The following is a 49,672-nucleotide window of genomic DNA, read 5'->3' as shown; positions in this document are numbered from 1 at the left end:
CGAGGCATTGAGCTAACCCGTACTAATTGCTCGTGAGGCTTGACCATATAACAGAAACGATTGTGTTGACTGTTGATTGGACAACGACTGAAGAACAAAGCTCAGCAAATTGAGTTGAACAAGTGTGTAAAGACCACCGTTCGCTCAGCAAGAATTACGACTTGATCAAGGTAAGTAGTGCAGACTCAAGCTTAACGGCCCACGGTAACTGCTCCTGCGTTACCCTGATTCCCTCCATACCTGGAGGTCATTTACCACCCTATTTAGTATTGTGATGCGGTAGCGAAAGCGTAAAACCAACCACAGACTAAACCAGTTTGCTTGACGACCATAGCGAGTTGGAACCACCTGATCCCATTCCGAACTCAGTAGTGAAACGACTTAGCGCCGATGGTAGTGTGGGGTTTCCCCATGCGAGAGTAGGACATCGTCAAGCTTCTAAATTAAAACGCCCTGTAGGTTATCCTGCAGGGCGTTTTTCTTTGTCTGGTAGAAAGGTGGGCGATGTCCTACTCTCGCATGGGGCAAGCCCCTCTCTCTACCTGTGGGTCCGCTCCGCGGTCCGGCGACCAGCATAGCTGGCCGCGCGAGCCAGCGCAGGTTGCTGATCGCAACCTAAACGCGCCGTCTCGCCCCCATGCGAAGAAGCAAATCTTACTCGCGACAAATATTTTCGGGGATGCGATTTTTTACGTTCACTAAATAGTGGGCTCATGCGACCTAGCCTGTGCTGCAAGCACGGCGTAGGGGCGCTTGTAGTGCGAGCGCTGCTCGCAACCAACTGTAGGACATCGTCAAGCTTCTAAATAACAAGGGCCACCCAATTGGGTGGCCCTTTTTATTTACATATTGATTAAGTTCTACTGCCAATACATCTGCGGGAGTAGGGTGAGCCATGGTCGCGCAGCGACGCAAATGACAATTTGCGAATGGCGAACGCCCAATGCTATGCATTGGGCCGGGCCGGCGACAGCCGGTCGTCAAGCTTCTAAAAAAGAAAACCCCCCGCTGGATTCCAGCGGGGGTTTTGTTTTTTTGGAGCACGATTTTTTACGCTCACTAACTATCGGGCCCATGCGACCTAGCCTGTGCTGCAAGCACGGCGTAGGGGCGCGTCAGCGTCGCACAGCGATGATTCGCCGTTGCTCGGCTCACCCTTCGGGCCAGCTAAAGCTGATCTCCTGCGCGGCGCTTGTAGTGCGAGCGCTGCTCGCAACCAACTGTAGGACATCGTCAAGCTTCTAAATTAAAACGCCCTGTAGGTAATCACTCGCCCGTCCTAGGGCTCGGCCTTCGGCCAGCTAACGCTGCGCTAATCGGCTCCTGGCCGATTAGTCCTGCAGGGCGTTTTTCTTTGTCTGTAAAACCGTGGGAGATTTCATACTCAGGTTCCCTATTTACGTTTATGTCTTTAGTTGTTCAATACATTCGAACGCTCAGCGACACTTCGATGGTTATCTTAGGCTTGGGCTTTGATGGGGATTTAGTTGCAGGTTCAGTTAATGATAGTTCTACCCTATTCAATCTATAGAAAAGTAATGCGCAATTATATTGTGCACAATGTAAAATGATGCCTTTAACAAAGGAGAGTCTGATGACTGATCTGTATTCATTTGAAGCGAAAACATTAACTGGCGAACTTCAGTCATTATCTGAGCTGAAGGGAAAAGTTGTGCTAGTGGTGAACACTGCGAGTAAGTGTGGCTTTACCCCCCAATATAAGGGGCTCGAGTCGATTTACCAGGAGTACAAGGACAAGGGATTTGAAATGCTGGGCTTTCCTTGTAATCAATTTGGCAAACAGGAGCCCGGCGGGAGCGAAGAAATTAGTGAGTTTTGTGAGCTGAATTTTGGGGTCACTTTTCCACTGTATGAAAAGGTAGATGTGAACGGTGATAACGCACATCCCTTGTTTACCTGGCTTAAGTCAGAGGCGCCAGGGCTACTTGGCACGCAGGCGGTAAAGTGGAATTTCACCAAATTTTTGGTGGGGCGCGACGGTCGGGTGATCAAGCGTTATGCGCCAAAAGATAAGCCGGAATCCATTGTCGCCGATCTTGAAGCGGCACTGAAATAGTGGACGCTAATCGGGATGCACTGCTGGTTCAGTTGGACCAGCAGTTGTGCTTTAAGCTCTATGCGGCCAGTCGACTTATGGTAAAGGCCTATCGGCCATTGCTTGATGACATGGGCATTACTTACCCGCAATATTTAGTGCTCATGGTGCTTTGGGAGTCTGAATCGGCGCTGACGGTTGGCGATTTGGGTGAGCGACTCATATTAGATTCTGGCACGCTGACTCCGTTGCTTAAACGCATGGAACTCAATGGACTATTGCGCCGTCAACGCAGCGATGAGGATGAGCGTCAGGTGCGGGTAAGTGTCACTAAAGCAGGTAAGGCTCTGCAGGTTAAAGCCATCGACTGGGTGAAGCGCTCATCAAGCCAATTGCATTCAGAAGACCTCGACGTTGCGGCATTACAAACTCAGCTAAAGGGCTTGTTGAAAATGCTTGGTTAGGACGCAACGCCCAATATACTCTATAAAGTATGATGGATGGCTATTGTAATGGCTTGTATTGGTGTTATTCGAGCTTTCTGTCCTAATGTGCTTGTGGTGGCTGGAGTTGCGCCTTAAAATTCCGGTCACGACACTTAGGGTATTCCCGTGTACCACCGCTATTCGACCTTTTTACGACTTATCTACTCACTAGCCGCCTTCTGAGCCGCTAGTGCACCGGCGTGTCCTCGCCACCTGTGAAACTTCAAGCTGAAAGACCCCAATAATTTAAGGAACCCCAATGAGCAGCGACCGCTTAATCATTTTCGATACGACGTTACGTGATGGCGAACAAAGCCCCGGCGCCTCGATGACCAAAGCTGAAAAAGTGCGTATTGCAAAAATGCTCGAGATGCTCAAGGTGGATGTGATTGAAGCTGGTTTTGCTATCGCAAGTCCCGGCGACTTCGCATCAGTGAAGGCAGTGGCCGAGACTATTAAAGACTCTACCATTTGCAGCCTGGCGCGGGCGGTGGACGCGGATATTGATAGGGCCGGCGAAGCACTGCAGGGTGCAGCCAGTGGACGAATTCACACGTTTATTGCCACCTCGCCCATCCACATGAAATACAAATTGCAGATGCAGCCCGACCAGGTGGTGGAGCGTGCCATTCACGCGGTGAAGCGCGCGCGAAATTTAGTGGGCGATGTGGAGTTTTCACTGGAAGATGCCAGCCGTTCAGAATTTGAGTTTATGTGCCGCATTATCGAAGCGGTGATTGACGCCGGTGCATCTACCATCAATTTGCCCGACACCGTGGGGTATGGCGAGCCGCAAGAGTTTGGTGAAATGTTTGGCCGCTTGATCGCCTCGGTCCCCAATGCGCACAAAGCGATTTTTTCTGCGCACTGCCATAACGACCTAGGTCTTGCTGTGGCTAATTCTCTAAGTGCGGTACGCCATGGCGCGCGGCAAGTGGAGTGCACGATCAACGGGTTGGGTGAGCGGGCAGGGAATGCGTCACTGGAAGAAATCGTCATGGCCATTCGCACGCGCAAAGACATTATGGGCGTTGAAACCCGCATTGATGCCACGCATATAGTGCCCACTTCGCGCCTAGTGGCCAGTGTCACGGGCTTCCCCGTACAACCTAACAAAGCCATTGTCGGCGCTAACGCCTTTGCCCATGAATCAGGTATTCATCAAGATGGTGTACTTAAACATCGAGAAACCTACGAAATCATGCGGGCTGAAGACGTGGGCTGGCACACCAATAAACTGGTGCTGGGCAAGCACTCCGGGCGCGCTGCAGTCAAGGCGCGTTTTGATGCGTTAGGGGTCAGTTTTGAATCGCAAGCGGCACTCGACGAGGCCTTCGCGCGGTTTAAATTATTGGCCGATAAAAAACACGAAATTTTTGATGAGGATCTACAGGCGCTGGTATTAGACGCCCGCGATGATGCGCCGAAACGCTATAGCTTTAATGCCCTAGACGTGTGTTGCAAGACGGGGCTAGTGCCCAATGCGGCAGTGACGTTAATCGTAAATGGCGAAACCGTGCAGGCCGCCGCAGAGGGTAGCGGGGCGGTAGATGCCACCTTTAAGGCCATCGAATCCATTGCCCACAGCGGCACAGAATTAAAGCTCTACTCCGTCAATGCCATCACTCAGGGTACAGAGGCGCAAGGTGAGGTGACCGTGCGGTTGGCTCGCAATGGCCTCATCGTCAATGGAACGGGCGCCGATACCGACATCGTCATTGCCTCTGCTAAAGCCTACGTGGATGCGTTAAACTTGCTGGCCGAAGATAAACATAAAGAGCACCCACAGCGCGAGGGTGTTTAACCGCCCCGAGAGTTCGCATGCACGAGTTGGCAAGACAGCACTACCTAGACGCCATGGGTATTCAGAGTTATATGCCTAGGCTGGTGCTCCCCGCGGCACCTGTGCCAACCCAGTGTGATCTCAGGGGCTTGGTTGACGACGATGCGCAATCGCAGCCAGTAGTGCCCACGACAGCGCCTACGACAGGTCCCTCGCCAGATTCGCAGGCCGGCGCCACGGTGACTCGAGCGGCAGCGCAACCTGCGCCGTTGAGCGAGCATCCCGAACCAGCAGCAACCTCGGTCGACGATATCCTTGCGAGCATGGGTGCAGTGCCTGCTGCTACTAAAGCCGCGCCGAAAACCAGCAGCAAGCCCTATGGCGCAGCTGCCGCTGAGGCGCCGGCAGTCTCTTTTTCCGTATCTCTTTGGCAATTTGCCGGGTTGATCGTGATTGCGGATAGGCACGCCGAGCAAGCGTTGCCCGTAAACCTGTTATTGAAAAACATCTTAGTGGCGCTGGGTCGCGCGCGCGATAGAACCGACAATCCCGAAGTGATCAAGTGGCCACTGGCAGGCCTGCCCGTTGCGCAAGCCGGGCCCGCACTCACCTATTTCACTTCATTGTTATTGGCGCGCCGGCTGCCCGATCAAGAGACAAGATTACTCTGTTTTGGTGAAACCATTGCGGCGCAGCTGGCGCCCCAGACAAAACAAATCACACAGGGGGCGTTTGACTTGCCACTCGCAGAGGGTGAAGCCATGCCTGCCATAGCCTTGCCGAGCCTAGAGGATATTCTCCGCACGCCGTCGCTTAAGGCGACGGTGTGGCGCGCCATCGCCCCGTTGCGCCTAGACAGCTGAGCCCCACCCATGACCCACGTCTCGGCACAATTGCGCCTGTTAATTCCCTCCGATATCGATGCCGTAATGGCCATAGAAACGGTGGCCCACTCCCACCCCTGGAAGCGTCAAAGCATGGATGACAGCCTTGCAGGGCACCATCGTTGTGTGGGCTGTGTGGTCAATGAAGAGCTGGTGGGGTTTTACATTGCATCAATGGGGGGCGGCGACGCTGAACTGCTCGACATCGCGATTCACCCTTCGCAGCGCGGCCGTGGGTTGGCTGATCTGTTGATGGGAGACTTGATTCAATGGGCAGAAAAAAAAGCAGAAACGGTTTTTTTGGAAGTGCGCATTAGCAACCACAAAGCCATCAGCGTCTATCAGCGCCACGACTTCATTGAAGTGGGAGAGCGCCCCAATTATTACCCCACAGCAAATGGCAAGGAACACGCGCTCATCATGGCGCGCTATCTACGCTAGTCGCCTACCTTAGTTGATCGTCAACTTCACCCACCTGCACACCACCAGCCGCGCCCTCACTGCGATGATTGGTTTTCATTGGCGGCCGTGAGGGGGAGGTGCTGGTGTATACTCCGTTGAAATTTCATCCCGCGCAGGACTCATCGCTTTCCCATGAATGCATCGCAAGCACCTCGACTCACTGAAGGCCCCGTTGGTGCCCACTTGCGTGATATGGCGATGCCGATGGTCTGGGGCCTCTTGGCGACGATGTCGTTTAATGCCGTTGACACACTCTTTGTCGCGCAGCTTGGTCACGAACCGCTGGCGGCCATGAGTTTTACCTTTCCTGTGGTGATGGTACTCACCAGCATTGCCATTGGTTTGGGCGCCGGCACGTCGTCCGCCGTCGCGCGGGCAATTGGTGCAGACAATCACCATTTGGCCCAGCGCATGGCCACCGACGCTATGACGCTCACCACCATCATCAGTGTCGTGATGTGCGGCATCGGTTTAGCCACCATCAATCCACTTTTTACGTTACTTGGTGCCGAGCCAGAACTGCTACCGCTCATCCACGACTACATGTGGATTTGGTATTTCAGCGCACCGTGTTTAATGGTGCCCATGGTGGGCTTGGCGTCATTGCGAGCTATGGGGCTGGCGCGCATTCAAGGCACGCTGATGATGGCGGCGGCACTGCTAAATTTAATTCTTGATCCGCTACTCATTTTTGGGCTATTCGGGCTGCCGCGCTTGGAGCTCGAAGGGGCGGCGCTGGCCACGCTCATTACCCGCGCATTGAGTTTAGTGGCCGTCATTTATATTTTGCACAAGCAGCTTCGCATGTTGGTCAATCCCTTTGCGAGCTTGCACGAAGTGTGGGTCAGTTGGCGGGCCATTTTGCACGTGGGTGTGCCGGCCATGGTCAATAACATTATTATTCCGCTGGCCAGTGGTGTCGTAGTTTATCTGGTGGCGACCTATGGCACCGTGGCGGTAGCGGGCCTGGGTATTGCCATGCGCATTGAGCCCATAGCGTTGATTGTATTTTATGCACTCTCGGGTGTGGTTGGGCCGTTTTGTGGGCAAAATTTAGGTGCTGAAAAATATCAGCGGTTAGATGAAACCCTACGTGTAATGACAAAATTTTGTATGTTGTTTGGTGTAGCGCTGGCCGCTGTTCTGTGGGCTACTGGAGAGCTGTTAATTCGCTTGTTTGCCGATACAGATGCAGTGGTGGACGTAGCGCGCAGCTATTTGCTCATTGTCCCAATCAGTTACGGCGCCTATGGTCTGGTAATGTCCGTTAATGCGGCCTTTAATGGTATTGGTCAGCCGATGCCGGGTGTCGCTATTTCGTTTCTGAGGGTTATAGGGTTGTATTTGCCTCTGGCTTGGTTGTTGCAGTGGCAGTGGGGCTTAACCGGCCTATTTTTTGCTACTGGCCTTTGTAACCTTTTGGTGGGATTTGTGGCCTGGCTATGGTTGCGGCACCGTTTCAGTCAGTTAGCCTAGAGGCTGATTAATCAAGCGGCGGCTGTAACTAGTGGTAAATAGGCTTTAGCGTTAGCAGTATTCCCAATGTTGAGCCAAATTTCTTTTGAATTATTTTTTCTTTATAGAGTTAGCAGCGTGCATTCACCGTTTTGCTAATCTTGAGTAGCGATCCTCTATGTGGTGATGTTACTTAAGGTGGCCAGCTTGGTGTATGCGCTAGAGACTTTTATTAGGGTCGCTTGTCTTTGGGAAAAGTTTGCAGGGGTGAGCATGTATCGAGCATCTGGGCCATTGGCTTGTTGGGTGGCAACGGCGGCTCTATTTATCAGTGCTTCAGCTAATACGTATGCTGCTGAATCAGCGGCATTGATTGTTCACTATTTTCCTTCGATTTATAATCTTAAAAATGCCAACGGTAATGAATATGAGGCCGAAGTTCTTAGGCTAGCACTCGCCGCTACAGAAGCTGATTACGGGCCATTCACACTCGTACAGCTACCTCATGCAACCACAGAGCGAACCATTAGAGATCTAGCTGGGAGAAAGCTCGAAAATCAATTGCAGGTAATGGGCTATAAACCAGAAAGATTGGCGCAGGGGGCAAATACGTTTATCTCTTTTCCAGTCTATCTGGGCATATTTGGTTATCGGGTGTGTTTCGCCAATGAAAGTGTCAATCTAGATGTTAATACCGAAAACCCGTTAGATGAATTGAAACGTTTCAGTTTTGGCTCCGGCGATGGCTGGTCTGATACCTATATATTGCAATCGAACGGTTTTGCTGTACGCACAGCGACTGTCGCAGGTCGCTTGGCTCGTATGACAGCCGTCGGACAGGTTGATTTTTTTTGCCGTAGCGTGGGTGAGTTTAATCGCGAATTCAAGAGCTTCAGCCATCTGGAAGGGTTGAAAAAAGAAAAAACGTTTGCACTGTTCTATCCACACCCGCGCTTCTTTTTTACCAATCGACACAACAAGTTACTCATTGACAGGGTCACAGTAGGATTGCAACGGGTATACGCAAGTGGGGAGTATCAACGCCTGTGGCAGGAAGTGTTTGGCGAATCGATCAGTTATGCAGATTTACCCAATCGAAAAATCGTTACGCTTAAAAATCCATTGGTGGACGGTCTGGACAGAAATTACGAAAGGTACTTTTATCAGCCTGCCAGCGCTCCTGCGACGGAATCATCACAGGAGGCTGCGGCCGTTTTTTCGCAGTATCCTTAGATAGCTGAGGCCCCGCCATCCACTGCGATAGCTTGGCCGGTCATGTAGGTGTTGCCGGGCGACAATAGCATCAACATGACATTCACGATTTCTTCGGGCTCTGCAATTCTGCGCATGGGTGCGCCCCGGCTCAGTGCATCTTTTGCCTGTTCTAAACTGCCGGCGTGAGATACCAGATCGGATTTGGTCACCATGGGTGTTGCTGTGAAGAACGGACAAATTGCATTGACGCGAATATTGTCGCGCGCCACTTCAACAGCCGCTGTTTTGGTAAGCCCAACCACTGCATGCTTGGCGGCGCTGTAGGCCGCACCGCGCGGTGTTCCGCCCAGCCCCGCCATTGATGCGACGTTTAAAATCACACCGTGTTTTTGTTTGCGCATGGCGGTAATCTGATGGCGTAAACCGAATTGCACACCCATCACATTGACTTGCCATTGCTGGTCAAACATGTCGTTAGTAATGGTTTCGATGGGCCCGAGCGTGTGCGCTATGCCGGCGTTATTAACGGCGATATCCAGCTGGCCAAAAGTTTCAAGCGCGCCATCAACGAGCGCTTGGCAGTGGGCCTCGTTGCTCACGTCGCAATGCAATGCAACGACCTTAGTGCCGCCGGCTTTTAATTCTGATGCCACCGCCATGAGTGCATCAGTTTTAAGGTCGCCCAATACCAAATGCGCGCCCCGCGCTGCCAGCTCACGAGCTAAGAGTTCACCAAAGCCCTGTGCGGCGCCGGTGATCAGTACAGTCTTGCCGGTGAAGTCGAGTAACTTGTCCACGGTTTATCCTCAGGCGTTCATGCCGCCATCTACAACAATGCATTGGCCAGTGGTGTAGCTGCTGGCGTCGGAAACTAAATACAGTACGGCTCCGGTCATTTCTTCCGGTTCGGCGTGGCGCTGCATGGGAATACTCGCGATGGCTTGTTGGTAAATGCCATCATCGGTAAACAGCGCACCGGCGAATTTTGTTTTGGTAAAGCCGGGCAAAAGTGCGTTGCAGCGAATGTTGAACTCGGCGCACTCTTTGGCGAAGGCTTGCGTCATATTCACCACGGCGGCCTTGGTGATGGAATAGATGCCCTGCATCGGGCCCGGGTGCAGGGCATTTACCGACGCCGTATTCACGATGGTGCCGCCACCATTGGCTTTCATTAATTTGCCCGCTTCAACGGACATAAAAAAGTAGCCGCGAATGTTTACATCCACGGTTTTTTGAAAAGCGCCCAGATCGGTGTCGAGAATATGACCGAAATAGGGGTTGGCCGCACCATTGTTAACCAAGATGTCTAGCTTGCCTTGGTGTTTGTCACGCAGAAAGGCAAAGGTTGCGGTGATGCTATCCATATTGCCGACGTGGCAGGCCCAGGCCTCGGCGCTGCCACCGTCGGCAATAATGTCATTGGCGACGATTTGGCAATCGTCAATTTTACGGCTAGAGACGATCACATGTGCGCCATGGGCGGCGAGCGTTTTTGCAATGGCCGCGCCGATGCCACGGCTGGCGCCGCTAACGAGTGCGGTCTTGCCGCTTAAGTCGAATACATTTTTAGACATGAAAATTTTCTCTCACTAGTGCACAGATATTAGGGTTTTAAAATGACTTTGCCGATGGCTTGCCGGTTTAAGACTTTGCGCAGTGCCTGCTGTGCATCGGCTAGGGGAAACAATTGATCCACGTGAACTTTCACTTTTCCGGCCAAGTACCATTGCAAAAGCTCTTGCATGTTGTCGGCAAAATCGCTGGGCTGCTTTTGGGTAAAGGTGCCCCAGAATACGCCCACCAAGCTAAAGCCCTTCACCAGAGCGAGGTTGACCGCCAGTTCTGGAATTTTTCCACTCGCAAATCCCACCACCAGCAATCGACCGTTCCACGCCATGTTGCGGGCGCAGGCATTAAAGGTGTCGCCCCCTACACATTCGTAGACAACATCGACACCTTTGCCTTCCGTGAGGGTTTTTAACTCATCCTTGAGATTTTTCTCACTGTAGTTGATGAGCACATCCGCACCATTGGCCTGCGCGATGGCCAGCTTCTCTGCGGTGGAGCAAACGGCGATCACGCGCGCGCCCATGGCCTTGCCAATCTGCACCGCAGCCAAGCCAGTGCCGCCGGCGGCACCGGTTACCAATAGCGTTTCGCCCGCCTGCAAGTTGGCGCGCTGTTTCAATGCATGGTGTGCGGTGGCGTGAGCGGTGATTAAACCCGCGGCTTCTTCAAAGGGAATGGTATCGGGCAGCGGCAAGACTTGGCGCGCATCAACCACCAATTTTTCGGCGTAACAATTGAGGAGGTTGCAGCAGAAAACGCGCTGGCCTTCCGACAAATGGCGGACGCCCTCACCAACCTCCACCACAATACCGGCCGCTTCTGTGCCGGGTACGAAGGGCGTGGGTGGCTGAAGTTGGTATAGGCCTTGTACCAATAACCCGTCGGGGAAGTTAACGCCGGCAGCTTTCACTGCGATGACCACTTGTCCGGGGCCGGCCGTCGGATCGGGTAGATCGGCCAACACCAAATCTTCTAGTGGCCCGAAGGCATTGCATTGTATGGCTTTCATGGCTGTCCTGTTTATCGCTACTGTTTATGGCGTCTTATTTGTGGAGCGTGCGTTGAACGCTGGTTACATCAATGTGTGAAACGACGAGCGAATCCGTCGCCAGGTCGATAGCGCGCTACTCTTGCAAACTTTGCATGGCGAATTGCGCGAGCGGCTCCACCATGGCACCCACGGCTGCGGCCTTTTTATTACTGGCATTGCCTTGGCTGGCGCGCTTTGCCACGCCCTGCGCAATGGCGGCGAGTCGGAAAAAACTAAAGGCTAAATAGAAATTCCAGTGCGTGATGCCGTCTAAACCCATGCGTTCGCAATAGCGGGCCACGTAGGCTTGCTCGCTGGGAATGCCCAGCGACTTGGCGTCTACGCCCAACAGCCCCGACATACTGGTGCGGTCGGCGCTGTAGGGTAGGCGCAGTTGCATGCATTGGTAAGCCAAATCTGCCAATGGGTGGCCGAGTGTTGAGAGCTCCCAATCCAGCACGGCGGTGATGCGCTGGTGATCTTGGCTAAACATGAGGTTGTCGAGCCTGAAATCGCCGTGCACAAGAGCCACGCGCCCATCATCGCTCGGCATGGCTGTCGGCAATGTGTCGATCAATTCGTGCATGAGCGCAATGGGTGTCAATTCAGAGGCAGCGTACTGGGTGCTCCAGCGCTCGAGTTGGCGCGCAAAATAATTGCCGGGTTTGCCGTAATCACTCAGGCCAACGGCGGTGACATCCACACTGTGCAGAGCCGCTAACACGCGGTTCATTTCATCGTACATGGCCGCGCGCTCGGTGTTGTCGCGCGCCTCGGGCAGGGCCGCACCCCAGTACACATTGCCCTCGCAAAATTCCATGACATAAAACAAGGAACCGATGACATTTGGGTCTTCGCACAGGTGGTACACCTTAGCCACGGGTACATCTGTTTGCGCCAGCGCTGCGAGCACGCGGTATTCGCGATCCACAGCGTGGGCTGATTTTAATAACTTGCCCGGTGGTTGACGCCGCAATACGTAGATGCCCTTAGGGGTGGTGAGTTTGAATGTGGGGTTGGACTGGCCGCCGCTAAATTTTTCAGCAGCAACCGGCCCTTCAAAACCAGAGATGTGCGCGCTGAGGTGCGCGGTCAATTCCGGGAGATTCAACTGCGCGATGGGATCAATTGCTGGCTGATGCATAACGTTTTCCTTGTGTTTGGCCGTCGATCAACGCGCGTGGCGCTTGGCCAAGTTGCGCCCCAATTGCATCATATGCACTTGATCGGGTCCATCGGCCAAACGCAGGGTGCGTTGAGCGGCAAACATGTGTGCTAGGAAGGTGTCTTGGCTGACCCCGAGCGCGCCGTGAATCTGAATGGCGCGATCAATTACCGCCAAGGCCATGTTGGGTGCAACAATTTTAATCATGGCAATGAGTTCTTGCGCTTCTTTGTTGCCCGCCTGATCCATTTTTGCCGCTGCCTTTAGTGTCAGCAGGCGCGCCTGTTCAATTTCGCAGGCAGAGCGAGCAATGTCTTCGCGGACGCTCTGCTGTTTAATCATGGGCTGACCAAATACCGTGCGCTCGTTAGCGCGCTGACACATCATCTCCAAGGCGCGCTGGGCGGCGCCCACTGAGCGCATGCAGTGGTGAATGCGTCCTGGGCCGAGGCGCCCCTGTGCAATTTCAAAACCGCGCCCCTCACCTAAAATTAAATTCTCTTTGGGTACCCGCACATTTTCGAACAGCACTTCTGCGTGGCCCTCGGGTGCATCGGTGTATCCAAATACTTTCATGGGGCGCACAACGGTAACGCCGGCCGTGTCCATGGGCACTAAAATTTGTGATTGCTGCAAATGGCGGCTGGGATTTTCTGGGTCGGTCTTGCCCATCACAATCATGATCTTGCACTGCTTGCGGCAGGCGCCAGAAATGTAAAATTTGCGGCCATTGATGACATAGTCATCGCCATCGGCAGTAATACTGGTGGCGATGTTGGTGGCATCGCTGGAGGCTACCTCGGGCTCTGTCATGGCAAAGGCTGAGCGAATCTCGCCCGCCAGCAAGGGCTCAAGCCATTGCTTTTTTTGTGCCTCACTGCCGTATTTCGCCAGCACTTCCATGTTGCCCGTATCGGGTGCGCCACAGTTGAAAACCTCGGGCGCCCAGATCACTTTGCCCATCTCTTCGGCCAGTGGAGCGTATTCCAAATTGGTCAGGCCCGGGCTGTAGTCGCCGTAGCTTACCGGTAAAAACAGATTCCACAGGCCGGCCGCGCGCGCCTTCGCTTTTAGTGTTTGCATCAGCGGCGGCGTTTGCCATGGGTCTTCGGCCACTTGCGCTTCTAGCAGCGCTTCGTTGGGGTAGATGTGCTCATCCATAAAGGCGCGCAAGCGCGTGAGCAGGTCGAGAACGTTGGCTGAATATTCGAAGTCCATAGGGGGCTCGCTAAGAAAAAGTGATGTTGTCCGCGTGCGCGGGCGTATCTAAATGGGGCAGGTTATTAAAACTGTGCAGTTGCATGCTGTCGGCATTGAAAAAGCAACGGCTAAGGCCGGTATTGGCCGACTGTAAATTGAGTGACACCATGGTGGTGGCAGGCGCGGCAAGGATGTGTCGCACCGCCATGGCAATGGCACCGCCCGAGCTAACCACCAACACGCGCTCTTTGCCGGGCGCTTGTTGCAGTGTGTGCAATGCCTTGGCTACGCGCTGCTCAAACTCGCTCCAGCGTTCGGGCAGTGCCGCTTCGCTGAGTTCGCCGGCGGCCCACGCCAGCAAGCCGCGTTTAAGCAACCCATAAAATGCGGCGCGCGGCGCATCGGCCGGGGGCGCTTCGCTGGGATGTTGTTGCAAGTAGGTGCGAATCAATCGCTCAAAATCGAATTCATTCCAGCCTGCGTGGCGCTCGTGGGGTTGGTCTTGGCCGCAGCCCGCCAAGAGGCTGGCCAGTGTCTGTTCGTGTCGCGCCATTTCGCCGGTGACGATGCGATCGAAGTGGATACCGCGCGCGCGAAAGTACTCGCCCAGCAGGCGACTCTGGGTGTGGCCCAGAGGGGAGAGCTGGTCGTAATTTGCCTGCCCATAGGAGGCCTGACCGTGGCGTACAAAGTAGAGCTCAGACATGATCCATCCTGCTGATATGGCATCGCACCATGTTAACGCGTTCGCACTTATCATCAAAATCAATAAAGCTTATGCTTGATCATCAATTTAATTGATGTCTGTTGGAGGTGGCTGCGGTCGCTGGCTATTGCTGCTCGGGATGCAGCAGACACAAGCTCAACCACTCGCACACGATGGCTGGCTTGGGCTCGTTTTCAATTTCAAAGGTTAGTGCTTGGGTGATCAGCCAGCCCTGGGCTTTTGCCTCGATGCTGCTCACCTGTGATGCCAGCCGCACGCGCCTCCCGGCTTTTACCGGCGCGACAAACCGCAATTTGTTGCAGCCGTAATTGATGAGTGTGGCCCGATTGACCAAGTCGCCCATGAGAGGATAGGTGAGCACCGGCATGAGCGATAGCACTAAAAACCCGTGGGCAATGGTGCCGCCGAAGGGGGTGGTGCGCGCGGCGGTTTCGTCCACGTGAATAAACTGGTGATCGCCTGTGAGTTCGGCAAAGGCATTGATCTTGGCTTGATCCAGCGCAACCCAATGGCTGTGGGTTTGGCCCTGTGCGAGTAGCTCTGCCAACACTGGCGGTACGGGTAGCTCGGGTGACATGACGTGCCTCCAAAAGTGTTTTATTAAAACCAAGCGTCTTGCATGTCGAAGCACCGACTATTGGCGCCATCGAGTAGCGCCAGTTGCGGCATAATTTCGGGCAGTTCCCATTCAATGTAGTAGCGCGCCGCCTGCAATTTACCCCGATAAAAATTTATTTCCACATCTGGCAAGTCTGTGCGGTGTTGGTCGAGTTGACGGCTGGCAATGACGGCTTGTTTTAGCCACAGCCAGCTCACCAGCACGCGCCCAAACACGTCCAAGTACACGGTGGCATTGGCCAGTGTTGCATCCGGTGTTTGCGCCAATCGCGCCATCAGCTGTTGCGTGGTTTGGTCAAACGCGTGCAGGTGCGTTGCCAGCGTTTGCGCCAAGGCGTGCGCGCTGTCGAAAGGGCGTGCGTCATCGAGTGTTGCGTTGATGGCGGCGCGCAGCAATTGATAGCCCGCCATGTTTTTTTGCGGCACCTTGCGGCCCAGCAAATCCAAACCTTGAATACCCTCGGTGCCCTCGTGAATCGGATTTAATCGATTGTCGCGAAAGTATTGCTCGACGGGATACTCGCGAATGTAGCCGGCGCCACCCAATACTTGGATGGCATTGTCGTTGGCTTTCAAACCGTACTTTGATGGCCAGCTCTTGACCACGGGCGTAATCAAATCGAGCAGAGTGAAGGCGTTGGTGCGCGCGGTTTCTGTGGCGCCAGTGCGCGCGTCTTCTACCAGCGATGAGGCGTACAAGCACAGCGCAAGCCCGCCTTCGGCGTAGGCTTTTTGTGACAGCAGTAGGCGCCGCACATCGGCGTGTTCAATGATGTTGACCTGTGGCGACGTGGCGTCGCGGCTTGAAGGCAGGCGGCCCTGTGGTCGCTGGCGCGCGTAGTTGAGTGAATAGTTAAACCCCTGGTAGCCGAGAATTGCGGCGCCCGCGCCCACGCCGATGCGGGCCTCGTTCATCATTTGGAACATATAGCGCAAACCTTGATGCGGCTCGCCAACCAAGTAGCCAATGGCGCCGTCGCGCTCGCCAAAATTCAATACGGTTGAGGTGGTGTTTCGAAAGCCCATCTTGTGCAGCAAGCCTGCTAACGCCACATCGTTGCGCGCGCCTAGCGTGCCGTCGTCGTTTACCAGAAACTTCGGCACGATGAAAAGGCTGATACCACCGGCGCCGGCAGGGGCGCCCGCAATTTTTGCCAACACGAGATGAATGATATTTTCGGTAAGCGAGTGATCGCCGCCGGAAATGTACATTTTATTGCCGCGAATGCGATAGCTGCCGTCGTCTGCTGGCGTGGCACTGGTTTTAATATCGGCCAGTGCCGAGCCCTGCCCCGGTTCCGTCAGTGCCATGGTGCCGCTGGCGCGGCCGTCGAGCATGGCGGGCAAAAAGCGGGCCTTCTGTTCGGGCGAGCCGAAGGTGTGAATCAAGTTTGCCGCGCCGATGGTTAAAAATCCGTAGCCCGCGGTGGCGATGTTGGCGGCGGTAAAGTACGCCATGGCGGTGCGCAAAATGACTTCAGGCATCTGCAGGCCGCCGTCATCAAAATCGTGATGGGCGGCGAGAAAGCCCGCTTCGGCAAAGGCGTTCCACGCCGCTTGTGTCTCGGGAATCAAGCTAACTTTTTCGCCGTCAAATTGCGGCTCGTGGGCGTCGCCCTTGGCGTTGTGATTGGCGAAATACTTTTCCGCGATAGTCTTGGCAGTGTTGAGCGTGGCGTCAAAGACTTCGCGCGAGTGCTCACAATAGCGCGGCCGGGCTAGCAGCGCTTCTGTGTCTAAAAATTCATACAGCAGAAAGTGCAGATCGCTGTCGTTGAGCAGCGGCGTGTCCATGATTACCTCTAAATCGATTTCAATGTGTGGTGGAAGTTATACACCTTTTTGACCAAAATGGCTCACATCAGTCACATTTATGCTCAGCTGGAACGGAATGGTCGGTCACAATGGGCGCACGCATCATTGCGCGATTGTCGTGTGCTGGCCACACTCCAATCAAAGAATGCGCACCGTAATTTGTGCTGGGTCCAGTCAGGCGCGCCGAATCAAGTACAGTGCACACGCACCATCGACATAGTAGGGGATAACAGGCATGGGGCCATTGGCGGGATTTAAAATCATTGAGATGAAAGGCATTGGCCCCGGCCCCTATGCCGGCATGTTATTGGCGGACATGGGGGCGGAAGTGATTGTGGTAGAACGCAGCACAGCGCCAAGTGGCATCGTGTTGCCATCGGCAATGGATGTAAATGCGCGCGGTAAAAAATCCATTGCACTCAATCTTAAAACGGACGCCGGGAAGGCGGCCCTGTTAAAACTGGTGAGCAATGCCGATGCCTTGTTCGAAGGTTTTCGCCCTGGGGTGGCCGAGCGACTGGGCTTTGGGCCAGAAGTGTGTCTGCAGCAAAACCCTAAATTGGTGTATGGCCGCATGACAGGTTGGGGGCAGACGGGGCCGCTTGCCAACACCGTTGGCCACGATATCAACTACATTGCCCTGTCGGGCGCCCTGGCGGGCATTGGTGGCACAGACAAACCCACAGTACCGCTCAATCTTTTAGGTGACTACGCCGGTGGCAGTTTATTTCTAGTGGTGGGCATGCTGGCTGCGCTGCTTGAGGCCAGCAAATCGGGCCAGGGCCAAGTGGTGGACGCCGCCATTACCGAGGGTAGCGCGAGCTTAATGAGTTTGTTTTACACGTTGAGTAATTTGGGCGTTTGGCAGCCTAAACGCCAATCGAATTTTCTAGACGGCGCGGCCCATTTTTACGACACCTATGTGACCGCCGATGAAAAAAGCATTGCCATTGGCGCCATCGAGCCGGATTTCTATCAAGCGCTGTTGACATTGCTGGGCTTAGCTTCAGCGGAGTTGCCACCGCAAAATGATCCGGCACACTGGCCGGTATTAAAGCAAAAATTTGCTTCCATCTTTAAAACAAAAACCCGCGATGAATGGTGCGCAATATTAGAGGGCACAGACGCCTGCTTTGCGCCCGTATTGGATTACACCGAAGCGCCCAAGCACCCACACAACATCGCACGCGAAACCTTTATCGAAATAAACGGCAAAATTCAACCAGCACCCGCGCCAAAATTCAGCCGCAGCCGTTGCAAAAAGCCCGCAGCCCCCCGTGCTGAAGGTGCCGATACGGCCACCGTGTTGAGTGGCTGGGGTTTTTCTGATGAAGAAATTGCAGTGCTGACAAGCGCGAGTGGCGCAGATTAAAGGGCGCGGCCAAGCGACTGAGTCAAAAAAACATAAAAAGTATCCGTGAGCTTTCCTGTTAAAAATCTTTCAGCGGGCTCACGACCGCCTGGCCGCCGCGGTTCAATACGTGGGTATAGATTTCGGTGGTTTTAACATCTGCATGCCCCAATTGAACTTGTACTGTGCGAATATCTGCGCCAGCTTGGAGCAAGTGCGTGGCGAAGGAGTGGCGTAAACTGTGGCAGGTTGCGGGCTTGTGTATGTCCGCAGCGCGGACGGCTCTTTTAACCGCACGTTGAGCCACAGATTCCACCACGTGGTGGCGTCGTTGCTTGTTGGAGCGCGGATCAATACTCCAATTATCGGCTGGAAATAAATATTGCCAGCCCAATTCAAAAGGCGCGCGCGGGTATTTTTTGTGCAGTGCATATGGCAAATACACACCGTCCCAAAGCGGTTCGGAACAATCGCGACGAAAGAGTCCGCTCACCAACGTTATCTGTGCTTTGAGTGCGGTCACCAAATGCGGCGATAGCGTGGTAATCCGAGATTTACGACCTTTTCCGTCGCGCACATAAACGCATAAACGATCAAAATCCAAATCCTGCACGCGCAGGCGCACGGTTTCCATTACCCGCAGGCCCGAGCCGTACATCAGCCCCGCACATAGCCGAGTCGGCCCACGCATCTGGGTAAACAGTCTATGTACCTCGTCGTGGGTCAGTACGGTGGGGAGTTTTTGGGGTCCTTTGGCTTTGTGAAAATCAGAAAAGTCGCCCGGTTCAATATTCAATACCGCCCTGTACATAAACACGATGGCGTTGAGCGCGGTCTTTTGCGTGTTCGGACTGACATTGTTGTCCAGTGCCAAATGATTCAAGTAGCTTCGAATCTCATCGGCGCCGCCAATCTCACTGCGTGATTGGTACTGATTAAAGCGAAGATAACTGCCCACCCAATAAAGGTAGGTATGCTCTGTTTTGATGCTGTAGTGTTTAGTTCGGATGGCGTCCCGCACTTCCTTCATAAATAATGATTTCATCCTTGACACCCATTTCGCTGTGTTTTTATACAGTGTAGGGGCGGTGGGGAATAGGTCAATGGGATATGTGCCTCGGAGGCGTATTATTTTACGCCCACGGAAATCAAATATGGTAAGTTACTGAAAAGTAACGGGAGTTTGGACTGGTACGAAAGTCCAGCTCTGGATATGTGCCTCGGAGGCGTAATATATTACGCCTCCGAGGCATTGAATAAGGCTGTTATGCAAAATGAAGAAACTATTACAGATATCTATAGCCCTGATATTTTCTGCAGCAGTCAATGCTAATGAATATCCAGAACAAATTGAGTTCAAGGATTGGATTATCGAAAATTTTGATCAGCTGAAATCGCTAGATATTAAGCTGCAGCAGGATGATAGGTTTGATTATATATGGAATATCGTGCCGCCGAGATTTAGGTCTAGGAGTCAAAATGGGAAAAGTGTAGATATTCAAGATAAAGAAGAGTACATAAAATTCCTACCCAAAAATGCAAATGTTCTCATATCTAGTGACAACAAAAAGTTTGTAATAGAAAACGGCGTTTCGTCGGTTTGCGGAAAGAAAATGTGTATAGTCTCTGCTGTTATGTTCAGATCAGACTTCGATGGCTCTACCTGTCAAGAGGCTGCGGAGCCAGCACCAGGAGTTTGCTTTATAAGAATGTTTGAGAATTGGTACTTAAGGTATCTTATCTTTGATGTTGATGCATAACAAACGCAATCAAACCGGCCAGTCGGCCTCGACTCGCTACGCTCGCGTTTGTTGCGGGCGTTAGCTGAATGAAGAGTATGGAAATAATTATTGAAGGCCCGTCATTCTATGACGAGGAAGATGAGAACATATTTTTTAATGCTCTATATGCACTGCCGGGGTTCTTATCTGTTAAAGGCAAAGGCTTAAATCTCCACATTCAGTTTAAGTCATCGCCGTCTGATGAGGCGGTAAAACAATTAGTTGTAATTTGCCGAAGGTGGTTTATCGATATAGCACCTCTATTACCACTAAAAAATCAAAATAATTCAGGCTTGGTGCTGTGGCATGAGCCAGCGTCTTAAATGCCAGCTAACAAGTTTAGCCAGCATCGCCCAGCAAAAAACGCTGGGCTGGACCTCGCTGCGCTCGGCCGCTGCTAAAGGCGTTATGCGGAAAAGAAGAATCCTGAAAATGATGGCGCACAAATTACTCCGTAGTCATGATCAGAGCGATATCAAATTGAAGCGGCTCAAAGAAGTAAGGCTGTAAATAGAATTGCTTAGGCTAGCCCATTCTTGGTAACTTCGTAGTCAAGAAAAACTCGGCACCAAAGATCAGCCTAAGAAAATAGTGTTGTATGCTCACATTTGCTAAGTGTGTTTTCTTACTCTGCTAGGTAGTGCCAATATTGGTACAAAAAAAGTGGGCCAAAGGTAACTCAATATTAACAAGGGGCGGTGCGTAACTAGGTCGCGCATAACAAGCGGTTCTAGGGTCGCCGCAAAGAACGCGGCTGGGACGGCCTACGCTGACGCTCCGGCCGCCCCTAAACCGGGCGTTATGCGGAAAAGCAAAATCCTGAGAATGATGGCGCACAAATCACTTCGTAGTCATGATCAGCGCGATGTCAAAGTGAAGTGGCTCTAAGAAGTAAGGATGCAAATAGAATTGATTAAGCTAGCCCATTGTTGGTAACTTCGAAGTCAAGAAAATCTTGGCACCAAAGTTCAGCCTAAGAAAATAGTGTTGTATGCTCACATTTGCTAAGTGTATTTTCTTGCTCTGCTAGGTAGTGGCAATGCTGGTACAAAAATAGTGGGTCAAAAGTAAATTAATATTAACAAAGGGCGGTGCGTAACTAGGTCGCGCATAACAAGCGGTTCTAGGGTCGCCGCAAAAAACGCGGCTGGGACGGCCTACGCTGACGCTCCGGCCGCCCCTAAACCGGGCGTTATGCATAAAAGTGAAGAACGTACATTGAATAGAAAAGCGGAGTGCTGCTGCGGACAGTTGTCGGTCGAAGTATATGGGGAGCCATATCTTCATAGTATTTGTCATTGCAGTGATTGCAAAAAGCGAACGGGATCAGCGTTTGGGATATCATCCTATTTTAAAAAAGATGCAGTGATTGCACAGTCTGGAAAGACAGATCAATACTCTTTCTACCATAAAGAAAAAAATCATGAACAAATACGTCATTTTTGTTCAAGTTGTGGCACTACGCTTTATTGGTACGTTTCGTCCTTTCCAGATCTGGTTGGTATTGCTGGTGGCTGTTTTATTGAGGATTCGCTAGGGGAGCCAACATATTCGATTAGCCATGGTGGTAAATTACCTTGGGTCAGAATAAGTGAAGATATTGAAACAAATGCATAACAAGGGCAGGCAAAATGGGCCGCGAAAAGCGCGGCCCGGACTCGCTATCGCTCGCCTTTGCTGCCGGCGTTATTGAGCCAAGCCATTTTTACAAGTAGATAGTAAGGGAATGAAATCAGCAGTGTGCCAACAATCGGCATGCCAGTATCAAGGATTGCACTGTACCTAAGTACGTAGTTTTGTTCATCGTGCCACTAAGAAGTCCCGAAGTTTCATCACATGCGTGCTTCGATTGTGGTGTGCCCTAAGCGGGTTTTAAATGGCATTTGGGTGAAGTATTCTTACCAAAATTAATTTCCATAGGCTGCGCTGGCGCTTCGCATCGTGCGTTGTAGCAAGCTAGGCAGGTGGCTTCAATAACAAGCGGTTATAATCGCCGCAAAAAGCGCGGCTGGGACGGCCTACGCTGACGCTCCGGCCGCCCCTAAACCGGGCGTTAAATTACACGGGTAGCCTGAAGTAACTATGGATATTTTCTTTGGTGTCAGCTTTCTGTTTTGGCCGCTAATACTTGGGCTTATTGCCAGAAAAATTACTTGCGTACCCAAAGCCCTACTAGCCACTTTGGTTAGAGGCTATATTGCGCTATTTATTAGTCTCTTAATTTCTGTAAGCTTTGTTTTTCTCTATTACCAACCATTGATTGAGTGCTTGTCCACTCTATCAGAGCCAATATGGTCGAAGTGCTCAGCATTACCAAGTGCTCCAATTGAATGGTTTGGAGAATGGAACTTTGCTACCACTAGTGCTATTGGAATTTCTTCAGTTATGTATTGGTTGTTTAAGCAGAACCAATTTAACAAGGCACTTAAAACCGACGCGCAAACAGCGCGCGCGGTTTAGTGCGACGTTATGTTTCCATTGGCTGACGGATGAAGAGTAATAAAAAACGAAAGGCTGAGATTGTTGCAGCGCGCACCAAAAAATCTGAAAAAAATAGTGCGTATATCAATCCTTATAGGGAGCCGGTACCTGATTGGGCGGTCAGGGTAAACCCCGATGAAATCGTATATCATTCTCTATTTATGGATATTCCGCTGTTTTATCTGGATAGAGAGTTCAATTGCAAAAAGTGTGGTAAAACAGAAATATGGACTGCTGAGCGGCAAAAATGGTGGTACGAGGTGGCAAAAGGTAGTTTTGAAACTACTGCTGCTGTCTGTCGTGAATGCAGAGATAAGAAAAAGGCCTATGTAGATCAACAAAAGGCACATTTAGAAGAGCTAAAAAAGAAGAAGCCACATCAAAATGAGAAGTTCTTTAAAAAAACATAACAATCGCAACCAAAACGGGCTATCGCCCTCGACTCGCTACGCTCGCGTTTGTTGCGGGCGTTATGAGTAATCGATGAATAGGGCGGAGTTGGCGCTAGTTGCAATATATTTTACCTCCGCCGTATTCGGAGTCGTAAGTGCGCAAATATTCTCTTATGAACATTCGCTTTTGCTGGCATTTCCCGCATTGGCAATCTCAGGGTTTGCAGCGTTCGGACATTTTATTACGCTAGATGATGATATGCCTGGTGAGTGGTCTAACCCGGAAGGGTCTAAAGAAATCTGGCATGAATCACTTAGGTGGCTAGCTATAAAGGTAGTAGCCTTCATTGTTCCCTTTGTATTGGTGAAAATTTAATGGTTCTTAAATACACTCATAACAAACGCAGTCACACCGGCCTGTCGGCCTCGACTCGCTACGCTCGCGTGTGCTGCGGGCGTTAGGTTTCCAGATCAAACTCAAGGAATGATGATGCTTCATAAGTTACACCGGATATCTGCTGTCGTTATCGGAGCATTCGTTCTCGTCCATTTAATTAATCACCTCTTTATACTTGATGGTGTTCAATCGCATATCGAATTCATGGATGCCTTTCGTCAGGTATATCGGCATATGATCGCAGAAAGTATTCTGTTACTTTGCGTCATCTTCCAAATATTCAGTGGCATTTATTTTGTCTGGCGTCGTTGGGGGCAGCGTTCAAGTTTCATTGAAAAAGCACAGGCATTCTCTGGTCTATATCTAGCGTTCTTTTTCCTTAATCATGTTGGTGCTGTCTTGTACGGCCGGGTTATAGCGCAATTAGACACTAATATTTATTTTGGTATCGCGGGGTTCCATAATCCTCCGTTCCATTTTTATTTTATCCCGTACTATTTTCTTGCGGTGGTGGCAATCTTTGTCCATATTGCAGCCGCGTTTAACTGGTTATGTCGTAACAAAATATCGTCTTCACTCCGCAGTAAGCTGGCCTACACCATTATGGCAACAGGTTGCTTGTTGTCATTGTTGCTAATATTGGGTTTTAATGGGTGGTTCAATGAAATTGTCATTCCACAAAAATACAATGACTTCTATGGGTAAAAACCTAACAAGTTTAGCCAGCATCGCCCACGGAAAAATACCCGTGGGCTGGACTCGCTACGCTCGCCGCTGCTAAAGGCGTTAAATGCCTATGAAGAAAATCATCGCCAATATATTTACCAGCTCTGTTTATTCATCGTTCTTGGGTAGCGTGGTAGTCTTTGTAGGAATGATTGTTTCATTCATGGGCGATGGGTGGGATCTAATAGGTGATGCAATTGGTGGCGCTGTGCTGTTTTATTTTGTTACGGCCATTGCATCATGCGTAATAGCAATGTTTGTAGCCGGGCCGGTTTATGTTGTTCTGGCTAAATACAAAATGGCCAACTATTACACCTCATTCTTACTTGGTTTGGCGGTCACGTTCGTTTGTTTCGGGTTTTCCGCTTCTTTAGAAAATCTATATTGGAATTTGGCGGGTGGTGTAACTGGGTTCCTTTTCCACTACCACTACATTAATAAGCCTAGTTGGGTGGGTAGCCAGCATTTAACAAGGCCATCAAATTGACGGCTTTTCCGTCGCTTGTTTTGTGGCTTAACGCTACGCTACCACAAAACAATCAACTACAAAGCCGCAATTTATGGCGGCGTTATAGCTAAAAATATGAAAAAGCTAATACTAATTCTGCTCCTTATCCCGATAGTTGTGTATGCGGATAAGCTTAGTGACGAGCCTCTGGCTGGCGTTAGTCAGGAAGGTCTTTATGTAGTTAGAATCAATAACGCAGAAGAGAATGTGTTGGGCAAGGGCATTGCAAGGATTTATAGACTTGATGGTGAAGTGTACAAAAAAGTAAGTGAGTTTTTGCTAAAAAAGTCCATGTGGCTGCCCACTAACGTACTGATCTCTTCTGCTGGTAATGTATACACTCTTAGCGACAGGGCCTCTGATGATGCACTCACAATATATGGATTGGATGGAAGGCTAATAAAATCCTTGACTTTGGATCAGTTGATAATTGGCTACCAAGAAGACCCCGAAATGTTTAAACAAACTATCTCTACAGTTCGTTGGCTTTGCCCAGGGTTTAAGCCTTGGATTCACGGAGACTTATTGATAGCTAAACTTTCTTCAGGCGATTACTTATCTGTGGAAGATGGAAATTTTGAAATATTCCAACAGGCTGATCGTAAACCATGCTCAAGATAGGCTATAACAAGGGTGGCCAAGACGCGGCTATCGCCGCTGGACGGCTTACGCTGCGCTCCAGCCGCCCTTGCCACCGGCGTTATGTGAAATTATGAATCCAAATCCTAAGCTAAATATCGAAAAGTATGAGGTTGAACTTGAGGAAAACGTCATCACCTTTCATTTAGTAGAGCATGAAGGAACACTACTTGGTGAAGCCGTATTTAAACGCGTATGGGGACATCAGTTTTCAAATGTTCTAAGCGGGAACTATGTCGTAAGTATAAAAGAGTGCTCACCTGAAGAGTTTCATAAAAAATATACTCCGGCATTAGAAGAGTATCAGCAGTGTGGATTTCCATTTAATGCCTATAAACCTGCGGAATTTTGTGCTGACATTGAGAGGCGGTCACTTAAACCTATTATCATCACTGGCCAATATGGCTTTTCGGGTTGGGTTTTATGCGCGGATGTACGAATTACCTTGGGGGGCTCTGAGGTGTCGTACCAATGAAGTCACATAACAAGTGACTATGGTCGAAAGTCAACCTCTTAGGCCATTTTCTCGTCCCAATAAGTGTTGTTTTTTACCATCGTATTTAGGATTGTTAGTTGTTTTCGCATGCAGGCAATTAGGGCTACTTTTTTTGGCTTACCTGCTGTCACCATTCTCTCGTACATGGGTTTCAGTTTTGGATGACACTGAATTGCTGACATCATAGACACGAACAGCACTGTGCGAACTCTGTGCCTTCCACCACGAATGTAGCGCTTTCCTTGAAAGCTACCGCTGTCGCGATTCATCGGCGCAATGCCTACCAGTGCGGCGATTTCTTTTCTATTCAACTGACCAAGCTCTGGCAGCTCACTCATCAGTGTGTAGGCCAATACATTTCCGACACCTTTTGCGCTTAATAGGAGATCGCGTTTCTGCCGCCACTCAGCAATGCTGTTGATCAGTTTGTCGAGTGCTTTATCGATACTTTCCAGCTCCTTTTTTATTGCTTTCGGTATCGCTTGAATAGGCTTGTGAACAGACTTTGGCATGCGCTTAAGTCGATTCTTCTGCATAGTGCTCATTTCTAAGCACTGGCTTCTGACAACGAGTAAGTCACTGATAGCCCTAAGTTTTTCGGGCTTAATTGATGACAGTCGCGGCTTCATGGCCTCCCCAAAATGGGCAATATCCATGGCGTCTAGTTTGTCTGTTTTTGCTACTCGGCCAGCAGACTTAGCAAAGCTCCTGACGTGGCCTGGATTGCACACGACAATGGGAATCCAGCCTTATGAGCTGCGCAAACGAACTCCAGTTCCAGCCGCCCTGTGGACTCTATGAGCACACGTTTAGGTTTAAGTTTCTGTATCCGTTTAAGAGCGTCTTTGATGCCAGCTGTGTCATTACTGACGCTGAAAAACTGGCCAATAGGTCTCACATAAATATCGAGTTGCTTGCTGCTTGTATCGATACCAACATTGATCTCTGACGTATCCATAAGATAAGCTATCTCCGCCTTGCTATTCGGGCTCGAGGCCCACATGACTATTCGAGTTATGCCTAGTGAGTGTCTATCACGTTCATACTTGTTATCGGTCTTAACGAACCTGGCAATCATCGAACTGTGATAAACAAGGCCTTCGGTGGCCGCCGAAGGTGGGTCTCAATTTACCCGTTAGCGAAAAGGATGTTCAACACCAAAATGGCACATTTCCAACCATACAAGGTAAGTCAGCAAGGGCCTGCGGCCTGGACGCGCTAACGCGCGCCCCTGCTTACGGCGTTATATGAAGGAAAGAGATGGGGCTTGATACTGTAGAACTCCTTATGGAAATAGAGGAGGAGTTTAATATTAAGATCTCCGATGAAGATGCGGCTGGCCTAGGAGTCCTAGGTGATCTTTCAAGGCATGTTGTAAAAATGGCAGCAGATCAAAGGCAAATAGATATAAAGTTCGAAGTTGTACTACGTAAGATCATAGATATTCTTGTCAGCAATTACGGCATACCAAGAGAGAAAATTAATTCAATGAGTCATGTAGTAGATGATCTTGGTCTTGATTGAGTCATATAACAAACGCAACCAAACCGGCCTGTCGGCCTCGACTCGCTGCGCTCGCGTTTGTTGCGGGCGTTAGGCATCAGATGGAACAGTACGAAGAAATTGAACCGAAGCCGCTCCCAAGGTGGGTAACAATACCGCTAGGGATATTGTTTGCGCCATTTACCTTTATATGTGTTATCGGTTCTGCAACGCTACTGGTTGCACCTAATGTACCGCCTACAGTACTCACTGTTTCGTTAGGCAGCATTTTCTTAGCTGGCAGCCTATGGGTGTTTTACCTCTCGTTGCGCTTACTGTTTGTAAATCCAAAAGGTAGCACCAAGTTTATTTCACCGGTAAGCTTAAAAATAATAGCTTTGGTTTTCGCAGCCATACCCATAATTTCAATCGTCCTTGGTACCTTCTGGGAAAAGCCAGTCGTACATAGCATTATGACCATTGCATATATTGGTATAGTGTTTCGTTTGTGGGGTGTGGCAAACCTTCGGGGGCAAAATGCCTAACAAGCGGCTCTTGGTAGCCGCACAAAAGACGTGCGGCGGGACGGCTACGCTATCGCTTCGCCGCCCCAAAGCCGGGCGTAAGATGAAATTTAAGCTGATGCAAATGTTGATGGCTTTGGTAGGAATTATCTCTTTAGAAGTTTCCGCTGAGAGAGATAATTTTTGGGATTACAGCTATCAACAGTGCTTTCAATCAGCAGATGTTGTAATTGAAGGTAAAGTTATAGATTACGAGAAAGTGGGCTACAACGGGAATGAACAGTTTGGTTACACGCATTACCTTATTTCTATTGAAGTCCTCAAGTCTATAAAGGGCTTTGAGGGCAAAAGCCTACAGTATCATGTTTGGTATGAGGGCAAGGAACATGGTATTGAGGGCAGCAGTTTATTTTGCCTTTGCTTAAATCAAAAAGTTGACCTTGGCGACCCAGAGGGTTTTGGCCGCCTTTCCCTTGGTGAGCATTATAAAAATTATTTACATCGCCGTGAGACAGGTGAAGTAAAACCAATTGACGAGTCAGATAAAAACTATGTCCCATACTGTGGCGCCTAACAAGTCGGTCTTGCATCGCACCAGCAAGCTGGCGCTTGGCCTTCGTTACGACGCGCTAGTGCCTTCACTCGGCTGCAAACCTCGGCGTTACAAATATCTGGCCGATTGGTATCTTTTAAGGCAATAATTTGTATATATACAATTTGTTAAATTATGTTTTATTTGACCACAACATTAATATCAATAATCGGTATTTTACTTTTTATACATACTTGAGGTTATTATGAAAACAAAGGCTATCGTAATTTTAATGTTTGTTATTATTCTGGCAGGTTGTGCTAGAAATCATCCGGCACCTTCTTTGACCAATAATCCTCAAGATAGCATTATTTCAGAATTTGGTAGTATTAATGTCTTAAAAAGTGCGAAAGTAAATGTTCTACCATTAGAGAGTAAAAAATATAGTATTCAGCCTCATGATCCTATAGTTAATTTCGGCGAGTATATGTCAAATTACAAGGTATTCTCAATGGATCTAGCTGAGGGCGACACTTTCAATGTTGATATAACTTCTATTTGCAGTTGTATCGGTTTAAATAAAAGAATTCTTGTTCCAAGAGCCTATGTAGTTAATGCTGATGGAAATGTTATTGAAACCATGGCATCAAAGTATAGGTCGGAATTAAGTTTTGTAGGATATTCGCTTTCTGGCACAGTTAAAACGGAGGGTATGTATTTCCTTGTAGTGGCAGCTAACAATTCTAATCCTGGTAAGCCGGTGGCGATGGATACAGTTCAGGTAAATGGATATATACCTACAGGTATTCGTATTTCGAATAATAGCAGCCCTTACGGTCAAATGTTTATTCATGGACGTATTACCAAATAAGCGCTTTTGTGTTGATGCCAATTCTGTGTTGTAACAAGGGGCTCAATTTGTCGCCTTGCGGCGCAAATTAGCCCGGCGCTCGAAATAAGTCTAAATCTTGTACTTTGCTACGAAGCACTGTTCTTGGGGCCCCTTGCGCAGCGGTGAGCGGAAGTCGGATTTTAGAGGGCAACTTGGCATGGACGCCTAATTGGCAGCGCTTTGGCTCCTGCCACTGCTGCATTAGCACTTCCCTGTGCGTCAGCGATGATCAGGCAGGAGCCTGTTTTCGCGACCCCTGCAATCCGACTGGAGCTAACGTACCCGATAGGGCACGTAGCCGGGGTACGTTTCTATGACGCAAAGTACGCGTGGTCTTCGCGTTGCTACGGCTGGTTCGTTTTCTATGACGCGGAAGGCGCGTGGTTTCCGTTACACTGCGGCTCGTACAAAAAGAAAATGAACAAACGCTAAAATTCAAGATTACCAGCTCCTTGATTCCCTCGCAGAGGGAAAAATTGATTCTCGTTGCGTGGAAAAGAGAAGGTTCAGGGGCAGTGGCGTTTATATAGTATGGTGCATAACATCGAAAAGCTCATGAAACACAGTTCAATAGGTTGGTAACGCTAGTTATCCACAGTAACTACACCTAAAAATCAAAAAAGTACGCATAAGAAAAGATTATGTAAAGTGGAGCTGATTGTTTTATGATCGGTGAAATCAATTAAAAGGGGGCTGTGGATAAGTGAATGTTAAAAACGTTTTTCTACAGCCTCGCTAGGCTTCACAATAATCTGTTTAGAGGGAATTTAAAGTGAAAGTTTTACCATCAGTATTATTAATAATACTAAGTACTCTACTTGTTGCCTTCAGCGGCATAGCGTCTGGGTTACATTTCCCTAGTTCCGGGGACAGTAGAGACATTCTCGTACTTGCTATAGGAATGGCGGGTATTCTTGTCGGAGTGCTAGCAATTAAAGAGCTGGAAAGAATAAACAAAATGCTCATTAGCAATGATGACAAATTAAAAGGACATCCACTCTAATTATGTAACCTTCAATCAATGCTTTATTGCGGGCGTTAACCAAATAATCTAGAGGCAGCCCATGAAATCGTGGCTTATCACAATAATTGGCTTGTTAGGCGCTTGGTATTACACCGATCTAGCCAGCAAATCAAACTTCTATGGCGTGCTATGCCCAATTCTAGCTGGGCTGTTTCTCGTTATTTTGATAGTCAAAATTGTCGCTATGATCGGGCCTGAAAATGGGCGGGGTAGCGGAGATGGTGGTGGTGGCTTTTTCGACGGCGGCTTCGGTGGTGATGGCGGTTGTGGCGGTGATTGAGGTCAGATCTTGGGACAGGTCGCTTAACAAACCAATCCGCCGCAACTTGTTTGATTTGTTTGACCTTCGTTGCGCGTTCGTCGCGTTCGGGTCGGGTGTTTAGGGCGCCAAACAAAAAAATACATGGTAAGCATGGCTAAGTTAAAAGAACAACTGCTGTCAACATCCGTTAACAATTTTGGAAGTGCGGCAAGAGCGGCAAGTTTGCTCATATTGTGCGGCGCTAGTGTGGCTGCGTTCGGTTATGTATTGATTACTATTCCAGCGCTGCAATGTCACGCTTTTTTCTTTTATCTATCAATTTTTTGGTTGGCCGCCGAGGTCGCTGTAATAGCCTACTTATATCGCTACAAAAATATTCCAAGATTCGCTAGAGAAGCTGTTGTAATTTCACTATTGATAGCTAATTTTTGGTTTATTTTATTTGTCTTTAGTCTGCAAGCCTGCAACGCATAAAGAGATTGCATCGCAAACGAGATTAAGCACTTAGGCTCCACGAGAGCCTGATGCTAGTAGCACCACGACAATACCCGCGTAATTTTTTGCCCGTGATTCATCTCTGTGGATGAGCATTTATAGCGTACAAACGGCGTGTCGCCCCAGCCAATTAGTATGCTTATTGACTTGTGATTTAATAACAGTTGCTTAATATGGATGTCCTCACTGAAGAGTTGCAAGATATTCCAAAAAATCGTTGTATTAAAGTTAAGGGGTGTAGGGTGTTTGCATGGAGTTCATAGTCTTCTATTTTTTGTTAAGTTGGTCGCTTTCCTACTGCTTGATTAGGCTCGCAAGAAGATTTGCAAGGTCAAATAGGCGATTTTTGTTTTCACTCATAAAGTGTATTTTCTTAACTCCAACAATTATCGTGGGCGGACATGGGCTTGCGCCAGTTCCAGCTTGGCTTCCAATTGTTGCATTTGGTACTTTCGATGCGCCTGTTATTGTGGTGTCCCTAGTGTTAATGTTTGCAGCTTTTATGCTTTTCTTTAAGTACGAAAGAATGCGTTAGCGGATTGTAGTTTTTGTGAGCAACGTTTTGTTGGTGTGGCTGAGCTTCTACTAATCAAAGGTCTGAAGATCTAGATTGTGCATTGTATTGGAATTGCCGGCTTAAGGTTTTCAAGTGGTTTTTTAATAATAAAGGCAAAAGGTATGCTTCATAGAATGTTTGCTTTAATGGTTGCTGCTGCATTGTGGTCGGCTGGCGTATTTTCTCAAGAAGTGTTGCATAGCTACCCGTCGTCTGGAATAGACGTTGTAAAGACCGATAGGATGTTCGCTGTGGAAGCGACCGGACAAAAATTAAAATTTGATATTTTAGATAGGGACGTGTTGGCCACTGCTTTCGTACATCGAGACGGTCGCAATCCGTATACAATGCTGGAGGCCTTCTCGGAGCAGTTTTTTGCGCGGATCTATTCTTCGGTGCAAGGATATAGCGTTATTTCCAGAAATGAGGTGCAAAGCGAGTATGCCAATGGCGTGGCTTCTGGCCAAGAATACGTCATAGAATTTTCAGATGGGAAGTGCGAGTTGTATTTGGCAAGTGCGTTAGGAAAAAATACTTATGTGTTTTTCAATATATCTGACGAGATCAATAAAAGTGCCGGTTGTGAAGGTGCTTCTGCTAAGTTGCGAAAGGCTGCCAATGATGTGATGTCAAGTATCTCCGTTGATGGCTAGTCTTTGATTGTGATGCCGGCGCGCTGGTCGAATGCTTGAAGTACTTGATTTTAATAACGCCACGCCAATACCCGCGTAATTTTTTGCCCGTGATTCATCTCTAACACTTCAATCTTGGTTGCCCCCAATTTCCCCAATACCTTTTCAGTGGGCTTAAGGTTGTCGTTGTTTGAAACGAGGCTGGTGAACCACCGGCACTGATCTTTGAATGCATGGCTTTCTTTGGCCATTTTCTTTAGAAATAATTTTTCCCCACCGTTACACCACAACTCATTCGCGCTGCCGCCAAAATTTAACGCAGGTGATTCGGAGTGGGATGCTGCTTGTTCGCGGCTAAGGTTGTGCACCTTGCGACGGTTCGCTTTTAGCGCGTCTTCGGCGGAGGCGTGGAAGGGCGGGTTGCAGACGCTGAGATCGAAGTGTTCATCCGGTTGAATGATGCCTTCAAAAATTTTGTGTTTGTCTGGCTGCAGTCGCAGGGCAATTCGCGGTTGTAGTTTGGGATTGTGATGTAAGACTCGGGTAACGTTGTCTATTGACGTGGCACTGATGTCGGTGGCGATGCAGTGCCAACCGTACACCTTTGCGGCGAGCAAGGCATACACGCCGTTGGCGCCGGTACCGATGTCGAGCATTTTGATTGCCGCGCCTGATTCTGGTGCTGTCTTTGGTTCAGGCAGCCCAAGCAGCTCCGCCACATGGTGCAGGTAATCGATTCGGCCGGGGATGGGTGGGCAGAGCGCACCGTCGGGGATGTCCCAGTGTTCAATACCATAGTGATAGCTAAGCAGCGCCGCATTGAGTGCTTTTACCGCAATAGGGTCGGCATAGTCGATCGTGGGTTGGCCCTGAGGGGTGGCAGCAACAAATTCAGCCAAGCTTGGCATATGGGCAAGCAGTGCAGGAAAGTCATAACCGTGCCGATGCAGATTGCGAGGATGGAGTTGCTTGGCGTTATTACTTTTGGGTTTATGGCTGCTCACGAGCTGACTCTGTGCGGTGATAGTGGTGCCATTGTAGAAGATTGTTGTGGCGCTGTAATGAAGTAGGTATGCAGAGTAGCCCCACTGCGTGTGCAGTGGGGCGCTTGGTCGAGTTTGCAGTTGTTAGCGCTTGACGATGGGCAGTTTAATTTGTGAGCGGTGTGCGTCCGATTGATGCACGCTATTCCTGGCGACAACGGCTTCGGTGGCCAGCGCATTGTTACCGCCCGTGTTGAGGTTGCGCATGTATTGTGGGAATTTGCTGGAGGAAATTTCGACGCGAATTTTGTGGCCCTTCTTGAACAAGTTGCTGGTACTCATTGGGCTGAAGGTCAGTTTATAAACTTTGCCAGCCTGCATCAGTGTCGGTTTGTCGAAGCCGTCGCGATAGCGGACCCGCTGGATGGTGTCATCGATGTTGAACGCGCGGCCGTCAGGATAGACGTCCACTAGTTTGATGGTAAAGTCTGTGTCTTTTGCGCTTGAGCTGACGAAAATGGTGGCCTCGATGTCACCGGTAACTTCGGTGTCTTGGGCGAGTGGGGCTGAGGTGTACACCAACACATCGTGCCTTGCTGCTATGCCCCGTTGGTCATAGGAACCGCCGGGCGAGGCGCCACCGTTGCAGCAGACGCCGCCGCCGAGTGCGGGCACTGGGTTCATTGGGTCGTAGGTGAAGCTGTCTGTAGACGCTTGCGAGGGCGCAACGTCTAACAATTGGCCATCGCCATAGAGGCTGTTGGCCGACCCATTGCTGGCAAGGTAGAAGGTTTTGTAGGTAATGTTCTTTGGTGGCCAGCTGTCTGCGGTCTGCCATGTGTTGCTGCCCATGGTGAAGTATTTGACCTTGGCGTGTTTTTTCGCAAAGGATTTCTCGTCCTTTTTCATCCAGTGGTCGAACCAATCGATTACGAGCTGGTTTGCATCGAGTTTTACGCGGCCCATATTGCGTTCACCCACAATCAAATCGGTGTGCTTTGGCAGGCGCCAAAATGCGCAGTGTAAATTGGGCGCTATGACGGCGTATTGATTTTCGCGCACGGATTTGTCTGATGCTTTGGTGCGCACATAGTTGAACAGTTCTAAATTTGGTCCGATTGAAACGTCGTACCAGCTATTCAGCCAGAGCGCGGGCACCCCAAAATCCATACCTTCTTGATAAAGGCCGCCCTCAAACCATGCAGCATCATTTGGGGTCCTTTGAATCATGTTTGTGTAAGGCCCTTTGTTGGCGGCAATGCTGTCTAGTAAATTCACCAGAGGCAGCGTTTGCATGTGTTTTTTCCAATCTATGTTTGGCATTTTTGCATTCAAATCATAGAAGTGCCGAAGCCTGCGAAGGTCGTCTTCAGTGCTGCCAGGCAGCATGCGTGGGTATTGGTTTTGTTGTACGGAGTAGAGCCAGATGGCGAACAGCGATTGAAAAACCCCGCCCTTGTACCAGTTGCCCTGTTCTTGAAATCGGCCAATCTTGCCAATGCCGGCACCGGCAGCCGCGGGAATCATGGCGGTGTGGGCAGGGTGATTTTGCGCAGCCAGCGCGAGTTGCCACTCGGCAGAGGAAGAGCACCCTAGGGTGCCCACCTGTTTATCTGACCAGTCTTGTTGGGCGATCCAGCTCAAGGATTCATAGCCATCAGTTTGTGGCCGCCCCAGAATTTCCCAGTCGCCTTCCGAGTAATATCTGCCGCGCTCGTTTTGCACGACAAAGGCATAGCCGTTATCGAGTGCTAGATTGGCGAATTGCAGCGTGGAGCCCGACAGGGTGTTTACGTTGTAGGGGGTTTTCACGAAGATGGTGGGCACTTTACCTGTGCGGTCTTTAGGCAGGTAGACATCGGTGGCTAGTCGAACGCCGTCTTGCATGGGCACCATGTGCAGCAGCGTGATGTCGGCTTTATCAGCGATTTGATGGTAGGCATCGCAGGCTTTTTTGTCGTCTAGCGCGAGATTTGGCAGTGCACAGACATCGGCCATTGCCGATGCCGACGCGAGTAGTGTTGCCATCATTGGCAGTGCGTATTTCATTTTCATTGAAAGCATTAGCTATCTCCTGTGCGTGCGCCGACTATCTTTTGCTCGCGATCCATTCATCAACCATGTCTTCCAGTACATCCAATGGCACGGCGCCGGAGCCCAGTACCAAGTCGTGGAAGGCGCGAATATCAAATTTATCGCCCAGTTCTTGGGTGGCGCGTTGGCGTAATTCAGATATTTTTAGTTGGCCAATTTTATAGGCCAGCGCCTGGCCGGGCATGATGATGTAGCGGTCTACTTCGTTGACAATATCCTGCTCGCTTTTTGCCGCGTTGGCTTTGAAGTAGTCGATGGCTTGCCGGCGGGTCCACTTTTTGTAGTGCATGCCGGTGTCTACCACTAAGCGCACGGCGCGCCACATTTCATAGGTGAGCTGACCAAAGCGTGAGTAGGGGTCTTTATACAGCCCCAATTCATAGCCCAAGCTTTCGCTGTACAAACCCCATCCTTCTGTGAACGCGGTAAAGCCATCGTATTTGCGAAAGTTCGGTAGATCGCCCAGCTCCTGCTGAATTGCAATTTGTAAGTGGTGGCCCGGTACGGCTTCGTGCACCGACAGCACTTCCATTTCGTATTTCGGGCGCGTTTCGGGCTGGTACAAATTGACGTAGTAGTAGCCTGCGCGACTGCCATCGGCGGCGGGGCTGGAGTAGTAAGCGGTGGTGGTGTCTGGTGCCTGCGCCTCGGGAATGGGGCGCAAGCCGTAGGGCATGCGCGGCAGGTGGCCAAACAATTTTACCAACTCGGGGTCGATGCGCTTACTGATGGCGAGGTAGGCATTGAATAAATCATCGGGGTTGTCGTAGTAGAACTGCGGGTCGGTGCGCAAAAATTGCAGGAAGGCTTCGAAGTCGCCCTTGAATTTGACCTCTTTGATGATGTCGTGCATTTGCGCTTTGATGCGAGCCACTTCTGCTAGGCCAAGGGCGTGTATGGCGTCGGGTGTCATGTTGGTGGTGGTAAAGCTACGCGCGAGAAAGCTGTAGTAGTCTTTCCCGTTGGGCGTATCCCAAATGCCCACGGTGTCGCGGCACGCCGGTAGATATTCGTTAACGAAAAAATCGTTGAAGGTTTGGTAGGCCGGCAAGAGTTTGGTTTTAATGATGGCTTGCGCTTGTTGCTGCAGCGCGCGCTGGGTGGCTGGCGTGATGTTGTCGCTGATGTCGGCAAAGGCCTTATAGAAGGGGCTGTCTGTGGGCGTGTCTACCAATTGCATGGTCAGTTGCTTGGGAACGCGCGACATCACGATTTTTGGCGGCATGACGCCGGTGCGCATGCCCTCGCGCATGAGCGCGATATGGGTGGCAATTTGTTGATCGAGTGTATCCAGCCGTGCGAGCCAATCGCGGTAATCCTGCTCGGTATTGAGCGCGAGGAATTGCGTGAAGTTTTGGATGGACTGAATGCCGCCGCGCTGCGACATGGGGGCTAGGTAGCGTTGAAAGCGCTGGGCTTCTATTCCTTGGCGCAGCTTGCGCTGGTAGAGGTCGTAGTTAATGCGATCGGCGGGACTCAGCTGGCTGCGCTCAATTTTCTGCAACGCCGCTAGGGAGGTTTTCAATCGCTGCGTTTTTGCCTGTTCGGCAGCGATTGAGCTGTCGCCCCAGCGCCTGTTGAAGCGCTTTTCGCCGAGATAGGAGGCCCAGACGGGTTCGTGAGCGAGCGCCGATTCCCAGTCGGCATCGAAGAGCGCATGCAGTGCTTGGGTTGAAGGATTCGGGGGCGTTTGTTTGGGCCCCGCGTTGGCGAATGTGTAGGCTGACGTCGTCAATAAGACCAGCAGCGCGGTGATCGAGGCCTTCCAGTGCATAGCGGCATCCTTTTATCTGTTATTCGAATGTAGGCCTGAGCCTAGGTGAGCTGCCTATTGGATGCAAGGGCTGGCGCGGGTGGATGCAAGGGCGGGCGCGGGCTGCGGCGGTTTACGGGGTGAGACTGTGAGTGACCTTTGGCCGCCTCGGGCCTATAATGGCGGGCTTTCTGCCCCCTATTTGAGTTTGTGCCATGAGTCAGTTCCATGCGGCCGTCGATAAGCGCCGCACCTTCGCCATTATTTCGCACCCAGATGCCGGTAAAACCACAGTGACAGAGAAGCTGCTGCTGTTGGGCCAGCTGATCCAATTAGCGGGTTCTGTGAAGGGCAAGCGCGGGCCCCATGCCCGCTCTGATTGGATGAGCATGGAGCAGGAGCGCGGGATTTCCGTGACCTCCTCGGTGATGCAGTTCCCCTACCACGATCGCATCGTGAATCTGCTGGACACCCCGGGTCACGAAGACTTTTCTGAAGATACCTACCGCGTATTGACGGCGGTGGACTCGGCCTTGATGGTGATCGACGGCGCTAAGGGCGTGGAAGACCGCACGGTGAAATTGATGAACGTGTGTCGCCTGCGCGATACGCCCATTCTGTCGTTTATCAACAAGTTGGACCGCGATATTCGCGACCCCATCGAGGTGATGGATGAGATTGAAGAGGTCTTGAATATCGCCGCTGCCCCCATCAATTGGCCGCTGGCCTCGGGCTCGCTGTTTAAGGGCGTGTACAACCTCTATACCGATACCATCACCGTGTACGAATCGGGCCATGGCCACACCTTGCATGATTTCCGTGAGATCAAGGGCTTAGACAGTGACGAGGCCACGGCCCTGTTGGGTGATGACGCCGACGATATTCGCGATGAAATTGAGTTGGTGCGCGGCGCAACCCATAAATTTGATCGCGAGGCGTATTTAGCCGGCAAGTTGACGCCGGTGTTTTTCGGTACCGCCCTGTCAAACTTTGGCGTCAAGGAAATGCTCGATGGCTTTGTGGAGTGGGCGCCGTCGCCGCGTGCGCGCGATACTGAAACCCGCGTGGTGGACGCCAAAGAAGACAGCTTTTCCGGCTTCGTGTTTAAGATTCAAGCGAACATGGATCCAAAGCACCGCGACCGCATTGCCTTTATGCGCGTGTGTTCTGGCGCCTACGCCAAGGGTATGAAGATGCGCCACGTGCGCCTGAATAAAGACGTGAAAATTGCCGATGCGGTTACGTTTTTAGCGGGAGATCGCGAACAGGTCATTGAAGCTATCGCCGGTGATATTATCGGCCTGCACAATCATGGCACCATTCAAATTGGCGATACCTTTACCGAGGGTGAAGATTTAAAATTCACCGGCATCCCCAATTTCGCGCCGGAATTATTTCGTCGTATTCGCTTAAAAGACCCGCTCAAAACCAAGCAGTTACAAAAAGGCTTGCAGCAGTTGTCTGAAGAGGGCTCCACGCAGGTATTCTTCCCACTCGCCAACAACGACATTATTGTGGGCGCCGTGGGTGTGTTGCAGTTTGAAGTGGTGGCGTATCGCTTGAAGGACGAATACAAAGTTGATGCGATTTATGAGCCCATTAGTTTAAGCAGCGCGCGCTGGGTTGACAGTAAAGACGCTAAAAAATTCGAAGAGTTTAAGCGCAAGTGCAATGACAATTTGGCAATAGATGGCAGTGGGCATCTGAGCTACTTGGCGCCGACGCGGGTAAACCTGTCGCTGGCTGAGGAGCGCTATCCTGACGTGCGTTTCCGTGCGACCCGCGAGCACTAATTCTTAGTGCTAGGGAAAATGGCGCGGCGCTTATCCACGGCAAGCAAGGCTTGTTGCGGTCGCGCGGCCGCCGCTTTACACAGCCCCCGAAATAAATCGCGCTGGGCTTTTTTGTAGGGCAAATATTCGGGGTGCCATTGCACACCAATGGTGAAGCCATCGTTGGCTTCCACCGCTTGCACTAAATCGTCTTTATCGCGCGCCACAATGTTCAAGCCTTCACCGGGTGTGGCGATGGCCTGTTTGTGCAAGCTGTTGACCTTCAAGTGTTTGCGCTGCGTCAGTGATGCGAGTTGCGATCCGAGCGATACGCGCACCGATTTTGAGGGCGTAATAAAATTGCGGTTGCTGGTGTGTTTGCGCAGTGGCCGCACGTCACCCAACAGATTGCCGCCTTTCACCACGTTTAATAACTGCGCGCCCCGGCAAATGCCGAGCAAGGGCAGGTTTTTTGCCAGTGCTTGTTCCACTACCGCAATTTCAAAGGCGTCGCGCGCGGGGTCGTAGGGGTGCCCCAAGATGTTGTCACCCTTGTAGTGCTCGGGTTGAATGTCGCTGCCACCGCCGATGATGACAGCGTCCACTGGCCGATCTAACTTGGGCTTGGCGGGGCTGATGTAGTGGGGCTTGGCACCGAGCCAGCGCAACAGGCATTGGCTGGCCCACCAGCCCGCTTTAAAGCCGCGATCGGGCCCTGTAACCGCAATGTGTGGGCGTGGATTTATTTCAGCGGCTTTCATAGTGTTTGGCATTGCGGTGTTCATTGAGGCGTTCATTGCGGCTTTCATTGAGATTGCGGCTTTCATTGAGATAGGGCCTCCTCGGCGCGCGCTTCCCATTGGCTGTCCAGATGATGGCCGAAGCGATCTAGTTCTTCGCTGTAGGCGCTGCACATTTGCGCTAGTCGCTCTTCGTCAGCGGCCAACCACTCTACGGCGAGCCACTCGTGCCATGCGATATGAATACCCCAGTTGGGATTATCGATATCGGAATTGGGCAGGCGAAAATGGAATGTGGGGCGCGCTTTGATACGCGGATCATTCATTTCTCGCACAATGGTTTTTTCGCGCAGGTGTTTAAATAGCGGCAACAAATCCAGACTTCGGTTGCGCGTGGGGTTGTGCTCCACATAATCGCCAATGAGTGTGTCTAGATCTGGCGCATAATCGTCTGCGATGACTTTTCGAATATAGTTTTCATCAAAGTGGCGAATGTGGGGCGTCAGTTTGCGGGCAAAGTTTGGGCGCTCGCGCGCGACGATGCCGTCGTATAAACACAGGTAGGCCTGCAAGTGGCGCAAAATTGTGCTGGTTTCCAGATCGGGCAGGTCGGGATTTAAATGCATGCCAAAGGCGTACTGCGGAGCCTTGTGGGTACCCAGCGCGCCCTGGTCGCGCAGATCGGCTACCAGTTCGTTGATGGCGTCGAGTTGGGTGACGGGCACCGGCGGTGTCACCAGCTCCCAGGGCACCCAATTTTCTGCCAAATCTTTGATGATGCCGCCCGCGTCATCCAGTGGTGAAGGCAGGCGCATCTCGCAGGCTTGTTGGTAGGCTTTCTTCACCGGCGATGAATCCAGCTCAATGGTGAAGTCGCCTAGGCGGGTGTCTAGTACGCCGTATTCGAGCGAACCTTGCAGGGATTCGTCGCCGCCAAAATGGCGCTTGACCGCTGCCACTATGTGCAGCGGTGTGAGGCCTGCCATTTCAATTTCGATACCGACCTTGCGCACCTTGCCTTCGTGGTTAAGGCGCTCGGGTGGCAATTTGCAGGTGTTATGTAAGCGTGTCATGGTGTTTCCGGCGTTGATCATAGTGTGTGTAAGCGCTGCGTTAGGCCGCCAAAATAGCGCGCAACATCCAGGCGTTTTCTTCGTGCTGGCCAATGCGCTCGGTCAATAGATCGGCGGTCTTCACATCTTCTAATTCTTCTGCCGCGCTCACGGCAATGCGTAGGCTACGGGCGCAGCGTTCATTGTCGTCGGCCAGCTGTTGAATCATTTGTTCGGCGCTGGGTTTGCCGTTTTCTTCAATAATGTCGGTCAGCTTGGCAAACGCGGTCAGGCTGCCGGGCGCGACAAAGCCGAGTGCGCGAATACGCTCTGCAATGACGTCGATGGCGCCCGTTAAGTCTTGGTATTGCTCTTCCGTTAATTTGTGCAGGCTGTAAAACAGTGGGCCAACCACATTCCAATGGAAGTTCAGGGTTTTTAAATTTAGCAAGAAGGTATCGGCCAGCGCTTTGGATAAAAATTTCGCCAGCTCACTGCGGTCGGCCCGCTCGATGCCATTCTCTGTGTTTTGCTCTTTCGGTTTAGTGCTTAATAGCGTTGCGGTTGACATAAATGCTCCTGAATATGTGATGTTGGTGAATGTTGTTCGACATCCGTGATGTAGCGCGGGTGCGCAACGCGCACCCCGTTTGCTTAGCTGTTAACGTGTAAGCGATTAACCACGGCATCGACATTGGATGTGTTTTCGGCGATGGCTTCGGCCAATTCTTTTTCAGCGCCTGAGCTAACTTCGCCAGAAAGAATTACTTTGCCTTGTTCAACTTCGACTTCAATGCTTGAGCCGGACACTTCGGTGTCCATTAATAGACGCGCTTTTACCAAGGATTCGGTTTTTGCGTCTTTCATATCCGCGAGCATGGAGTCTGTTAGGCTTGAGCGAGACGATATTTTCAATTGGTTGTCTACGCTTTTTACGCCATCGACATTAAGTACCAACTCTTCGGCAAGGTGTTTGTCAATTTCGCTGTCGACAACGCCACTTAGGGTAACCACACCGCGCTCAACTTGCGTATCTATGGTGAAATTGTTGAGATGCCTGCTCATCAACAGGGTTGCCTCAGATTTTCCATCGAGCCATGCATCTTTTAATGCGCGCTGCTCGTCGGACATGTGTTCTCCTGCATATGCACCCACTGAAAGGGTGGTGGAGAGTAGTGACGCGCAAAGTATGCGTTTGGTAAATTTCATAGCATGCTCCCTTATGACAGTTAATCTTCAAATGAACATTCTTGCACTCGACACCTGCGTGCCGTTGCTGTTCATCTGTAGGGTTGCAAGTGCTGTGCCAGAAGAAAATGGTGCGTTTTTGTAGGGTTTTATAGCGTTTAGAGGAATATATGTACTTGTGGTGCCGGCAGGTCTGAAAATTATGCAATGGGTGCTGTAATTTTTACCTACCCATTATTTAGCGGTAGGCGTGGTCACATTTCGTGTACTGCTCGATATTGCTTGAGCCGATCGATTAACATCTGCAGCCATGCAGTTTGTGCGGATAGGTCGTAACGCGTGCGTTGGTTTTGGATTTTCGATAACGCTAAAAGCTGATCTTTCTTTTGCCGAGTTTCTAGGGCAATGAGGGTGCTGAGCAGTTCTTCAGTGGGCGCTTGTAATAGACTTTCCGCGTGCAGGTAGCCGATTCGCGCCCATTGGCAGTCGTGGGTATTGTTTACGCCGATGTTTGTCAGCTGTAATAAGTGGCTGTGCAGAGATTCTAATTCTTGTAGCAGTTGTTTTAAGCGCGTTTTAGCTACGGTTTGTTTGGCAAGGTGGTAGAAGTTCTTGCCGGCTTTGCTTGCTGTGTATAGGGGAATAAATAGCGCGCTGTCGTCGGCGATGGTTTGAGGGTGTGCGTGTTGCATAAAATACTCCCGAGCAATGTTTCCCATGGTTTAGTTACTGTCTTGTCGCTTTTTGGCTGCTCTTTTATTGTACAATCAAGTTTTGTGCCAGTTAGACAAAGGGGCTCACATCAGGGCCTCACATCAGGGCCTCACATTAAGCGTGACATGCGTTGTTCACGGTGTGGGGGGCGCGATATTTTTACGCGGTGATTTTAGACGCGATAGTTACAGAAGGATTTAGGGATGCCTGCTCACCGGGTTGTATTTCGAGCGTTAACACAACATATCCAACAATTAGCGGAAAACCCGGTGCTCTCGGGTGCTCACCTGCTCAGCCCGTCGGATGATTGGGTGGCGGCGTTGCGCGAGCCAAATGTCGCACTCGGGTTGATTGAGGTAACGGGGCTCTCGGCGAGCGAGCAGGCCGCGCTGGAATCTATGGATTGGTCAGATGCCTGCGAAGTCATATTTTTCAGTGATGGGACGCCCAATCGAACGCTGGATACGGTGTGCTTAAAAAGTGGTGGATTTCATTTTAGATCGCCCGTGGCCCATGAGGCTGTCGTGGAGGCCGTGGCAGATATTTTGGCGGACCTTGAAACGGATGGCGGCGGCGGGGTTGAAGTTGTTAGCAGCGATTTGGATCAATTTGGACTGTTGGCGGGGTCTTCGCGGGTTATGCGCAAGCTCTATCGATCCGTGCGCAAAGTGGCCAGTGCCGAGGCCAATGTGTTGATCGTTGGCGAAAGCGGTGTGGGAAAAGAATTGGTGGCCAATACCCTGCATTTAGCGAGCCCTCGCGCTGCAAACCCCTTTGTGGCGATTAACTGCAGTGCCCTGAGTCCAGAGTTGGTGGAAAGTGAATTGTTTGGTCACGTTAAGGGGGCGTTTACCGGCGCGCAGCGGGAGCACCAGGGTGTTTTTGCACAAGCTGAAGGCGGCACATTATTTTTGGATGAAATTACCGAGATGCCGCTGGATCAGCAGGCGAAATTGTTGCGCGTACTTGAAACCGGTGAGTACCGTCCGCTGGGCAGTCAAACCGTAGCAACGGCCAATGTGCGTGTCATATCGGCGACTAACCGCGATCCAGAACAAGCCATTGACGGCGGCTTTTTGCGTGAGGATGTGTATTTTCGCCTGGCGCAGTTTCCCATTTATGTGCCGCCCTTGCGGGCACGGGGTGCCGATATTGCGGGCTTGGCTCGACACTTTCTCGCCTATCGCAATGCGGAGGACTCGGCCAATAAAACCATAAGCGAGGCGGCCTTGGCGAAACTCGCCGACCACACGTGGCCTGGCAATGTGCGCGAATTAAAGCACGCGTTGGAGCGCGCATTTATATTGGCCGATACGCAGATCAATGTTGAACACGTTGTGCTCGATGACAGCGTGGGGGCGGGCGTTCCCGCATCCTCCGATGTTCCCGCCGGGGTGCCGCTCGAGGACATTGAGCGCATGGCGATTGAGAACACGCTGGCGGAGAATGAGGGCAACAAGGTGGCGAGCGCCAAGCAGTTGGGCATTAGCGTTAAAACGCTGTACAACAAGTTAGAAAAGTATCAGGCCGGTGACGATCAATCTTGAGCCCTGCTGGTGCTTTAGCGAGAACAAGAGGGTGCCAAAACACTACAAAAGTACTAAAATCGCCCCTTCTCAGCCATTCTGACTAAATTATCGCCATGTCTGTCGTCCCCCTTTTGCCTGAAAACGCCCCTAAATTTGGCGGTCGCCTTACCCGCGCCTTCGGCAGAGGGCTGCTGCACCTACTGGGATGGCGGATGGAGGGCGAACTGCCCAACGAGAAAAAGTTGATGGTGGCTCTGGCGCCTCACACCTCTAATTGGGACTTTATTATCGCCATGCCGGTGATCATGGCACTGGGCATTCGGGTGTCTTACCTGATGAAAAAAGAGGCCTTTATTTGGCCTTTTAGCCTATTGTTTAAGTGGTGGGGCGGTATTCCCGTGGACCGGAGCGCCTCGCGAGATGTAGTGGGGCAGGTGGCCAGTTGGTATGCCGAGCACGATGCCGTGTGGGTGGCAATCACGCCTGAGGGCACGCGCAAAAAGGTCGGTCAATACAAGACGGGCTTTGTGCGCATTGCCCATGCGGCCAATGTGCCGGTATTGACCATCGCGTGGGATTTTCCCTCGAAGTCACTGGTGGTGGACCAACTGTGGACCACCACGGGTAATCACGAGGCCGACGCCGAACGCATTCGCACGCACATCAATGGACACTATCGCGGCGCCCAGCCCCAGTTCCAATAAGTTACGCAGATTCAATAGCTTAGAAGGTTTGAGTACTGCTTAGTTGGCTTCAATACCGTTTAAGTTAGCTTCAAACCTATTTAGATAGTTTCAAGACCGTTTAAAAAGTTTCAATACCGTTGAGAAAGTTTCAATACCGTTTAGAAAGTTTCAATAGTTCAGTCAGTTGAGAGCCTCATGACCCATAACCCCCAATCGTCGGACAAGCTGCCGCCAAGTTCAAATCAACCGGTTACCGAGCTGCCGCCGGGTTGGCCGCGCATGGGCAATGGCTTTACCCGCTGGCTCGGCCGCCTTGGCCTGCGGAGCATGGGCTGGAAAATTACTGGCGAGCTGCCCGATGCGCGCCAGCTCGTGATCGCTGGAGGGCCGCACACCTCCAATTGGGACTTTGTGGTGGCCATGTTTGCCATTCTGGCACTGGGCGTGAAGGTGTCTTGGTTGGGTAAGCACACGATTTTCCGTTGGCCCTTTACCGGCCTGTGGTACAAGTTGGGCGGCATCCCCGTGGATCGCTCGGCGGCCACGGGAATGGTGGAACAAGCGGTGGAGAGTTTTCGCGTCAACGCCAATCAAATCGTGGCGCTTATGCCCGAGGGCACCCGCTCAAAAGTGGATCAGTGGAAAACCGGCTTTTTGCGCATTGCAAAAGGCGCGGGCGTGCCCATTTTATTGGTGGGTATGGACTACCCCACTAAATCCATCCGCTTTGGGGATGTATTCACACCGGGGGAAGACATGATGGCTGATCTGGAGCGCGTGAAGGGGTTTATCCAGAGTTTTCGCGGTAAACGTCCGGCCATGCAGTAAGTGCTTACCCACCGGAGGGCTTAGATGGAGTGGGCTTGGTGGGTGTATCTAGCGTTAACTTGTGTGGCCTTTACGGCGGGTTTTGTATCCGCCATTGCTGGCGCTGGCGGGCTGATCGTATTGCCCGTGTTGCTATGGGTGGGCGTGCCACCGCTCAATGCTCTGGCGGTCAATAAATTTCAAAGTGTGTTTGGTACCCTTAGTTCTACCCTCAATTTTTTTCGCAAGGGCCACCTCGACCTGCGCCCCCTGTGGCCTGGTTTAGTTTGCGCGTTTGTGGGCGCCATCGTGGGCACCTGGTTAGTCCAGCGACTGCCTGCCGAATGGCTCACGCGACTGCTGCCCTTGCTCTTGTTCGTCTTGGCGCTGTATTTTGCGTTTTCCTCCGATATTTCCGATGACTCGCGCCATGCGCGGTTGTCACAGGGCCCATTTAACCTGCTGGCTGGGGGTGGTCTTGGGCTTTACGGCGGATTTTTCGGGCCCGGTATGGGGTCGTTTTACGCGGCCGCCTTTGCGCGCTGGCGGGGCATGCCAATGCGCGCGGCGACTGCCAGTACCAAGCCCTTTGTACTGGTGGTTAATAGCACTTCAATGGTGGTATTTGTGCTGGCGGGGTATCAGTGGTGGGGTTTGGCGGTGCTGATGGCGGTGGCCCAATTTGCCGGCGCGCGATTAGGGTCAAACTTAGTGATAAGTCAGGGGGCGCGATTAGTGAGGCCGTTACTCGTGTTGGTGACGTTGGCCATAGCGGGCAACCTGTTGTGGCGCTCATGGTAGTCATTCCGCTGCTGGCCAGCCTGCTGTTGTTTGGGGTGGTGCTGTGGATTTTGTTGCGGCTGTGGCAGCCGTCCTATCGGATCGATGCCAGCAACGTGTTGCGCTTGCTCGACGACGTGGCCAGTGGCTGTGCCCGACACCAAGATTGGTTGGTGTTTACCGCGATACCGATTCGCTATGATCCCGCTCTAGACGCAATTCGATTGCGCTGCCTGGCAATAGAGGATGCGCATCTTCTGGGTGATGAAGGCCCGTTTCTTTTTGATGCCGAGGGCCGGCGCCTGCTGGCGGAAATCGCTGCCGAGTTGCGGGCTTGTGAGCCAGAGGCCTAAGTGTTTCAATCCACAGCGTATGATGAGTCAGCGCTGACACCCCCGTTTTAGTGAAAGGAAAATACCATGAGCGATGGACACAACCGCCCCGTATTACTGTTTATGTTGGGCTTGGCGGCATTTGTGGTGGTAGTGGCAGGTATGCGCGCAGCTGAATCGCTGTTGGTGCCATTTTTATTGTCATTGTTTATTGCGGTGATCTGCTCGCCGCCGCTGCTGTGGATGAAAAGCCGCGGTATGCCGGGTGGTTTGGCCGTGCTGCTCATGATCTTATTGATCGTTTTGATGGGCGCTATCATCGGCGCTGTGGTGGGGTCATCTATCGCGTCTTTCCGCGCCGATCTGCCCGAATACCAAGCGCGGTTACAAGAGATGAGCGGCGGTTTGCGCGGCTGGCTCGCTTCGCGAGGGTTGGAAATAGATCGCGGTTTTTGGGCTGAGAATGTCAAACCCTCGGCGGCGCTGGCACTGGCAGGTAACACCTTGTCGTCGCTGGGCAACTTGATGACCAACGCCTTTCTGATATTGCTGACCGTGATTTTCATTTTGGCGGAAGAGATGCGTTTTGCGGATCGCTTGGCGCGCGCCCATGAGGACATGCAAAGTACGATCAATGGGATCAACCGTTTTACTAAGGCGGTCAACCATTATATGGCGCTCAAGAGTGGCCTGAGTTTGGCCACCGGTGCGCTGGTGAGTCTGTGGTTGTGGTTTTTAGGCGTGGACTACGCCTTGCTCTGGGGCACCATGGCCTTCCTGTTGAATTTTGTGCCCAATCTGGGCTCGCTCTTGGCGGCGGTGCCGGCGGTGTTGTTGGCGCTGGTGCAGTTGGGCGTGCCCGATGCACTCTGGACGGCCGCGGGTTATGTGGCGATTAACCTGCTCATTGGCAACGTGGTAGAGCCCAAAGTGATGGGGCGCGGCTTGAACCTGTCGACCTTGGTGGTCTTCCTATCCTTGGTGTTTTGGGGGTGGGTGTTGGGGCCAGTGGGTATGTTGCTTTCGGTGCCCTTGACCATGACCGTGAAGATTGCGTTGGAAAGTTACCCCGGCACGGCGTGGTTGGGCATGGTGTTGGGGGATGTTCCGCCGGAAGGGCAGTCGTTAGCCGACAGCCCCATCATGGCTTTAGTGGTGGCGGCGGATGAGTCTACTAAAGGCTCAAGCGCAGACAGCTAAGAGTGGTTGTTAGGGCTAGAAGCGGTAGGCGGCACTCAACTCAAGGCCGTCATCGCCCGCCTGGGTTTGGATGCGAAAGCCCGCGCGGTGTACTGGGCGCAGCAATTGGCTGGGGGTTAACGCCTTGGCCAGCAGGCCAACAAAGCCGCCACGGGTGTTGGCTTGCTCAGTTTGTGACGATTTAGCGTGTAGGTGAAAGTGAATGGCCTGGGTGCGCGCTTGGGCTATTGAACTGCCTTCACCGGCGTAGAATGTGGGGGAGATGGATTCGCCAGCGGTTGTGGTGCCGATGCATGCACACAGTGCTAAACCAGCGAATAGCGCCAGTGTGTTGCGTTGGGTTGCGGTGGCTTGGATGTCAGCGGTGTTCATACTGCTACGCTCGCTACGGGGTAAATTAATGCGCTTCCCTTCCCGTTTCTCCATGTCTTTTACTATGCCTTAGGCACTGGCTATTTTCTGCGCACTGGTTCCGCTCTTAATACTTTAATACTATGAATAATCGCGATCTCCTAACTTTTTCCTGTAAGGCAGCGGCCCCGTGACGGCCCAGCTGACCGCAAATTTGCGCCTATCACTCCCCGATGGGGCCTTGATAGACACCGTCTTGCCCCAGATTCCGCTGCGCTTGTGGCTACTGGACGCAGCAATGCTGGCCGACCGCCCGCTGGCGCCCGAAACGGCGGCCAAGGTGATGGCGGAGCCGGCCTATTGGGCCTTCTGCTGGGCCAGCGGTCAGGCACTGGCGGCGCGGATTTTGGCCGAGCCAGCGTTGGTGTGCGGACGGCGCGTACTGGATTTTGGTGCCGGCAGTGGTGTGGTGGCCATAGCGGCGGCCTTGGCCGGTGCCGCCGAGGTGTGGGCCTGCGACACGGATGCTCATGCGCGCGACGCCATTCGCGCTAACGCGGCATTAAATGGAGTGACCGTGCGGATTCTGGATGATTTGGCTGGGGCGCCGGTGGTGGATCTGCTGCTGGCCGCCGATGTGCTCTACGACGCCGATAATTATCCACTGGTCGAAAGCTTCGCGCATCGGGCTGATGCCGTGCTATTGGCGGATTCCAGAGTGCGCAGTTTGCCGGTATCGGGCTATCAGCCGCTCGGTGAGGCCCAGTCGTGTACCTGGCCAGACTTGGGTGAGCCCGCTCAATTTAACGGCGTGAATTTTTACGCCAGAGGATTATTTGGGGCGTTGCCCGATCACTGATAGCGCCGCTACGCGGTAGGCCTCGGCCAAGGTGGGAAAGTTAAAAATACTCTCCACAAAAATATCGGCATCGGCGTCGTTGAGCAGCGCCATTTGTCCGATATGGATAAGCTCCGTGGCACCTTCCCCCACAATCATCACGCCGAGCAGTTTGTGGCCGCTGGGATCGCAGATAAGTTTTAGCATGCCGTCTTGAATGCCCGAAATTTGCCCGCGGGCGATTTCTTCAAAATTGGCTCTGCCTACGATTGCGCTACCGTGCTTTTCGATGGCTTGTTGTTCCGTCAAGCCCACGGCGGACAGTTCGGGAATGGCATAGATACCCGATGGAATGGTGCTGGCAATACGCCCTAGTGTCATGCCCAATGCGTTGCAGCTGGCGCGCCGCCCTTGCTCCATGGAGGCCGATGCGAGGCTCGGCGGGCCGATGACATCGCCTGCGGCGTAGATGTTAGGACTGCTCGTGCGCAAATTGCCATCCACGGAAATTAAGCCGCGCTCGTTGAGTGCGAGTCCCGCATTTTCAATGTGCAAGTCTTTGACATTGGCGATGCGCCCCGCGGCACACAATAATTTTTCGCTGTGCACGCTTACGCCGTTATCACACTCGGTAATGACTCCCGCCAAGCCATCAAAGCGTGCGCTGGTGACGTTGTGTTCGCCGAGCCAAGTGCCGCCCATCTCGGTAAAGGCGTGGACAAATTTATCCGTTAAATCTTGATCCAAGAATCCGAGCGGGCGCGGGTACTTGTCGACCATCGTGACCTTGACGCCGAGCGCCTGAAAGATCGAGGCGTATTCGCTGGCGATGACGCCGCCGCCGAGCACGGTGAGGCTCTTCGGCAAATACAGCATGGACAATATTGAATCGCTGTCGAACAGATATTCGTGGTCCACGGGGATATTGTCAGGGGTGCGTGGAAACGAGCCGGTGGCAATGATGATGTTGTCTGCGCTGATGGTTTGTGATTCACCGCGGACTTTGGCAATTTGCAGCTGGTGTTGATCTAAAAATTTTGCGCGCCCATGAATAGTGTCGATGTGATTGCGCTCAATTTGGCGGCGCATGTATTCATCGTGTGCCGCCAACACTTGATCGAGTCGATCGATAAGCGTGGCCATTTCGGTATCTTCTGCCAGCACAAAATTAGAGAGGCTGGCATTGGCCCGCATATTTTTAACGCGCAGCGCATTTTCA

Annotated in this window: 53 protein-coding genes, 1 rRNA gene and 1 pseudogene (1 of these 55 running past the window's edge); 35 read left to right on the top strand and 20 right to left on the bottom strand. The window is 51.5% G+C overall.

What is annotated here, in order from left to right:
- The first annotated feature begins 320 nt into the window (after nt 1–320).
- From rrf to FHS30_RS13155, 8 genes are all read left to right on the top strand, one after another.
- A 5S ribosomal RNA gene (rrf, locus tag FHS30_RS13190) occupies nt 321–436 on the top strand.
- A 1,158-nt stretch (nt 437–1,594) separates the two neighbouring features.
- Nucleotides 1,595–2,077: a glutathione peroxidase gene (locus tag FHS30_RS13185; protein WP_183910935.1), complete on the top strand. Its 483-nt coding sequence runs from the start codon at nt 1,595–1,597 to the stop codon at nt 2,075–2,077.
- Nucleotides 2,077–2,520: a MarR family winged helix-turn-helix transcriptional regulator gene (locus tag FHS30_RS13180; protein ID WP_343049133.1), complete on the top strand. Its 444-nt coding sequence runs from the start codon at nt 2,077–2,079 to the stop codon at nt 2,518–2,520. Before FHS30_RS13185 ends, FHS30_RS13180 begins: the two co-directional genes overlap by 1 nt.
- A gap of 280 nt (nt 2,521–2,800) precedes the next feature.
- On the top strand, nt 2,801–4,345 hold the full coding sequence (locus FHS30_RS13175; protein WP_183910934.1) for a 2-isopropylmalate synthase: 1,545 nt from the start codon (nt 2,801–2,803) through the stop codon (nt 4,343–4,345).
- Nucleotides 4,346–4,362: 17 nt separating this feature from the next.
- Nucleotides 4,363–5,187, top strand: coding sequence for a hypothetical protein (locus FHS30_RS13170; protein ID WP_183910933.1), 825 nt, complete (start codon nt 4,363–4,365; stop codon nt 5,185–5,187).
- 9 nt (nt 5,188–5,196) lie between these two features.
- Nucleotides 5,197–5,649 carry a ribosomal protein S18-alanine N-acetyltransferase gene (gene rimI, locus FHS30_RS13165; RefSeq protein WP_183910932.1) on the top strand — a complete coding sequence of 151 codons (453 nt, stop codon included), beginning with the start codon at nt 5,197–5,199 and terminating at the stop codon, nt 5,647–5,649.
- Nucleotides 5,650–5,802: 153 nt separating this feature from the next.
- Nucleotides 5,803–7,146 (top strand): MATE family efflux transporter, encoded by a 1,344-nt coding sequence (locus tag FHS30_RS13160; protein WP_183910931.1) that lies wholly within the window; start codon nt 5,803–5,805, stop codon nt 7,144–7,146.
- Nucleotides 7,147–7,398: 252 nt separating this feature from the next.
- Nucleotides 7,399–8,358, top strand: coding sequence for a hypothetical protein (locus FHS30_RS13155; protein ID WP_183910930.1), 960 nt, complete (start codon nt 7,399–7,401; stop codon nt 8,356–8,358).
- On the opposite strand, the gene FHS30_RS13150 is transcribed toward FHS30_RS13155, so the two are convergent.
- The 8 genes from FHS30_RS13150 to FHS30_RS13115 all read right to left on the bottom strand — a co-directional run bounded on the left by FHS30_RS13150 (nt 8,355) and on the right by FHS30_RS13115 (nt 16,443).
- Nucleotides 8,355–9,137 carry a glucose 1-dehydrogenase gene (locus FHS30_RS13150; RefSeq protein WP_183910929.1) on the bottom strand — a complete coding sequence of 261 codons (783 nt, stop codon included), beginning with the start codon at nt 9,135–9,137 and terminating at the stop codon, nt 8,355–8,357. The genes FHS30_RS13155 and FHS30_RS13150 overlap by 4 nt on opposite strands.
- Nucleotides 9,138–9,146: 9 nt before the next feature.
- Complete coding sequence (locus tag FHS30_RS13145) at nt 9,147–9,914, bottom strand: SDR family oxidoreductase (RefSeq protein WP_183910928.1); 768 nt, start codon at nt 9,912–9,914, stop codon at nt 9,147–9,149.
- A gap of 29 nt (nt 9,915–9,943) precedes the next feature.
- A complete protein-coding gene (locus FHS30_RS13140) occupies nt 9,944–10,918 on the bottom strand; it encodes an NADPH:quinone oxidoreductase family protein (protein ID WP_183910927.1) in 975 nt (324 codons plus the stop codon).
- 115 nt (nt 10,919–11,033) lie between these two features.
- Complete coding sequence (locus tag FHS30_RS13135) at nt 11,034–12,083, bottom strand: phosphotransferase family protein (RefSeq protein ID WP_183910926.1); 1,050 nt, start codon at nt 12,081–12,083, stop codon at nt 11,034–11,036.
- A 27-nt stretch (nt 12,084–12,110) separates the two neighbouring features.
- Nucleotides 12,111–13,322: an acyl-CoA dehydrogenase family protein gene (locus tag FHS30_RS13130; protein WP_183910925.1), complete on the bottom strand. Its 1,212-nt coding sequence runs from the start codon at nt 13,320–13,322 to the stop codon at nt 12,111–12,113.
- 10 nt (nt 13,323–13,332) lie between these two features.
- Nucleotides 13,333–14,010 (bottom strand): histidine phosphatase family protein, encoded by a 678-nt coding sequence (locus FHS30_RS13125; RefSeq protein WP_183910924.1) that lies wholly within the window; start codon nt 14,008–14,010, stop codon nt 13,333–13,335.
- Nucleotides 14,011–14,134: 124 nt separating this feature from the next.
- Nucleotides 14,135–14,608: a MaoC family dehydratase gene (locus tag FHS30_RS13120; RefSeq protein WP_183910923.1), complete on the bottom strand. Its 474-nt coding sequence runs from the start codon at nt 14,606–14,608 to the stop codon at nt 14,135–14,137.
- 23 nt (nt 14,609–14,631) lie between these two features.
- Nucleotides 14,632–16,443 carry an acyl-CoA dehydrogenase gene (locus FHS30_RS13115; protein WP_183910922.1) on the bottom strand — a complete coding sequence of 604 codons (1,812 nt, stop codon included), beginning with the start codon at nt 16,441–16,443 and terminating at the stop codon, nt 14,632–14,634.
- Between the two features lie 256 nt (nt 16,444–16,699).
- On the opposite strand from FHS30_RS13115, the gene FHS30_RS13110 reads away from it, so the two are divergent.
- Complete coding sequence (locus FHS30_RS13110) at nt 16,700–17,836, top strand: CaiB/BaiF CoA transferase family protein (RefSeq protein WP_183910921.1); 1,137 nt, start codon at nt 16,700–16,702, stop codon at nt 17,834–17,836.
- A gap of 58 nt (nt 17,837–17,894) precedes the next feature.
- On the opposite strand, the gene FHS30_RS13105 is transcribed toward FHS30_RS13110, so the two are convergent.
- Nucleotides 17,895–18,860 carry an integron integrase gene (locus tag FHS30_RS13105; protein ID WP_183910920.1) on the bottom strand — a complete coding sequence of 322 codons (966 nt, stop codon included), beginning with the start codon at nt 18,858–18,860 and terminating at the stop codon, nt 17,895–17,897.
- Nucleotides 18,861–19,089: 229 nt separating this feature from the next.
- Here FHS30_RS13105 and FHS30_RS13100 point away from each other — a divergent pair, with 229 nt between their 5' ends.
- The 10 genes from FHS30_RS13100 to FHS30_RS13055 all read left to right on the top strand — a co-directional run bounded on the left by FHS30_RS13100 (nt 19,090) and on the right by FHS30_RS13055 (nt 25,214).
- Complete coding sequence (locus FHS30_RS13100; protein WP_183910919.1) at nt 19,090–19,575, top strand: hypothetical protein; 486 nt, start codon at nt 19,090–19,092, stop codon at nt 19,573–19,575.
- Between the two features lie 77 nt (nt 19,576–19,652).
- Nucleotides 19,653–19,919: a hypothetical protein gene (locus FHS30_RS13095; protein WP_183910981.1), complete on the top strand. Its 267-nt coding sequence runs from the start codon at nt 19,653–19,655 to the stop codon at nt 19,917–19,919.
- Nucleotides 19,903–20,106, top strand: a complete 204-nt coding sequence (locus tag FHS30_RS13090) for a hypothetical protein (protein WP_183910918.1) — start codon at nt 19,903–19,905, stop codon at nt 20,104–20,106. Before FHS30_RS13095 ends, FHS30_RS13090 begins: the two co-directional genes overlap by 17 nt.
- Before the next feature lie 684 nt (nt 20,107–20,790).
- Nucleotides 20,791–21,213: a GFA family protein gene (locus tag FHS30_RS13085; RefSeq protein ID WP_183910917.1), complete on the top strand. Its 423-nt coding sequence runs from the start codon at nt 20,791–20,793 to the stop codon at nt 21,211–21,213.
- Between the two features lie 465 nt (nt 21,214–21,678).
- Nucleotides 21,679–22,056 (top strand): hypothetical protein, encoded by a 378-nt coding sequence (locus FHS30_RS13080; protein WP_183910916.1) that lies wholly within the window; start codon nt 21,679–21,681, stop codon nt 22,054–22,056.
- 29 nt (nt 22,057–22,085) lie between these two features.
- Nucleotides 22,086–22,487 (top strand): zinc-ribbon domain containing protein, encoded by a 402-nt coding sequence (locus FHS30_RS16980; protein ID WP_221197274.1) that lies wholly within the window; start codon nt 22,086–22,088, stop codon nt 22,485–22,487.
- 472 nt (nt 22,488–22,959) lie between these two features.
- Complete coding sequence (locus FHS30_RS13070) at nt 22,960–23,571, top strand: hypothetical protein (protein ID WP_183910915.1); 612 nt, start codon at nt 22,960–22,962, stop codon at nt 23,569–23,571.
- A 91-nt stretch (nt 23,572–23,662) separates the two neighbouring features.
- The gene (locus tag FHS30_RS13065; protein WP_183910914.1) at nt 23,663–24,079 is read left to right on the top strand and encodes a hypothetical protein; all 417 of its coding nucleotides are present in this window, start codon (nt 23,663–23,665) and stop codon (nt 24,077–24,079) included.
- 96 nt (nt 24,080–24,175) lie between these two features.
- Entirely contained in the window at nt 24,176–24,721 is a 546-nt protein-coding gene (locus FHS30_RS13060) for a hypothetical protein (RefSeq protein ID WP_183910913.1), read from the top strand.
- A 91-nt stretch (nt 24,722–24,812) separates the two neighbouring features.
- Nucleotides 24,813–25,214 (top strand): hypothetical protein, encoded by a 402-nt coding sequence (locus tag FHS30_RS13055; RefSeq protein ID WP_183910912.1) that lies wholly within the window; start codon nt 24,813–24,815, stop codon nt 25,212–25,214.
- Nucleotides 25,215–25,252: 38 nt separating this feature from the next.
- Here the strand turns inward: FHS30_RS13055 and FHS30_RS13050 are convergent.
- Nucleotides 25,253–26,193: pseudogene (locus FHS30_RS13050) on the bottom strand (IS110 family RNA-guided transposase).
- Nucleotides 26,194–26,495: 302 nt separating this feature from the next.
- Between FHS30_RS13050 and FHS30_RS13045 the strand changes: the two are divergent.
- The 8 genes from FHS30_RS13045 (at nt 26,496) to FHS30_RS13010 (ending at nt 31,655) form a co-directional block, all read left to right on the top strand.
- Nucleotides 26,496–26,759 carry a phosphopantetheine-binding protein gene (locus tag FHS30_RS13045; protein WP_183910911.1) on the top strand — a complete coding sequence of 88 codons (264 nt, stop codon included), beginning with the start codon at nt 26,496–26,498 and terminating at the stop codon, nt 26,757–26,759.
- 80 nt (nt 26,760–26,839) lie between these two features.
- A complete protein-coding gene (locus FHS30_RS13040) occupies nt 26,840–27,262 on the top strand; it encodes a hypothetical protein (RefSeq protein ID WP_183907300.1) in 423 nt (140 codons plus the stop codon).
- An 82-nt stretch (nt 27,263–27,344) separates the two neighbouring features.
- Nucleotides 27,345–27,815: a hypothetical protein gene (locus FHS30_RS13035; protein WP_183910910.1), complete on the top strand. Its 471-nt coding sequence runs from the start codon at nt 27,345–27,347 to the stop codon at nt 27,813–27,815.
- Between the two features lie 223 nt (nt 27,816–28,038).
- A complete protein-coding gene (locus tag FHS30_RS13030) occupies nt 28,039–28,644 on the top strand; it encodes a hypothetical protein (protein ID WP_183910909.1) in 606 nt (201 codons plus the stop codon).
- A 793-nt stretch (nt 28,645–29,437) separates the two neighbouring features.
- Nucleotides 29,438–29,668, top strand: coding sequence for a hypothetical protein (locus FHS30_RS13025; RefSeq protein WP_183910908.1), 231 nt, complete (start codon nt 29,438–29,440; stop codon nt 29,666–29,668).
- 61 nt (nt 29,669–29,729) lie between these two features.
- Nucleotides 29,730–29,969, top strand: a complete 240-nt coding sequence (locus FHS30_RS13020) for a hypothetical protein (protein ID WP_183910907.1) — start codon at nt 29,730–29,732, stop codon at nt 29,967–29,969.
- A gap of 132 nt (nt 29,970–30,101) precedes the next feature.
- Complete coding sequence (locus tag FHS30_RS13015) at nt 30,102–30,425, top strand: hypothetical protein (RefSeq protein WP_183910906.1); 324 nt, start codon at nt 30,102–30,104, stop codon at nt 30,423–30,425.
- Nucleotides 30,426–31,136: 711 nt separating this feature from the next.
- Entirely contained in the window at nt 31,137–31,655 is a 519-nt protein-coding gene (locus FHS30_RS13010) for a hypothetical protein (protein ID WP_183910905.1), read from the top strand.
- 50 nt (nt 31,656–31,705) lie between these two features.
- Here the strand turns inward: FHS30_RS13010 and rlmF are convergent, their stop codons facing one another.
- The 3 genes from rlmF to FHS30_RS12995 form a co-directional block, all read right to left on the bottom strand.
- Nucleotides 31,706–32,638: a 23S rRNA (adenine(1618)-N(6))-methyltransferase RlmF gene (gene rlmF / locus FHS30_RS13005; RefSeq protein WP_183910904.1), complete on the bottom strand. Its 933-nt coding sequence runs from the start codon at nt 32,636–32,638 to the stop codon at nt 31,706–31,708.
- A gap of 123 nt (nt 32,639–32,761) precedes the next feature.
- Complete coding sequence (locus FHS30_RS13000; protein ID WP_221197273.1) at nt 32,762–34,681, bottom strand: CocE/NonD family hydrolase; 1,920 nt, start codon at nt 34,679–34,681, stop codon at nt 32,762–32,764.
- Nucleotides 34,682–34,706: 25 nt separating this feature from the next.
- Nucleotides 34,707–36,485, bottom strand: coding sequence for a DUF885 domain-containing protein (locus tag FHS30_RS12995; RefSeq protein WP_183910903.1), 1,779 nt, complete (start codon nt 36,483–36,485; stop codon nt 34,707–34,709).
- 194 nt (nt 36,486–36,679) lie between these two features.
- On the opposite strand from FHS30_RS12995, the gene prfC reads away from it, so the two are divergent.
- Complete coding sequence (prfC, locus tag FHS30_RS12990) at nt 36,680–38,257, top strand: peptide chain release factor 3 (RefSeq protein WP_183910902.1); 1,578 nt, start codon at nt 36,680–36,682, stop codon at nt 38,255–38,257.
- Here prfC and FHS30_RS12985 read toward each other — a convergent pair.
- The 5 genes from FHS30_RS12985 to FHS30_RS12965 form a co-directional block, all read right to left on the bottom strand.
- Complete coding sequence (locus FHS30_RS12985) at nt 38,254–39,063, bottom strand: gamma-glutamyl-gamma-aminobutyrate hydrolase family protein (protein WP_221197272.1); 810 nt, start codon at nt 39,061–39,063, stop codon at nt 38,254–38,256. The two genes, prfC and FHS30_RS12985, sit on opposite strands and share 4 nt — an antisense overlap.
- A complete protein-coding gene (locus FHS30_RS12980) occupies nt 39,060–40,049 on the bottom strand; it encodes an amidoligase family protein (RefSeq protein WP_183910901.1) in 990 nt (329 codons plus the stop codon). The genes FHS30_RS12985 and FHS30_RS12980 overlap by 4 nt, the downstream gene beginning before the upstream one ends.
- Nucleotides 40,050–40,089: 40 nt before the next feature.
- Nucleotides 40,090–40,599, bottom strand: coding sequence for a Dps family protein (locus FHS30_RS12975; RefSeq protein ID WP_183910900.1), 510 nt, complete (start codon nt 40,597–40,599; stop codon nt 40,090–40,092).
- Between the two features lie 83 nt (nt 40,600–40,682).
- The gene (locus FHS30_RS12970) at nt 40,683–41,237 is read right to left on the bottom strand and encodes a BON domain-containing protein (protein ID WP_183910899.1); all 555 of its coding nucleotides are present in this window, start codon (nt 41,235–41,237) and stop codon (nt 40,683–40,685) included.
- 233 nt (nt 41,238–41,470) lie between these two features.
- Nucleotides 41,471–41,908 (bottom strand): hypothetical protein, encoded by a 438-nt coding sequence (locus FHS30_RS12965; RefSeq protein ID WP_183910898.1) that lies wholly within the window; start codon nt 41,906–41,908, stop codon nt 41,471–41,473.
- Nucleotides 41,909–42,133: 225 nt separating this feature from the next.
- Between FHS30_RS12965 and FHS30_RS12960 the strand changes: the two genes are divergently transcribed.
- The 6 genes from FHS30_RS12960 to FHS30_RS12935 all read left to right on the top strand — a co-directional run bounded on the left by FHS30_RS12960 (nt 42,134) and on the right by FHS30_RS12935 (nt 47,264).
- Nucleotides 42,134–43,477: a sigma-54 interaction domain-containing protein gene (locus tag FHS30_RS12960; protein WP_183910897.1), complete on the top strand. Its 1,344-nt coding sequence runs from the start codon at nt 42,134–42,136 to the stop codon at nt 43,475–43,477.
- 95 nt (nt 43,478–43,572) lie between these two features.
- Complete coding sequence (locus FHS30_RS12955; RefSeq protein ID WP_183910896.1) at nt 43,573–44,163, top strand: 1-acyl-sn-glycerol-3-phosphate acyltransferase; 591 nt, start codon at nt 43,573–43,575, stop codon at nt 44,161–44,163.
- Between the two features lie 177 nt (nt 44,164–44,340).
- Nucleotides 44,341–44,973 carry a lysophospholipid acyltransferase family protein gene (locus FHS30_RS12950; RefSeq protein WP_183910895.1) on the top strand — a complete coding sequence of 211 codons (633 nt, stop codon included), beginning with the start codon at nt 44,341–44,343 and terminating at the stop codon, nt 44,971–44,973.
- A gap of 24 nt (nt 44,974–44,997) precedes the next feature.
- On the top strand, nt 44,998–45,753 hold the full coding sequence (locus FHS30_RS12945) for a TSUP family transporter (RefSeq protein WP_183910894.1): 756 nt from the start codon (nt 44,998–45,000) through the stop codon (nt 45,751–45,753).
- Nucleotides 45,738–46,085, top strand: a complete 348-nt coding sequence (locus FHS30_RS12940; RefSeq protein ID WP_183910893.1) for a hypothetical protein — start codon at nt 45,738–45,740, stop codon at nt 46,083–46,085. Before FHS30_RS12945 ends, FHS30_RS12940 begins: the two co-directional genes overlap by 16 nt.
- Nucleotides 46,086–46,151: 66 nt before the next feature.
- Entirely contained in the window at nt 46,152–47,264 is a 1,113-nt protein-coding gene (locus tag FHS30_RS12935) for an AI-2E family transporter (protein WP_183910892.1), read from the top strand.
- A 15-nt stretch (nt 47,265–47,279) separates the two neighbouring features.
- On the opposite strand, the gene FHS30_RS12930 is transcribed toward FHS30_RS12935, so the two are convergent.
- Nucleotides 47,280–47,636 (bottom strand): hypothetical protein, encoded by a 357-nt coding sequence (locus FHS30_RS12930; RefSeq protein WP_183910891.1) that lies wholly within the window; start codon nt 47,634–47,636, stop codon nt 47,280–47,282.
- 169 nt (nt 47,637–47,805) lie between these two features.
- On the opposite strand from FHS30_RS12930, the gene FHS30_RS12925 reads away from it, so the two are divergent.
- A complete protein-coding gene (locus FHS30_RS12925; RefSeq protein ID WP_343049125.1) occupies nt 47,806–48,474 on the top strand; it encodes a class I SAM-dependent methyltransferase in 669 nt (222 codons plus the stop codon).
- Here FHS30_RS12925 and sthA read toward each other — a convergent pair.
- Nucleotides 48,448–49,672, bottom strand: the 3' portion of a protein-coding gene (gene sthA / locus FHS30_RS12920) for a Si-specific NAD(P)(+) transhydrogenase (RefSeq protein ID WP_183910890.1). It continues 164 nt past the right edge of the window; the window shows 1,225 of its 1,389 coding nt (coding positions 165–1,389); its start codon lies off the right edge, out of view — the gene reads right to left on this strand; its stop codon occupies nt 48,448–48,450. The genes FHS30_RS12925 and sthA overlap by 27 nt on opposite strands.

This window comes from Simiduia aestuariiviva (assembly GCF_014192475.1).
Classification (GTDB): domain Bacteria; phylum Pseudomonadota; class Gammaproteobacteria; order Pseudomonadales; family Cellvibrionaceae; genus Simiduia; species Simiduia aestuariiviva.
Note: the sequence above shows the minus strand (reverse complement) of the source record. Positions and strands in the feature narration are given on the sequence as shown.

What these genes read in the sequence shown, in the direction of transcription:
- FHS30_RS13185 (WP_183910935.1), top strand. Translation starts at nt 1,595, where the DNA reads ATGACTGATCTGTATTCATTTGAAGCGAAAACATTAACTGGCGAACTT.
- FHS30_RS13065 (WP_183910914.1), top strand. Translation starts at nt 23,663, where the DNA reads ATGAAGAAAATCATCGCCAATATATTTACCAGCTCTGTTTATTCATCG.
- FHS30_RS13020 (WP_183910907.1), top strand. Translation starts at nt 29,730, where the DNA reads ATGAAATCGTGGCTTATCACAATAATTGGCTTGTTAGGCGCTTGGTAT.
- FHS30_RS13120 (WP_183910923.1), bottom strand. Translation starts at nt 14,608, where the DNA reads ATGTCACCCGAGCTACCCGTACCGCCAGTGTTGGCAGAGCTACTCGCA.
- FHS30_RS13080 (WP_183910916.1), top strand. Translation starts at nt 21,679, where the DNA reads ATGGATATTTTCTTTGGTGTCAGCTTTCTGTTTTGGCCGCTAATACTT.
- FHS30_RS13145 (WP_183910928.1), bottom strand. Translation starts at nt 9,914, where the DNA reads ATGTCTAAAAATGTATTCGACTTAAGCGGCAAGACCGCACTCGTTAGC.
- FHS30_RS13000 (WP_221197273.1), bottom strand. Translation starts at nt 34,681, where the DNA reads ATGCTTTCAATGAAAATGAAATACGCACTGCCAATGATGGCAACACTA.
- FHS30_RS13010 (WP_183910905.1), top strand. Translation starts at nt 31,137, where the DNA reads ATGTTTGCTTTAATGGTTGCTGCTGCATTGTGGTCGGCTGGCGTATTT.
- FHS30_RS12955 (WP_183910896.1), top strand. Translation starts at nt 43,573, where the DNA reads ATGTCTGTCGTCCCCCTTTTGCCTGAAAACGCCCCTAAATTTGGCGGT.
- FHS30_RS12985 (WP_221197272.1), bottom strand. Translation starts at nt 39,063, where the DNA reads ATGAAAGCCGCAATCTCAATGAAAGCCGCAATGAACGCCTCAATGAAC.
- FHS30_RS13095 (WP_183910981.1), top strand. Translation starts at nt 19,653, where the DNA reads ATGGAAATAATTATTGAAGGCCCGTCATTCTATGACGAGGAAGATGAG.
- FHS30_RS13045 (WP_183910911.1), top strand. Translation starts at nt 26,496, where the DNA reads ATGGGGCTTGATACTGTAGAACTCCTTATGGAAATAGAGGAGGAGTTT.
- FHS30_RS12975 (WP_183910900.1), bottom strand. Translation starts at nt 40,599, where the DNA reads ATGTCAACCGCAACGCTATTAAGCACTAAACCGAAAGAGCAAAACACA.
- prfC (WP_183910902.1), top strand. Translation starts at nt 36,680, where the DNA reads ATGAGTCAGTTCCATGCGGCCGTCGATAAGCGCCGCACCTTCGCCATT.
- FHS30_RS13035 (WP_183910910.1), top strand. Translation starts at nt 27,345, where the DNA reads ATGAAATTTAAGCTGATGCAAATGTTGATGGCTTTGGTAGGAATTATC.
- FHS30_RS12965 (WP_183910898.1), bottom strand. Translation starts at nt 41,908, where the DNA reads ATGCAACACGCACACCCTCAAACCATCGCCGACGACAGCGCGCTATTT.
- FHS30_RS13085 (WP_183910917.1), top strand. Translation starts at nt 20,791, where the DNA reads ATGCATAAAAGTGAAGAACGTACATTGAATAGAAAAGCGGAGTGCTGC.
- FHS30_RS13040 (WP_183907300.1), top strand. Translation starts at nt 26,840, where the DNA reads ATGGAACAGTACGAAGAAATTGAACCGAAGCCGCTCCCAAGGTGGGTA.
- FHS30_RS13155 (WP_183910930.1), top strand. Translation starts at nt 7,399, where the DNA reads ATGTATCGAGCATCTGGGCCATTGGCTTGTTGGGTGGCAACGGCGGCT.
- FHS30_RS12970 (WP_183910899.1), bottom strand. Translation starts at nt 41,237, where the DNA reads ATGAAATTTACCAAACGCATACTTTGCGCGTCACTACTCTCCACCACC.
- FHS30_RS12995 (WP_183910903.1), bottom strand. Translation starts at nt 36,485, where the DNA reads ATGCACTGGAAGGCCTCGATCACCGCGCTGCTGGTCTTATTGACGACG.
- FHS30_RS13115 (WP_183910922.1), bottom strand. Translation starts at nt 16,443, where the DNA reads ATGGACACGCCGCTGCTCAACGACAGCGATCTGCACTTTCTGCTGTAT.
- FHS30_RS13030 (WP_183910909.1), top strand. Translation starts at nt 28,039, where the DNA reads ATGAAAACAAAGGCTATCGTAATTTTAATGTTTGTTATTATTCTGGCA.
- FHS30_RS13100 (WP_183910919.1), top strand. Translation starts at nt 19,090, where the DNA reads ATGAAGAAACTATTACAGATATCTATAGCCCTGATATTTTCTGCAGCA.
- FHS30_RS16980 (WP_221197274.1), top strand. Translation starts at nt 22,086, where the DNA reads ATGAAGAGTAATAAAAAACGAAAGGCTGAGATTGTTGCAGCGCGCACC.
- FHS30_RS13015 (WP_183910906.1), top strand. Translation starts at nt 30,102, where the DNA reads ATGGCTAAGTTAAAAGAACAACTGCTGTCAACATCCGTTAACAATTTT.
- FHS30_RS13110 (WP_183910921.1), top strand. Translation starts at nt 16,700, where the DNA reads ATGGGGCCATTGGCGGGATTTAAAATCATTGAGATGAAAGGCATTGGC.
- FHS30_RS13125 (WP_183910924.1), bottom strand. Translation starts at nt 14,010, where the DNA reads ATGTCTGAGCTCTACTTTGTACGCCACGGTCAGGCCTCCTATGGGCAG.
- FHS30_RS13070 (WP_183910915.1), top strand. Translation starts at nt 22,960, where the DNA reads ATGCTTCATAAGTTACACCGGATATCTGCTGTCGTTATCGGAGCATTC.
- FHS30_RS13170 (WP_183910933.1), top strand. Translation starts at nt 4,363, where the DNA reads ATGCACGAGTTGGCAAGACAGCACTACCTAGACGCCATGGGTATTCAG.
- FHS30_RS13055 (WP_183910912.1), top strand. Translation starts at nt 24,813, where the DNA reads ATGAATCCAAATCCTAAGCTAAATATCGAAAAGTATGAGGTTGAACTT.
- FHS30_RS12980 (WP_183910901.1), bottom strand. Translation starts at nt 40,049, where the DNA reads ATGACACGCTTACATAACACCTGCAAATTGCCACCCGAGCGCCTTAAC.
- FHS30_RS13160 (WP_183910931.1), top strand. Translation starts at nt 5,803, where the DNA reads ATGAATGCATCGCAAGCACCTCGACTCACTGAAGGCCCCGTTGGTGCC.
- FHS30_RS12930 (WP_183910891.1), bottom strand. Translation starts at nt 47,636, where the DNA reads ATGAACACCGCTGACATCCAAGCCACCGCAACCCAACGCAACACACTG.
- FHS30_RS13090 (WP_183910918.1), top strand. Translation starts at nt 19,903, where the DNA reads ATGAGCCAGCGTCTTAAATGCCAGCTAACAAGTTTAGCCAGCATCGCC.
- FHS30_RS13060 (WP_183910913.1), top strand. Translation starts at nt 24,176, where the DNA reads ATGAAAAAGCTAATACTAATTCTGCTCCTTATCCCGATAGTTGTGTAT.
- FHS30_RS12945 (WP_183910894.1), top strand. Translation starts at nt 44,998, where the DNA reads ATGGAGTGGGCTTGGTGGGTGTATCTAGCGTTAACTTGTGTGGCCTTT.
- rimI (WP_183910932.1), top strand. Translation starts at nt 5,197, where the DNA reads ATGACCCACGTCTCGGCACAATTGCGCCTGTTAATTCCCTCCGATATC.
- FHS30_RS13140 (WP_183910927.1), bottom strand. Translation starts at nt 10,918, where the DNA reads ATGAAAGCCATACAATGCAATGCCTTCGGGCCACTAGAAGATTTGGTG.
- FHS30_RS13175 (WP_183910934.1), top strand. Translation starts at nt 2,801, where the DNA reads ATGAGCAGCGACCGCTTAATCATTTTCGATACGACGTTACGTGATGGC.
- FHS30_RS12935 (WP_183910892.1), top strand. Translation starts at nt 46,152, where the DNA reads ATGAGCGATGGACACAACCGCCCCGTATTACTGTTTATGTTGGGCTTG.
- FHS30_RS13135 (WP_183910926.1), bottom strand. Translation starts at nt 12,083, where the DNA reads ATGCATCAGCCAGCAATTGATCCCATCGCGCAGTTGAATCTCCCGGAA.
- FHS30_RS12950 (WP_183910895.1), top strand. Translation starts at nt 44,341, where the DNA reads ATGACCCATAACCCCCAATCGTCGGACAAGCTGCCGCCAAGTTCAAAT.
- FHS30_RS13130 (WP_183910925.1), bottom strand. Translation starts at nt 13,322, where the DNA reads ATGGACTTCGAATATTCAGCCAACGTTCTCGACCTGCTCACGCGCTTG.
- FHS30_RS13105 (WP_183910920.1), bottom strand. Translation starts at nt 18,860, where the DNA reads ATGAAATCATTATTTATGAAGGAAGTGCGGGACGCCATCCGAACTAAA.
- FHS30_RS12960 (WP_183910897.1), top strand. Translation starts at nt 42,134, where the DNA reads ATGCCTGCTCACCGGGTTGTATTTCGAGCGTTAACACAACATATCCAA.